Raw genomic sequence first — 54517 nt, forward strand, 5'->3', positions numbered from 1 at the left:
CGACCACAGTTCGTCCGACACGATCCACGGCCGCGACTGACGGTTTCCCATAACCAGACTTACGAGACAGCAGGCCGCGAGTCTCATGATCAGCAGCTTTTGTTAGAGCCAGTTAGCACCACATGTTGTAGCTGTATGTGCCCTGGCGGGCGAACGCTGCCTGCGTCAGCGGGCCCGCAAGGCCGTCGATCAGGCCACTGTAGCCCTGGGTGACCTTGAGCCAGCGCTGGAGAGCCTTGATGGTCAACGGCCCCGGGACGCCGTCTTCGACGAGGTTCTCGTTCCGAGCGTCGTTCAGAAACCTCTGCATCGCCTCCCAGCTGGCCGGGCCGAGATATCCGTCCTCGACGAGACCCGAGCTCCACGGAATTATGTTGAGGAAGCACTGGATACCCTTGGCCTGGGTCCTGGTGAGTCCCAGGTTGTTGTACGCGGCCACCGCTGCGGGCGAGGCTGCAACCGCAGACCGCGGGACGGGTGACATAGCCGCCGTGGCCGTGCCCGCGGTGGCCAGGCCGCCAGCAGCGATCCCGACCGCAGCGGTGACACTGACGAGTGCCTTTGTGAGAGCTCGCATGCTGTTCCCCTCCGTTGACGTGCGATGAACGAAACCGACCACACCAGCCAGCTCCGCAACGAGGCTGCGCCTCCGGCGCGATGTTCGGCCACAGTTGACCCAGAAGTGGCCTCATCCCGGGACGTCCCAGGCGCTGACCTGCTGAAATATTGCCCGCCGAGTCACTACGACGGGACGACCGCGCGCGGGCGACGGCCGATTCCGCAGGAGGGCGGGACCCCCGTTCGCCGTGACGGCTGATGCAGAATGAGGCCGGGACATAGGGGGGCCGGGCAGAACCCTGCAGCCTGCGCGAAATGATCGCGGGTTCAACAGGCGGCTCGGGCGAAGGAGGGGGCCAATACCTCCAGCCGGGGCACGTCGTGCTGCTGGATCGACCGACGGAGGCCGCGCAGCGAAGGGCCGGGCTCGACGCCCAATTCCACGCGCAGGACGTGACTGACCCGGTCGTACTGCTGCATGGCCTCAGCAGGTCGGCCCAACAACCACAGGGACCGCATCAGTAGGTCCCAGGCGGACTCGCGCAGTGGCTCTTCGGCGATCAGGTTCTGCGCGGTGTGCACGGCCTGGTCCGGTCGCCCGGACATCAGCAGCGTACGAACGTACAGCTCGCGTGCGGCGTGCCGGAGTTCCGTCAGGCGGGCGCTCTCCCGGGCGGCGAAGGGCAGGGCTGCGGCGTCAATCAGAGCGTCACCGCGCCAAGCCGTGAGGGCTGCGGCGAGCACCTCCGCGGCTCGCTCCGGTCGCCCGGCGTCCAGCAGATCGCGGCCGGTAGTCACAGTGCGCTCGAACCGTACGGTGTCCCGGTCCTCGTCGGCGGCGTGCAGGACATAGCCGTACGGCGTCGTGGCAAGGATGCCATCCGGGTCCGCTTTGGACGGCCCGGAGGAGTACAGGACACGACGCAGCCGACTGATGTGCGCGTGCACCGATGTCGCCGCCCGCACTGGGGGATGACCCTCCCACAGGTCATGGCAGAACCGGTCCAGACTGACGGGGCGGCCTTGGGCGATGAGCAGCCGGATCAGCAGCACACGCCGCTGACGCGGACCCAGATCAAGAGCAACACCCTCCCGGGTCGCCATCACAGGCCCCAGCAAGCTGAAGCGGACACCAGCGGCTTGAGTGGACATGGTTGCCCCTTTGGTTGTTGGTTCGTCAGGTCGGCCACGGACAGTCGTCAGTGCCGGCGGATGACGTGGATCTCGGGCAGCGGTGTCGTGGCGTACAACGGCATCGGCGTGGGTCGTGGGGCGCCCACGGAGATCCGCTGGGGGCGGTGACGGTGGGCGAGGCGGAGGACGACGGCGGCGTACAGGACGGTGACGGCCATGTCGATGAGGGCGAGCAGGACCGGGGCGCCGGCCGCGGTGTCGTCGGAGGCGAGGCCGTTGACGAGGGCGGCCGCGAGCCCGAAGCTCACCAGGTTGTTCAGCGCGTGCAGGGCGACGGTGGCTTCCAGCCCGCCGGTGCGCAAGGTGAGGTGGCCCGTGACGAGTCCGAAGACGCACAGGTCCACGAGGCCCCACACGGTGCCCCAGCCGTGCGCCGCGCCGAACAGCAGCGCCTGCGGCAGCACCGCGCACCACGGCGAGCGCAGGAAACCACCCACCGACAGCGCAACCGCCCTGTCACCGACGACACCGTGCCCGCCGGACGCCGCCCCGCCCAGCGCACCGCAAGCAGCACCGGTGGCAGCATCAATGCGATGTAGGACAGCTCCAGCACCAGATTCGGCAGCGCACCGAAGTCGAACGTCCCCTCCGAGCGTTCGGGAAACCCCGAGGCGACGCCCACGCCGTAGACACCGACACCGACACCGACACCGACACCGACGAGAGCGAACCAGCCACCGGCCAGCAGCGACAGCTCGAGCACCAGCCGCCACCGGCGGTGGTGCCCGGTGTAACGCGCCGTCCGATGGTAGGGGAGCGCGTTGAGCAGGGGTGAATCGGCCATGTGCACCAGCATGGCGAGGGCATCGTCCCGGTGCCTCCGCCGTCAGCAGGAACAGCGGCTCCATCGCTGGGTGCAGACGGCACCCGGTCCCGAGGCGGATAAGGGACGGTGGGAACTTGCTAAAGGTCGGGGGCGCATCACCGTACAGACCAAGTGCACGTGACGAAACAATCCCCGTCCGGCAGTCGTGTTACACCTGCCCCAAGGCGCCCCGCCCCCGAGCACCTCGAACACGACCGGTTGGCGCGCGCTCCGTGCAGCGCCTGCCTGGGCTCACACGTGGCGGGGTGCCTCTCAGACAACACCGCCCGATCCCCTGCGCGCGAGCCCTCCGAGGACCATCAACGACGCCGGCCGAAGCCACATAATCCGGGTTCCAGACCACAGGGCAAGGCCCGGCGTCGTGGTCCTGTGCGGGTGGGCTCGCGGACTGGCCGGCCTGTTCGGCCTGTTCGGCCGGGGCTCGACGGCTGTGCTGCTGTCGTGAGAGCGGGCGTTCGCGGGTTTGGTGGTGGCGGCTCGGGTCATCTGCGATCGGCTCTTGGTCATGGCCGGGTTACCTGCCGGTGCCGGGCGTGTGTGTCGTCCTGGCGGTAGAGGACGAGGTGCTCGTGGTGGAGGATGCCGTCGCGGACGTCGCCGGTGGCGGTGAAGCCGGTGTCGTCGACGTAGTCGAGGTGGTTGCCGGTGACGGTTTAGCGGCCGGTGTAGGTGCTTTGGCGGTTGCCCCGGGCCTCGTCGTAGCGGCCGTTCGGGAGCAGTTCCTGACGGATGCGGCCGTCCGCGGATACCCCCATACCGACGTACGCGTGTGGATCGTGGGCGGGGGTGTCGTTGCTGGTCATGGCTCTACCCTCCGTCCTGCGGCGGGACGCGACCAGATAGCCGTCCTCCCGGGCGAGAGCTTCCTGAGAGCCGTGTACCCACCGTTCACGGGGCCGTGATCACCCACCCGCCTTCTGGGCCCACCGTCCGGGGACATCTCCTCGCTCATCGTCGCACCGGGTGGCACGTCGTGGGTGCGGTGAACCTGGGGCCAGGGCGGCCTGGTTCCCATGCCGGAAAGCACCGAGGCTGATGGTGCGGAAGCCGCCCGGGGTCATCAACCACCCGTCCGGCCCGTAGCAGCGCACTCGGCGCAACGCTCACACCGACCGACCTGAGCTCACCTGAGGAGCAGGCGATGAACACCACTGACACAGACATCGCGGGCTGGAACTCCAAGGCCCTCGACGAGATCCTCTCGAATGAGGCGGGACGCCCCGTCCTGTTCACCAACGCCCGCATCCTGACCATGGACCCGCTGATCGGGACCATGACCGGAGCCGACATCCTGTTCGTCGGCTCGCTGATCGTGGCGGTCGGCCCGTCTCTGTTCACCGCGGCGCATGACGACAATGCCATCGTCGTCGACTCCACGGGACTGACCATCGTCCCCGCCGTCGTGGACGCCGTCGCGCTGGCCGGCGGCCGTGGTCAGCGCTCGGAGCATGTCGCGACATTGACTCCGGGCAACACCAGCGACCTGCTGGTGGTGCCCGACGAGCTCGCCGCCGATGTGCAGAGCGCCTTGGCCACCCTGACGTCCCGACCGGACCGAATCCACGCACTGATCGCGGCCGGCCGTCCCGTGCTGTGGGCCGGCAAGGACGCCCCCGGCCGGGCCACCGCGCCCGCCGTGGGCATCCCGGCCTCACCGGACCTGACCGGCAGCCCGCGGGTCGGCGTCTGGATCTGCCAGGACGACTTCCTTCACCAGGAGCTCACCGCCGACGGCCGCTACGACGAGACACGGGGTGGACGGCCGCACGCCTACCAGGGGCGGTACTGGATCGACGGCGACCGCATCGACTACCTGGATGACCTCGGCTTCTGGGCCGTGGGCTACTTCCGCGGAGACGAACTGCACCACGTCGGCTACATCATGCGCCAGGGCTGAAGGGTGCGGCCTGCGTAGTCGTTACTCGACGGATCTGTCCGGAAGGCGTGAGGGCCCACCGACTCCGTCGGCGGACCCTCACGAAAGATCGAGGCTAGTTCGCACGACCTAGGCGAGGTTCCTTCTGGTGGTCGACGTGTCAGGGGGTTCGGGCCGGAAGGATCGAGGCATGGAGCGAACCGATGCCGTCATCGTCCTGGTCTCCGGTTCCATCACGCTTGACTCCTTGACTCGTTGACAACGACCTCAGATCGGCAGAAAGCATGTCCCATCACCGTTCGTCCCGGGCCGTCATAAGCCTGGCCGCGTTCGCTGTACTCGCGGTAGCCACCAGCACCGCCTGCGATCCCGGGGCCGATGCCGCCGTGGACGGGGCCACCGGGGCCACCGGGGCCCCCGTAGTCCCCGCAGTCCCCGCTGCTCTCAGTGAGCAGAAGCTGGACTGGGCCGCATGTTCCGCTCCGTCCAAGGCCCAGGGCGGCGGCGATGAACCTGAGGCGTTGCCGGACGGCACACAATGGGAGTGTGCCGGCATGAAGGCGCCTCTGGACTACGCGAAACCTGACGGTAGAACGATTGACATCGCCCTCATCCGGGCGAAGGCCGCGAAGAAATCCGGCAAGGAGAGCCTCGGATCCCTGGTCTTCAACTTCGGTGGCCCCGGAGGTTCCGGGGTATCCACGCTTCCCGCCTTCGCAGCCGACGAGTACCTGGAGCTCCACAAGCGCTACGACCTGGTCAGCTTCGACCCGCGGGGAGTCGGGGGGAGTGCTGGTGTGAAGTGCCTGGACGACAAGGTTATGGACGCCTGGCTGGCCCAGGACTCGACGCCGGACGACGCGGTGGAGGAAAAGGCACTCACCGTCGGCGGCAGCGTCTACGCCCGGGCGTGCAAGAGCAACTCGGGCGGAGTGCTGGAGTACGTCGGCACGCAGGAGGCCGCACGCGATCTCGACCTCATGCGCCAGGTCCTCGGCGACGACAAGCTGAACTACTTCGGTGTCTCCTACGGAACACAGCTCGGCGGTGTCTACGCCCACTTGTTCCCGAAGAACGTCGGACGGACCGTCTTCGACGCTGTGGTCGACCCCACCGAGGACTATGCGGAGAGTCTCCTGAGCCAGACGGAGGGGTTCGACAGCGCGCTGCAGAATTTCCTCAAGGACTGCGTGAAGCAGGAAGAGTGCTTCTTCGAGGGGAAGAACCCCGCTCAGGGGGAGAAGGAGGTCACCGATCTGCTCAAGGGTCTGGACGCCGAACCGCTGCCCCTGACGGAGGGCGACCGCTCCCTGACGCAGAGTCAGGCAGTAATGGGCATCATCGCCTCTCTCTACAGCCAGGACATGTGGTCATGGCTCAGCACTGCCCTGGAGGAGGCCAAGGCGGGAGAAGGCGACGGGTTGCTGTGGCTCGCCGACTCGTACTTCGAGCGCACTCCCGACGGCGCGTACTCCAACGCCAATTTCGCCAATACCGCGGTGAGCTGCGCTGACAGCAAGGACCGCTTCACCGTCGAGGACGTGCGCCGGAAACTTCCCGAGTTCCGCAAGGCCTCCCCGGTGTTCGGCGACGCGACTGCCTGGATGTTGCTCGGATGCACCGACTGGCCCGTGGCGGGCCACGCCTCCACCGTTGACGTGAAGGCCGACGGCGCGGACCCCATTCTCGTCATCGGCAACACCGGTGACCCGGCCACCCCCTACGAGGGTGCCAAGAAGATGGCGGACGCTCTCGGTGAGGGAGTCGGTGTCCACGTCACCGTCGAAGGCGAGGGACACGGCACCTACGGGGTCAACAAGTGCCTGACCAAGGCGGTGGACGAGTACCTGCTCGGCGGGACGGTCCCGAAGAACGACACCGTCTGCTCGTGAAACCAGGAGGCCCCCGCCTCCCCCGCGAGAAGTTCGGAGCCGGCCTCGGCCAGGAGGCCGGCTCCGAACGCGTGTATCTGCGGGAAGCCATGGTGTTCCTCGGCGATGCCGCCACCCCGTCCGGGGCACGTCCGTCCTGATGCCGGGGGGGACCTCGCTCAGTTACATGCTCCTGCCGGAGGCGTGGGGACGTGGGCACGCTCTTGAGGCGTGCGCAGCTGCGCTCCAGGGTCTGTCAGTACGAGTTTGGCGTCCAGTGGGACGGCCCTTTGGGAGATGTTGCTGGACTCTTGCAGGCCAGGGCTGCCAGCGGTGTGTGAGGTCTCGTTGTCGGTGCAGCCGTCTGTCTTCGCCTCATGGCACAGATAGATCTTGCCGCGTTCCATCGTGAATGGACTCGCTTCGAATCGTGGCTTACGACGCACTCGCCCTCCGACCAAACAGCGTTGCAGAGGCCGGCGGGACGCGAGCGGCAGGCCGAGCTGGAATCACGGCTGGGCTTCGCCCTGCACCCAGAGCTGAAGGCACTCTTGGACCTGCACGATGGAGTCGCTGAATCTGTAGCCGTCCCGAGCCCTCGCGTGGGTCGGCCTGCTGGGGCGTTTCTACCTTTGCAACATCAGCTGTGCAGTGTGGACGACATCGCGATGATGCACGACGTGCTCGTCGAGGTCAGCGAGGACTTCATCGAAGCGGGATCGGCGGACGAAGAGGAGGCGGACGAAGAGGAGCTGGCTGCGAACCTACATCGATGTGTACCGTTCGCTCTTCCCAACGACGGCGGGGTCGCCCTTATCGACCACCGCCCCGGGCCTTCATATGGGCATGTGTATGAGATGGGCATCGGATCGGGAGACCTGGACGGAACATTCTGGGCCACAGGTCTGACAGAGCTCTTCCGAGCTCTGTGCGACGCCTTGGAGACAGGCACCCCCTTCCTGCATTACTGGCCCACGAACTCCAAGGATCAGTTGGGCCGTGGCTCCCTTGAGTGGGAGATCCGAGCCTGAGCGCGGCGAGGCCGCCACCAGATACTGAGAGTCGACCGACCCGTCAGACGGTCTACTTCGCAGGCTCCCGCCCACCACCAGCATGAGTATCCCCGTAGAACCGTCACACCAGTCCTTTGACCTGCGGCTTCAAGTCGGTGGAGGCTCACTGCGATTCCTGCTCGGCAGCTTCTCCCAGAAGCGCGTGTGCTGAGTCCGCAACAGCCGGGGCGCCGTGACCGCCGTCGAGCGGCCGGCAGCGGTCGAGGAGCTGACGGTCCGCTGCCGGGATGGCGGCCACGCGCGGGGTGCGGCCCTGGCCGTGCAACATCACGTGCGCAGTCGGCAACGGCGAGACGTCGAGGGCTTGCGGTGACGCCCTCAGCGATCAGCAGGCTGGTCCGGGGTGACGAGGCGGCGTACGGCATCGGTGATCGTTGCGCGCTGACGTGCGGGTGGGACCAGGGCGTTGACGTCCTCCGTGTGGTGCTGCCACATGTTCGCGAGTGCCAGGACGAGCGCCAGGATCTCCGCGGCCGGCTTGTCCCGCCGGACGCTGCCGCGTTGCTGGGCGGCCTCGATGGAGGCGATCTTGTCTTGCATCGAGCGGGCCACGATGTCGGGCGCCGACCGTTCGGTGCTTTCCAGTGCGTACCACGTGAGGAAGCGCATGGCCTGGGGGTTCTGCTGCCCGGCGTCGTGCAGGCGGCCGGCGTATTCGGCCAGGTCGTCGGCGTCGACGGGGACCGCGTTCACGGTCTGCTCGGCGATCGCTTCGTAGACGGCCTCGAACAGGCCCTCCTTGCCGGCGGCGAAGGAGTACACCAAGCCAGGGCTGATGCCGGCCCGCATCGTGCGTGAGCGTCACCAGGAGGGGTGGGGGCAGTCATGAGGGGGATGCGTCGCCTCCGCCGGCCGCGGTGGCGCTCTGGACGCAGTCGCGGAGCAGGGTGCGGCGCTGGTCATGCACGTCATCGGGTTCTTGTCTGCTGGCCGCATATACGTTGCTGACCGGTGACCAGGCCATGGACATGGCGATGACCATGGCCATGATGTCGAACGGGTCACCTGCGCGGACCCGCCCGGCGGCCTGGGCCTCGGCGATGGCCGTGAGCTTGCGGTCGTCGTAGTGCTGGTGGGTCTCGACGAGGTGCCCGGCAGGCCGGCGCTCCAGTCGTGTCCAGGTCGCCAGCCGGATGAGGTCGGGGCGGCGCAGGTATTCGTCGTAGAGGCGAACGGCCCACCCCGCGAGATCGTCGGCGTCGATGGGCACGACGTTGGTGATGCGCTCCAGCGAGCTGAGGAAGATCGCGTCGAAGAGTCGCTCTTTGTCGCCGAAGTAGGCGTAGAGCTGTGCCTTGTTGGTGCGCGCTGCCGTCACGATGCGTTCGATGCGCGCCCCGGCGATGCCGTGCTGGGCGAACTCTTCGGTGGCGGCGTCCAGGATGCGCTGGTAGGTCGCGGCGCCTCGCGAGGTCTGGGGCTGTTCCGGCATGCCCGCAGCCTACCAAACAGAACAGTTGGTTTGCCTTGGGGTGCGGCCGCACCTAGTCTTCGGCAGACCGAACAGTCTGTTTAAGGAGTGAGTATGCGAACGACCACCGGTTGGCGGGCGGCCGGCCCGACGGCGCTGCGGCGCACGTCGCTGGAGCGCCGTGACCTGCGCCCGGATGACATCGCGGTGCAGGTCGACTACTGCGGCGTGTGCCACAGCGACCTGCACGCCCTGCACACCTACGGCCAGCACACGAAAGCGCCCCTGGTGCCCGGTCACGAATTCACCGGCGTGGTGGCCGGGATCGGACGGGAGGTGACCACCTTCTCGGTCGGCGACCGCGTCGCGGTGGGCAACATCGTCGACTCCTGTGGCGTGTGCGCCATGTGCGAAGCCGGACAGGAGAATTTCTGCCACTCCTTCCCGACTCTGACCTACGGCGGCACCGACCGGCAGGACGGGTCGACCACCCTGGGCGGCTACTCCCGCGAGTACGTCGTGCGCGACACCTTCGCCTACCCGCTCCCCTCCGGCCTCGACCCGGCCGCAGCCGCCCCGCTGATGTGCGCCGGCGTCACCGTCTGGGAACCCCTGCGCTCCCTCGGCGTGGGCCCCGGCAGTCGCGTCGCCGTGGCCGGGCTCGGCGGCCTGGGCCACCTCGCGGTCAAGATGGCCGTGGCACTCGGCGCCACCACGACCGTCATCAGCCGCACCCAGGGCAAGCGCGACGACGCCCGCGAGCTCGGCGCTCACGACCTCATCGCCTCCACCGACAGCCGGCAGATGGCCACGGCACGCGACACCTTCGACGTCGTCATCGACACCATCTCCGCCCCTCACGACCTCGCCCCGTATCTGAAGCTGGTGGCGATGGACGGCACCCTCAGCCTCCTCGGACACCTGGGCACCGTCACCGTCGAGGCCACGGACCTGCTCATCGGCCGCAAGAAGCTCAGTTCCGCAGGTAGCGGAGGCCGCCTGGCGACAGCCGAGATGCTCCAGTTCTGCGCCGACAACAGCGTCGCCGCCGACATCGAAGTACTCCCGTCGTCACAGGTGGAAGCGGCACTCGACCGTCTCCGGCGAAACGACGTCCGCTACCGCCTCGTGCTCGACATGTCCGACCTGGACTGAAAGGACAGTCGGCCGGGCCATGGCGTGCGGGCCGGCCAACGGCACGCGCGTGGCCCGGCACTCCGCCCCCCTCACCCGGCCGGTTTGCGGCTGGCGTCTGAGCCAGGACTCCAGGGCCGAGCGGGAACGGACCACGGGCCGCCACCACCTCGGGGTCGCAGAGCCAGGCGGCGTGGGCGGGGCCGTCCTCAAGGGATCCGCCGCCGTCGGCGAAGGTGGTGATGTTCCGTCCTGGCTCACCGCGCGGACCCGGGCAGCGCCTGCTTCCAGGGACGTGATTCCGTGCGGTAGCTCCACAGGCCGACCCGGTCACTGGCCACTGGGGTTCCGGCCGGAGACAGGTCCGGTATGGGCCAGAATGCACGATCATGACCCTCGGAATGCGGGGCGGCCCCTGCAGTCCAATGAGCCTGTCGGTCCCTGTTGCGTTTTGCCCGTTTCGTGTGAGTCGCAGAGGCAGGGAGTCCGTCCTGTGCCGTCCTTGCCGCACTACGAGATCATCACGGATCCGACGTCGCTCCAGGCGTCGCTCCCCGGAGAGCCGCCCGTGGCGACGGTGCACATCCTCGTCTCCGACAATCACCACGCCACGGTGCGGTGCGCTGGGACTACATCGATGTGGAGCTGTCGCAGTTCGCCGGCACCGCTGACCTGACAAACAAGCCTACGAGCTCGTCACACGATCATGAGCGGGGCACTTCGGGATCCTCGTGGGCTGCGCGCCGCGACAGGCGTGGCATCGTCGTGCGGATGAACCATGTGAACAACGCTGCCAGTTCCTCCGAAAGTGCCTGGATCTTCGGCCTGGAGGAGATTCCCGCCGTTGACGTGAGCGAGGACGGCACGACGCATCCTCCCGTCTTCGGCAGGATTCTGATCAGGGCCCCCGAGGACACGCCACAGGCTTTGCGATGGGCAGCGGAGGAATTCGTTGACCAGTGTGGGCCTGACTGGGCAGTCTCGTCTGCCCTTCTGCAATGGCTCAAGATCGAGGCCGGCGACGAGCTACTACTGGGCGTGGAAAGCTGTGTTCTGGAGCGCGTCTCCGACGATCAGGTTCGCCTTCACGCAAACTACAACCAATGGGACGATCTGGTCGTCCCTATCTCAGCTGTTCGACGCATGCTGGCCGACATGGCGCACTTCATCGTCACGGAGGCCCGCCACCCGCTGCCTGCCTGGAGGATCAGGCGACTGGGAGAGCGGGACTGGAGCCGCAGGCGCGACGCCGAGCAGGCCGAAGGCCGGCATGCGCGACCTACTGGTCAAATTCTTCCTTTGCTCCCAAGCGCGGCACCACATACACCCTGACAGCCAAAGCGCCCGGCGGTGCTCACCAGCGGGGATATCTCCTCACCACGACCGTCCACGCGAGCATCCCCGAGTTCGAAGGCGGTACGCGCATATCGTGGATCGAGGGAACGGTGCGCAAGGGCCGCGCCGTCTTCACCCGGGACGGCGTGGAGATCCAAGACCAGAATCACCCTGCTTTGGGCAGGCTGCGGGCCGACAAGGCCGACGTGGACTCGGTGATCACCACTCTGGTTCAGGGGCGGACCGCCGATGCGGGCCGGATCTCCTTCCCGGACGGCGGCGTCGATGTGCAGTACGGCCAGAACAGCACGCCGGGCGTCGTCAAGGCCGCGCGGGCCGACGTGGACGGCGTCAACACCACCTGGGCGGGCAGCCGCGACGCCGGTAAAGGCTGGATGGAGTTCTCCCAGCCCGGGGCAACCGTCCACAAGGACGGTACCCAGGACCGGGGCACCCTCAGCGCCGGCAAGGTCGACGTCAACGGTCTCAACACCAAGTGGGCCGGCGACCGCGACGGCGGCCGCGGACGGATCGAGTTCCCCCAGTCCGGGATCACCGTCCGCAAGAACGGCGGCCGAGAATGGGGCACCGTCGCCGTCGGCAGGGCCGACCTCAACGGCGTCAACACCAAGTGGGTACAGGGACGCACCGCCGACGACGGAGGGATCGAGTTCCCCGCTGCCGGGCGGGCAAGGATGACCGTCCGTGCAGGTCCTGACCGTTCCTGAAGAAAACGTGGTCTGGGACGTCACGCGTCCGACGGCGCGGGGCGCATGCCTTCGAGCAGGGTGTCAAGGTAGCGGCGGGCGGTTTGGGTCCTGTCGGTGGGGGTGCCGCCGTGGACGTTCACGGCATGGGCGATGCCGCACATGAGCGGGACCAGGTCGCGGGCGGCGAGGTCCGGGCGGACGGCTCCGGCGTCACGGGCCCGGTCGAGGAGCTCGGTGCCGGCCGACGCGAGTGACTCTTTGAGTTCCGTGGTCCGCGGCAGGGCGTCCACGGCGGCGGAGGCGACCGGGGGCAGGGCGGCATCGGTGAGCTGTGCTTCGAGGACGCGGGACAGGAAGCCCTGCAGCGCCCGCCAGGGGTCGACGTCGGCCAGGGCCTGCTTGCCATGGCCGACGAGGTCTTCGAGGCAGGGGGCGGCGACGGTCTCCAGTAGTGCCTCGGGGGTGGGGAAGTGCCGGTAGACGGTGGCGACCCCGAGGCCGGCCCGGTGTGCGACATCGTTGAGCTGCAGGGGGGTGCCCTGGTCGACCAGGGCACGGGCGATCGCGACGATCCGTTCCCAGTTGCGGGCGGCGTCCTTGCGCAGCGGTGCGGTCGTCATGGCAAGTGTCCAGGTTGCTCGTCTTGGTTCGCGGGCCGGTCAGGTGATCATATGCGGGCGTTTCCGGGCGGGCGGGGGCCGCGCTCAGCAGGAGCGCGGTGACCCGCTGCCGGTGCCGCGCGGCACCCGCAGGACGACCGCGCCGCCCAGCGAGCATCCGCAGACGGCGAAAGTGCCGAGTCCTGCCGAGTCCTTCCGCGTCCGCCGCGGCGACGCGCTGGTCCGCCAGGTCGTCGAACTTCAGGGGCGCAGCAGGGGTTGGGGTGGCACCCGAGCCGGGGTGGTCGACGCCGGCGACGGTGTGCCGCGCGGCGAGACCGTCCATGATCGGCCCGAAGTCGGCCGCGATGCCGCCGCCTGCGCCATGGGCCAGGAGGAGGCCGGTGCCGGAGCCGTGCTCGGTGCGGGTGCAGGGGGTTGGGTCGTCGGGTCTGCGGTGGTCATGAGGGGTGCCCTCGTGCGAGAAGGAGTGAATGGGCGGCGGTGGGGGTGGGGCGGCGGTGGGGTGGGGTTGCACTGGTCGTACGGCCGGCGTCGGGCCCGGGGCTCATCCGAGGTGCTCTGTGTTCGCTGGGGTGGCCACGGGTGCGTGGGCCTGGCTGAGCCGACGCACGGCGTCGGCGATGCGGGGGCCGGTCGCGGCGCGGAACGGGGCGACGGGATCGGCCGAGGGGCCGATGACGAGGCCGGTCCGGCCGGCCAGCGCGGGGTCGGTGGCGGCGGTGATCGAGGGCCGTGCGGCCACGGATGCGGAGCCGGAGGTGGAGCGTTCGAACAGGCGGCGTACCAGCGGCCACAACAGCCGCAACGGCGGGGAGACGATCTTCGGGTCGGTCATGGTGCCGTTGGTCATGTCGGTCGCGGCGCCACCGGGATCGGCGGCGAAGACCGACACGCCCGTTCCCTCCAGCCGCTTCGCCAGGTCGAGCGTGTAGGCGAGGTTGGCCAGCTTGGCACGCCCGTACCAGTGGAAGCCGTAGTAGCCGCCCGGCGGCTCGATGTCGTCGAACGCGCGCCTGGCGGCGGCGACCGCGGCCGAGGTCACGTTCACGACCCGGCTGGGTGCCCCGGCCGTGAGCGTGGGCAGCAGCAGCTCGGTCAGCAGGTACGGCGACAGGTGATTGACCACGAACGACGCTTCGACGCCGTCGATGTGCTGCCGCCGGGCGAACATCGCCCCCACGTTGTTGACCAGCACCGTCAACGGTCCCCCCGACGCCGCGTGCTCGGCGGCGAGCGTGTCGGCCAGCGCGCGGACCTGGTCGAGCGAAGCCAGGTCGACGGAGAGGAACCGGCCGGGGTGCGCGGGTTGCTCCGCGTTGATCCGCTCGACTGCCCTGGCGCCCCGGCCGGCGTCGCGACCGATCACAGTGACGGCGAATCCCGCGGCGGCCAGCCCCAGTGCCGTCTCCAGACCGATGCCGCCTGTGCCGGCCGTGACCACGGCTGTCTTCGCCATGAACGCCTCCATCCAAATAATCGGATAGGCCATCCGCTTAAGTGGGACGCTAGCACAAACGGATGACCTATCCGATTGCTGGATGTCAGAGCGTGTGCAGGCTCAGGCTGTGCCGGCACGGAGCAGGTGGGCGACGGGCTGTGCAAGGCTGGACTTGCCCGCGCCCGGACGCCCGGTGACGGGTGCGGGCTCCCTCGCTGTTCGGTGCGTCTCACGGACCCGTGAGACGTGCCCGCGCCCCCTGTTCCGTACTGATCGGTCTCGCGTGGTGTCCAGTGACTCCTTCCACGTCTTGGTGCGCTGGAAGGTGACACCACGGCGGGCGAGCAGGTCCCGTAATGCCTCGCAGCCGATGAGAATGATCCGGCCGTGGACTTTGCGCAGGTAGGCGACGAGTTTGCGCAGGGACCAGCGGGTGAAGGGCTGGCCGAGCTTGGTCGGGCGGGTGGTGGCCGTCTGGATGACGAAGTCCTCGTCGTCAGGGCTGAGTCGGCGGGGACGGCCTCCCGCCCACTGAGGGTCCAGGCAGGCCAGGCCGATCTCGTTGAACCGGTGGATCACGTCGCGGACGGTGTCCTCATCGGCCTGCGCCAGTTGGGCGGTCACCGGCACGCGGTTCCCGCCGGCCGAGGCCAGCAGCATCATCGCCCGCCGGTAGCGAACTGAGCTGGTGCTGCCACGGCGCACGATCTGCTGCAGTTTCTGCCCCTCCTGGTCGGTCAGTCTGCGCACACGGACAGGCTCGGCCACCGCGCCTCCAGCGATCGGATCGGATGTCACCCCACATCCAACCGCCACGACCATGTGCCGAAGCACGATAGGTGTCACGAGCAGCAGTCGGTGACCTGCGACCTTGGCCGAGCGAAGCACGGTGATTGTCACCGGATTGGCGCGCTGCCTGTCAGCAGTAGCGCGCTAAGCATGACGGGAGTCATCGACTCCAGTGTTCAGCCGTCTCGCAGTTCGTCGGGATGACGCACCAACGCCAGGTTTTCCTGGCTTGATCGGACACCAGATGTCAGTCGCTTCAGGCGGAGCAGACGGGTTGGCCGCCGAGGCCGGCCGGGGTCGCCGTGCCCGAGAGGTAGCGGTCGAGCATCTCGCGGCGCTGAGTGATCTGCTGCTCTTGACGGGCGAGTTCGTCGCGGACCTGCCGGACGCGGGCCAGGAGTTGGGTGCACTCGCCTTCGGGAGGCGTCGGTGCGGTGCAAGGGAGAATGTCCCGGATGATCTGGGAGGGCAGTCCCGCGCGGTAGAGGTCCTGGATGAAGGCGACCTGGCGTACGGCCTCCTCGCCGTAGTCCCGGTATCCGTTGGAGCGGCGGTCGCTGGAGAGCAGCCCTTGGCCCTCGTAGTACCGGAGCGAACGGGTGCTGGCCCCGGTGACTCTGCTGAGTTCTCCGATGCGCATACTCTCTCCTCCGCCGGGCCAGGCTTGACATTGACGTTAATGTCAGAGTTTACCGTTCCGGGCATGAAGTCGAAGAAAGAGACGATGCAGGGTGTTGCTGTCGTGACCGGTGCCGCGACAGGCATCGGGGCCGCGATCACCGAGCGGCTGGCCGAACAGGGCATGCACCTGGTCCTGGTCGCACGGGACGGCGCCCGCCTGGAGGCGGCGGCCGAGCGGCTGCACGCCGAGTACGGGGCCCAGGTGTCGACGCTCGCGCTGGACCTGTCGCAGCAGAGTGCTCCAGCTCGGCTGGCCAAGTGGCTGACGGGTTCGGGAACCGAGGTCGACGTGCTGGTCAACAATGCCGGCGCCAGCCTGATGGGGCCGGTCGCCAACAGCGATCCCGCGCGGCTTCGGGGCCTGGTCAACCTCAATGTCGGCGCGATGGCGGAGCTGACAGCGCTCTTGCTGCCCGCGATGGTCGCGCGGGGGCGGGGGGCTGTCGTCAACATCGCGAGCACCGGTGCGTACGCACCCGCTCCGTATGTGGCCGCATATGCGGCCTCGAAAGCGTTCGTGCTCTCCTTCACCCAGGCGGTGTGGGCCGAGACGAAGGCGACGGGGGTGCGGGTCGTGGCGGTCAGCCCCGGCCCCACCGACACTGCGATGAACACGCGGCACATGCCGGGCAAGCGCGAGCCCGGTTCCGTCGCGGACACCGTGATGTCTGCCTTGCGCAGCCGGGGCCCGGCAGTTGTCGATGGCGGTCTCAACGGCTTCCAGACCTTCGTATTCGGTCGCCTGCTGCCCGCGTCACTGGCTGCCCGGATCGCCGAGCGATCCCTGCGCAGGACGGCGCTCGGGCACTGAGGCTCCGCGCTCCCGGACCTATGACGCCTCGTCAGGAAGCAGCACTGTGGTGGCAGACGCCCTACCGCCACCACGCCGGACCAGGCACCGACGCGAAGTGACAACCAACCTGCCTTGGTGACGCCTATCGTGCCTCGGCTCAGACCATCAACCCGGCGAACCTACGCGGTCAGAGCACTAGCTCGACGGGCCCTGCCACCACCTGCGGACGGCTCGTGCCGCCCAGGGGATCAGGTACCGCAACGTCTGCTCCGCTGTGACGGCAGCGATGGCGACGAGCAACGCGTCCTTCATCTGGTCCTCCCAGGAACCCGGCCGGCTGCGGAGCACGGAGCCCCGCGGATACACCGGTCGTCCCAGAGGACGGTGACGTGCACCGCCGAGCGTTACTGACCACGCTCGCCATGACCGGTCAGGACCGCGCCCCGGCACCGTCCACCGCGGGCCGCAGCGCCGATCCCACGACGCCACGTGGCGCGGCCGTGCTGCTGGACCGGATCGCCTCGGTCGCCTCCCGGAGCGACGGACAGAAGGTAACGGACGATCAGTTCGTGTACGTCAGGACACTGGAGACCGGGAGCGAGGGCGAACTCGGTGGCCCGCTGAAGCTGGGCAAGCCCAGCGAGCGTGAGGTCTGGACGTCACAGAAGGCGGGGCCGGTGATCGATGTCGGCCTGATCCACCAGGACGGCTCGTACGGCCCGATCACGGTCGGGGTCCCGGACGGCGAGACCCCCGTCGGCTACCCGGCGGGCCTGAACCGGCCGACGTACACGTGGCTGGCCTCGCTGCCCACCGACCCCGACGCCCTGCTCCGGCGGCTCACCACCGAGGTCACCCGGGACCAGGACTCGCGCGACACTCCGGCCGAGGACCGGGACCAGGCCCAGGACGTCTTCGACGCCATCGGTGAGCTGCTGCCGGAGCTGATGCCGCCGAAGACCGCGGCCGCCCTCTCCAAGGCGGCGGCGAAGATCCCCGGCGTGACCGTGGACTCCGACGCGGTGGACGCGGCCGGCCGGCACGGGATCGGCGTGGCCCGCGACGACACCCGGACCGGCCGGCGCACCACCTGGATCTCCGACTCGACCACCCTGGAGTACCTGGGCCGGCGCACCTACCTCACCCGGGACACCACCATGGGTGAGAAGGGCACCCTGCTCAGTAAGTCGGCGGTCCTGGAACGCGGGGTCGTCGACGCCCTCCGCGAGAGGCCGTCGATCGAGAAGCCGTCGGCCGGGAAGCCGTCGACGACCTGATCCCGGCAGGGGCGGCCGGGGCGTGGCTACGCGCCCCGGCACCGGGCCCCGGGCACCGGGCACCGGTCGCGCTCCGCACGGCCCCCGCCGGGCACGCCGGGCACGCCGGGCACGCCGGGCATGGATGTCGGCGGCGAGCCGACACACCCAAGTCGCTACCGGACGAGGTAGCTCTCGATGTGGTCGATCACCGCTGACACGGCCTGCCGGTAGGCGGTGCTCGACCGGCGGACCTGGGACAGCAGCATGCCGCCCTGGATGGCGGCCAGCAGAGCGGTGGCGAGCGCGGCGGTGTCAGCGCGCTCGCTCAGCTCGCCGCGCGCCTGCATGCGTGCGAGTCCCGACCTGATGGGGCCTTCCCACCGGTCGAAGGCGGAGACGAGTCCGGCCCGTGCCGACTGGTCACTGTCGGCGAGTTCACTGGCGAGCGAGCCGATCTCGCAGCCGCCTTCGCATCCCCTGGCGTCCTGGCGGTTCCCTGCCCTGTCGCACCACTCGCGCAGGGCCTCGATGCTGTCCAGGCTGTCCAGCAGCGGACGCTGCCGGGCGAGCTGGGCGTCCGTCTGGTGGTCGATGACCGCCAGGACCAAGCCCTGCTTGTCGCCGAAGTAGTGGTAGATCTGTGACGCGCTGACCCCGGCGGCCGCCTGGATGTCAGGGATGCTCGTGCCCCTCGCGCCGTGGTGGAACATCAGTTCCGCAGCGGTCTCGATGATGCGTTCGCGGGTCTTGCGGCCGCCCTTGGTGAGCCGCTGCTCCTTCGGCTCTCCGGCCTTCATTGGTGCGCTCATGTGCCCACGCTACCCAAGTTGGAATTGACATTCCAATTTTGCGCCACCGATGATCCTGGAAAGGTCATTCCATACCGGGTGGCCGTCTCTTCGGACAGGTGAGTGCTATGTCCCTCGACCCGCAGATCGAGACCCTGCTCAAGCAAGTGGCCGCAGAAGGCGGACCCGCGCCCGAGACTCTTACGGTGGCGGAGAACCGCGCGTTCGGGCGCGCCCTCGGCGACCTGGCCGGTGCTCCCGTACCGGTCGCCGACGTCCGGGACACCACGGCCGTCACCGACGGCCGCGGCATACCCGTCCGTATCTACCGGCCCGTCGCCGAGCCGAACGCCGGGCCACTGCCCGTGACGCTCTTCTTCCACGGCGGCGGATGGGTCTTCGGAGACCTGGACACCCAGGACAACATCGCCCGCACCGTGGCCAACCGCTCCAGCACGATCGTGGTCTCCGTCGACTACCGGCTGGCACCCGAGCACCGCTTCCCGGCCGCGGTCGACGACGCCTACGCCGCGCTGACCTGGGTCGCGGACAACGCCCCCGGCTTCGGGGGCGACGGAGAACGCATCGCCGTGTTCGGCGAGAGCGCAGGCGGCAACCTCGCCGCGGTTCTCGCACAGGAATCCCTGCGCCGCGGGGGACCTCGCATCACGCTCCAGGTGCTCGCCTACCCGGCGGTCGACCGGTTCGACGACAGCCCCTCGATGTACGAGAACCTGATGGGCCCGGTCCTCTCCCGTTCCTACCTCGAGTGGTTCTGGGGCACCTACCTCAGCACCCCGGACCAGGGCGCCGACCCGCGGGTCTCGCCGGCGCGCTCCGACGAACTGGCCGGCCTTGCTCCCGCCGTCATCGCCACCGCCGAGAACGACCCCCTGCGCGACCAGGGCGACCGCTACGCCCGCAAGCTGGCCGACGCCGGCGTGCCGGTCCAGCACCTCCCGGTCGAGGGAGCCGTTCACGGCTTCCTCTCGTTCACCGGCTCGGTGCAACTCTCGCGGGACATACTGAACCGGCTCTCGGAGGCGGTGGCCACGGCCTTCGACTGACCCGGCCTGTGCGGCACCGCCAGTCACCAGACCCCTGCCGCAGGCAAGCAGGACAGCGACCACCACTGTGCTGACCCTCGCTGTGAAGCAGCCGGTCCAGGGCTGTTCGGCCCGGCCACTTCGTCTGCGGCAGCTCGTGGCCATCCCGACCGATGAGCCGTTCGGCAGCCGGTCACGGTGACTGTTCACCGAACGGCAGGCCCCCACGCCCGGAGAGCCGAAACGGACCCTGACCAGCCCAGAAGGAGGCTCAGGAACAGGCACTCAAGCTCGCGCATCTTCGTGCCGGCACGGTGATCCGCCGGACCGGTCCTGGCAGTGGTGCTGGTCCAGGAGCGGCGTCATGCGTCTTCCCGGGCGTGGGCCAGGGCGATCCGGGCCAAGGCGTCCTCGGGTACTCGGCGGGGATCGGCGGAGGTCATAGGGTGGCCGACGGCGGCGGCGCTGCGAGCGGCTGCCCCCGGGCGGAGCCGAACAGGCTGGCGGGAGAGTCGGACCGAGGCAGCCTGGTTGTCACCTGGGAGGCGGGCTACTTGTCACAGACGCTCAATCAGCAGCCGTCACCAGGCCGAGGCATGACGCGCGACGGGCTCGCCGAGATGCTCGGTGAGCAGACGACGGCATGGGGGCCTGCACGCGACGCGTTGATCGCCGGCGGAACCTTCGTCATCTGGGACGGCCTGGTTCCTGCCGACCGCCTGGCACATGCCTACCGGACGCGGCTCCGTATCACCCAGAAGCGCGGCCAGCCAACGCTGGCGCTCGCCGCCACTGTCGACATCCTTTCCCATGCAGCAGAAGAGCCTCTCCGCATCGGGCGCATCGACGCGGCCGGCACGTCCTGGACGTTCATGCTGTTCCTCAACGCCACCGCCACGGCGGTACTGGCCTGCACCGGCGTCGCGACAGGCGAGGCCTCGGCAGAGCCAGCCCCTGACGCGAAGTGACAACATGCCTGCCTTGGCGACAGCATGCCTGCCTTGGTGACAACTATCGTGCTTCGGCTCAGCAGTCCGGGCGCGCGGCTGTTCGGGGCGGGAGTGGGGAGTGCTGCAGGTCGAACTCGAGGTGCTCGATGCCCGTGCAGCGGACCTCTTCCAGACTTCCGGCGCGGCGGCCGCCGTCCTGGAAGTAGGCCTCCTCGAGCGCTTCGGCCGCGATCTCGTGGAACCTGGCGTCGCCGGCGCCTGCCTCCTGGGCGCCGAAGAGGCGGGCGGCTTACTGCGGGGACTGGTGGTCACCGCGGACGCCGTGGATCACGCACGAGGGCGCGTTCGGTCCGCCGCTCGACGCCGCCCTCGCCCCCGCGAGCGCGCTCGATGCCGGCTCGTACGCCGGCTCGGAGGGCCGGGCCACACCGAGCGGCGCCGACCTCGTCGAGGCCATCACGCCGATCGTGGTGCTGCCCTTCTGGCGCGACCTGGCGAAGGGCTTCACGCTCAGCGGGCCGGCCCGCCCCAGCCCAGCCCGCCTGCCCCAGCCCAGCCCGCCTGCCCCAGCCCAGCCCGGCTCTGGACGGCGGCCGGGCATGGCCGGACCGTCGAACCCGCCCCTGTCACCCGCGCCGTCCGAATCAGCGGCCATGTACGGCGTCGAGTGCTTCGGTGAAGTAGACGGCGAGCGGCCGGTCCGCGCCGGCTCGGGTCCAGGCTTCTCCGGCGACGTCGAGACACGTGATCGCACTTGCCACGACGGCCGCGGCACGCAGGTCGGCCGTTTCCTCGGGCGGGCCGAGACGTCGGCGTACCTCGGGGACGAGGTCGGACTGCCAGCGCAGGTGCTTCTCGATGCTGCGGGCGCGCAGGGACGGGCTGCCGTACATCATCCGTGCGACCGCGAGCGTGCGTTCCTCGTCCGCCTCCGCGTCTCCGACGGCCAGGATCGCGGAGCGCAGCGCTGTCCAGAGGTCCTCGTCATCGGGATGCTTCGCGAGTTCGGCACTCACCCGCGTGCCTTCATCGGCGAGGCCACCGAGGACGATGTCCTCCTTCGTTCCGAAGTAGCGGAAGAACGAGCGCCGGGACACGCCCGCCACCGCGACGATCTCGTCGATCGTGGTCTGCTCGAACCCCTTTTGGAGGAACAGGTCCATGGCGACCTGGATGATCTCCGCCTGGACGGAACGACGGGTCCGGTCCCACAGCCGCTCCACCGAACCTGCGCTCTCCGTCATGCGACCAGCATAGCCACGCGTTACGACGGCCTTTCGGGGGTCATCGGCGCTGCGCCATGGCGCGGGTCATCATCCGTCCGATGGTTCGTGTCATCCGACGGCGGCCGAGCAGACGCGAGCCACCAGCGGCGGCCCGGTTCCCGCCCCCGACGATGACGCTCGGCTTCGGATCGCGGCGGTCGAGTGCGCCCAGCGCGGTCCGGACGACCGCCGACGCCGTCATCCGCCGGGCGTTGCCGCTCGCGCTCTCCCCGGCCACGTCGAAGAACTCCGTCTGCGTCGCCCCTGGCGAGACGGCGAAGACCTTCACCCCCGAGCCCAGTTCCTCGTACCAGAGCGCCTCGGTGAAACTGAGCACGAACGCCTTGGACGCGCCGTAGACGGCCATGGTGGGGCTCGCGTTGTACGCGGCCATGCTCGCGATGTTGATCAGGAAGCCCTCTCCCCGCTCGCGAAGGCGCGGGAGGAAGGCATGACTGATCTCCACGACCCCGAGGACATCGAGCGCGATCTCGGCCTTGAGCCGGTCGAGCTGCTCGTCGCGGAAGAACCCGTGGTTGGCGAAACCCGCGTTGTTGATCACTCCGGCGACATCGATGCCGAGCCGGTCGATCTCGGCACGCAGCGCTTGTCCCGCCCCCGGTTCCGTCAGATCCATCGGCAGGGCCGTGGCGCGAGCACCGTGGCCGGACAGCTCCGAGGCCAGCGCCTCAAGACGCTCGGCACGGCGGGCGACGAGCACGGTGTCATGGCCACGCGCCGCGAGCTGTCGTGCGAACTCCGCACCGATGCCCGCACTCGCCCCGGTCACGACTACCGCTCCAGAGGTGTCCATAGCTTTCCGCCTTCTCCTGTAAGTGGGTTGGACCTGAACCGGTCTGAACACTCTGAAACAGCCTGAAAGAGCCTGAAGCGGCCTGAACAGATCTGAACTGGCCTGAACCGGCCTGAACGCTCCTGCGACAGCTCCTGCGACTCGCCGAGCGGCCCGAGGTCCGTCCGCGACCTTCACCGATACCGTATGCCATCCTGGCACTTGGTGCCAGGATGGCATACGGTGCACCCCACGGTTGGAGCGTCGCTCCGTCGTCCCGAGGAGGAAGCGGCACATGACCAAAGCGACTTACCCGCCCGGCCCCCGGCGGAGAGGCAGAGTCCGTCGAGCCCTGTTACCGATCACGTCGGTAGGGATCGCGTGGACCCTGGCGATGTCCACGCCCACCTCCACGTTCGCCGCACCGGCCGGTACCCGGGCGGCTGACGCTTCGCCGACGGGCGGGACGGCGGTTCGTTCGTGCGAGAGCATGACCGACCTGCGTCTGCCCGGCAGGACGGTCGAGAGCGCCACTTCGGTCGGTGCCACAGACGAGCTTCCGGCCTACTGCGACGTCCAGCTCACGGTGACCGACCCCGAGTCGGACGAGTCGTTCCGGGTCGGGGTGTTCCTCCCCTCCGCGACATGGAACGGCCGGTTCGTCGGAACCGGCGGCGGCGGCTTCGTGGGCGGGGGGCCGGACGAGCCGTGCGGCCGGTACGACCCGTGCTCCCTGGCGGACGGCTACGCCACGGCGAACACCGACGCCGGAGTACCGACGACGAACAACCAGGGGGAGTTCGCGCTCAACCCCGACAACACCCTCAACAAGCCCGTCGTCGATATCTGGAATCACCTGGCCGTCCATCAGACGGCTGTCAGCGCCAAGAAGGTGATCGCCGCCTACTACGGCAAGGGCCCGGCCTATTCCTACTTCTACGGCGGCTCGGCCGGTGGCCGCCAGGCCATGACGGAGGCGCAGCGCTACCCGCACGACTATGACGGTCTCGCCGTGTTCTGGCCGGCACTGAACTTGTCGCGCCTGCTTCCCGCCTCACTCTGGCCACAGGTCGTGATGAACGTGGCCGGGCACTTCATCCCGCAATCGACCTTCGAGGCGGTGAACGACAAGGCGATCGCCCAATGCGACGGACGCGACGGCGTCCACGACCGCATCGTCTCCGACTGGCGCGCCTGTGGCTTCGATGCCCGCACCCTGATCGGCGACGTACTCACCGCGCAGGAAGCCGACATCATCGACAAGATATGGAAGGGCCCGCGCGGCACCGACGGCAGGTTCCTCTGGCACGGCCCGCCTCCCGGCACTCCGCTCGACCGCATGGCGGGCACCGTGACCGACGAGGACGGGACCACCTCTCCACAGCCGCGAGCAGACGCCCTGACATGGGTCACGCACTGGGTTCTCCAGGACCCGGACTTCGACTGGCGCACCCTCACCTACGAGAAGTTCGCTGACGTCTTCGAGAGGTCGGTCGCAAAATGGGAGCGGACGGTCGACGCGGTTGACCCCGATCTTTCCGCCTTCCGCGCAGCCGGGGGCAGAATGGTCATCACGCACGGCACCTTCGACAGTTCCATCCCCGTGCAGGGGACCGTCGATTACTACGACAAGGTCGCGGACAGGATGGGCGGCACCCGTGCCGTCCAGGACTTCGCACGGCTCTTCCTGGCTCCCGGCGGCGGACACGAAACCCTCATCAGGTCGCACCCTCATCCCGGTTTGATGCCCGCCGGGTACTACGGCGGACTTCCGAGCTCCGGCAGTGCGCTGGAGGCGGTCGTGAACTGGGTCGAGAAGAAGAGGAAGCCCACGACGCTGCTCGGCGTCGGCGAGGGATCGACCGGAGAGACCGGCATGAAAAGGCCGCTGTGCATGTACCCCCTCGCCGCGCGCTACAAGGGCCATGGCGACACGAACGACGCGGGCAGCTTCCGCTGCGCCGCGAGGTGAGACCCCACTCCGGCAGAGCTCGTTGAGCCCGGCCGGTGACACGTCCCGCTGTCCCTGCAGCTTCCAGGCCGCTTCGGCCAGGGAAGCACTCGGTGGGGACAGCCGGCGGTGGGGACAGCCGGCGGTGGGACGAAGCGCCGGTCGAGCCACAACGCCTGGGCGAGGGAGACCGCCGCACGGACGCCGGCGGGCGTCAGCTGCGAGGCATGCCGGCTCTTCGCAGTTGAGGGTGGGCAGGGCCGGGAACGCAGAGCTGCTGAACGGTTGGATGTGAGGCGTCAGGAGGTGCGGGCGTCGTGGTTCTCGCGGTTGGCGAGGACCTCGGCCATGTGCGTCTGCGCCCAGTTCCTGAGCCCGCGCGTCATGTGGTGGAGCGAGAGGCCGAGGTCGGTCAGCTCGTAGGAGACGGTGACCGGGACGGTCGGCGTCACGGTACGGGTGAGCAGACCGTCGTGCTCCAGCGACCGTAGCGTCTGGGTCAGCATCTTCTGGCTGACCCCGGCCAGAAGACGGGAGATCTCGGAGTAACGCATCGCCTTCGGAGCGTCTGCGCGTGCTGCACCGGGCTCGCCAGGGCTGGTGTCGCCACCCAGCGCACAGAGGATCAGGACGACCCACTTGTCCGAGATTCGGTCGAGCAGCTGCCGGCTGGGGCACCCTGCCAGGAACGCGTTGTACTCCACCTTGGCCTGAGCCCTCTTCTGGGCCGCGTTCATCGTCGTCACTGATCGCACCTCTCACCGATGGGTGGGTTACGCACTTCCAAGTGCCTACTTCCCTGCAGGAAGTTTCTCTCCAATGCTGAGTCAGGGAGGCAGCAGACGCCACCCCCCAGCCACCCCCCCCCAGCCAACCCCCAAGTGCACGACGAAAGGCAACAGAATGAGCACCCCCTCCCTTTCTCTTCCCGGCGGCACCTGGCCTCTGGGTGACCTGACCGTCACCCGGTTCGGCTACGGCGCCATGCAACTGGCCGGCCCGTGGGTCATGGGGCCGCCCGCCGATCGCGAGGGTGCCCTGGCCGTTCTGCGTGAAGCGGTCGACCTCGGTATCACCCACATCGACACCAGCGACGCCTACGGGCCACGCGTCACCAACGAGTTGATCCGCGAGGCGCTGCACCCCTATCCCGAGTCGCTGCACATCGTGACCAAGGTGGGCGCGACCCGCGACGAACAGGGTGGCTGGCCCGTGGCCCGGCGACCCGAGGATCTGCGCCGCCAGGTCCACGACAATCTCACGTCCCTCCGGCTCGACGTACTCGACCTGGTCAACCTCCGGCTCGGCAACGCCGAAGGTCCTCAGCCCGGCTCGCTCGCCGAGGCGTTCGAGACGCTCGTGGAACTTCAGCAGCAGGGCCTGATCCGCCACCTCGGGGTCAGCAACGCCACCGAGGAGCAGGTCACCGAGGCACAGAGCATCGCGCCGATCGTGTGCGTGCAGAACATGTACAACCTCGCCCACCGCCACGACGACAAGCTCATCGACCGGCTCGCCACCGAAGGCGTCGCGTACGTGCCCTTCTTCCCCCTCGGGGGCTTTACCCCGCTCCAGTCCTCGGCGCTCTCGGCGGTAGCCGCTCGCCTGGAGGCGACGCCGATGTCCGTCGCACTGGCCTGGCTGCTGCGGCGATCACCGAACATCCTGCTCATCGCCGGCACCTCATCGACAGCTCACCTGCGCGAGAACATCACCGGCGCGGGACTCTCCCTTTCTCATGAGGACTTGACCGAGCTGGACGACATCGGCCGCTGAATGCCCCGGAGCTGAACGGCCGGCCCACAAGCCACGACCGAAGCCACCGTTCACGTCTCGGCCCCGGTCGCCTTCGCGTGACCAGGGCCGAAGCAGGACGATTCGCCCCTCATCCGGCTGACTTCGGATCATCAGGAACCTGTGTCACACCGGCGGTGGCAGCTGACCCCGCGTCGGTGGCCGGGTAGGCGTCGGGGTCTCCCGAGGAAGGAGGTTCCTACACCGAGCCCGTCCGGAAGACCTCGACGTTGCACGACGCCGCCCCTGACGCCGGCTTCGCCCGCGCTTGCGTGGCTCCGGCCAGACCGAATCCACGGCTTCGGCGACGTCGGCGATCGCCCTCCGGGATACTGGGCGCCCATGGACGAGGTCGAAGTCGTTGTCGCCCATTCCGAGCGCGCGACCCTGCGAGTCGGCGACGTGTTCCTGAAGGTGGACGCCGATCAGACGCACATCGACGTCGAGGTCGAGGCGATGTCCCTCGCGCCGGTCCCGACCCCGGAGGTCCTGTGGCGCAAGCCTCCCGTGCTCGCGATCGCCGCACTCCCGGGGACGACGCTTGGGCGCCTCGGCGGGCCGTCGACCGGGTCGTCGGCGGCGTGGGCCGCGGCGGGCGCCGCCATCCGGAAGCTGCACGACGCGCCGCTGCCGCCCCGGCCCGGCCGGGCCGGCCGGAGCATCGTCGCGCTGGAGGCGGAACTCGGCGACGAGTGCGAGCTGCTCGTGACGAACGGCCTCCTGCCCGCCGACCTGGTCACCCGCAACCGCCAGGTCGCCGAGGCCGCGCTCCGGCCGTGGACTCCGGCGTTCACGCACGGCGACCTGCAGATCGCGCACGTCTTCGTCGACGGCGACGAGGTCACGGGCATCATCGACTGGTCCGAGGCGGGCCAGGGTGATGCCCTGTACGACCTCGCCACCTTCACGCTCGGGCACGAGGAGCACCTCGACGACGTCGTCGCCGGCTACGGCACCGACATCGACATCGACATCGACCTCGATGTGATCCACGCGTGGTGGTCGTTGCGAAGCCTGCTGGCGGTTCGCTGGCTGGTCGAGCACGGCTTCGACCCGTTCGCGCCGGGCTGTGAGGTCGACGTGCTGAGATCCCGTATGTGAGGCTGCGCGGGCCCGACTGCCGCGCGGGCCCGACTGCTGCGCACCTCGTGCAAAGCCGTTGTGCCGTCCGGCAGATGACCACCGGGCGACCGGCCGTCGCGGTGTGCTGGACGCCTCGCCCCGCACCGCGGGGCACCGTCCACCGGACGCAACATGGCAACTCGTCGCCGCACCCCCTGTGGCCACCGACCCGACGACCGGCACGACCCGACGACCGGCACGGCCCGGTCCGCCCGCGAGGTCGTGCCGTCCGCCCTGTGGGACAAGCAGGTCGGACTCCTCATGCGGGACCACCCCTACGACTCCGTCATGGCGGCCCGGGTCCCCGGCCAGGGCTACGCCTACCTGCTGACCGCGATGCGGCACCGGGGCGAAGGCCTCGGGCTCGCCCCGAGCACGCTCGTCGACGTCGGCGTGCACACCGTCATCCTCGACACGGTCCGCTACTTCGAGCTGCGCGAGCGCTTCAACGGCGGGCACTACCTCCACCACGTGCCCGAGGTCGACTTCAAGGACGACGGCTCGGTCCCGCGCACGGCGGACCTGCTCGCCGCGGACGGCTGGGAGGTCGGCCTGCCGCTGTGGGCGGACGCCGCCAAGTGCGGCCCCTGCCACCCGTGCCACCCGGCAGTGACTCCCACTGACCCGGCACGGTGACCTGGGGCCCCGGCCGCCCGGCCGGGGCCCCTCGGCACACCCCCGGGCGGGATTCCCCCGAACCGCCCCGCCGGCCGGCGGCGCCCCCCAGGATGAGCGGGGTGACCATCCCCACCGCAGACCTCTGGCACCACTACGGCCGCACCCGTCACGCCACCGACCGCATCGTGCCCGACCGCTTCTTCTGGAGCTGGGGCCAGGACAGCGGGCCCGGAGCCGAAACCCTCGGCGACATCACCGGACGCCGCGTCGGCGACCTCGGCGCCGGTGCCGCCCGGCACGCCGCCCACCTGGCCGTCCACCACCGGCCCGCCCGCATCGTCGCCGTCGACTCCTCACCCGCCCAGCACGCCATGGCCGAAGACCTTTACGGCCACGGCCACCTCGCTTCACGGCTGCGCCTGGTCCACTCCGACGTGACGCGGCACCTGCACGCGACGGCCGGCACCTACGACGTCCTCTACAGCGTCTTCGGCGCCGTCGACTTCACCGAGCCCCGCACGCTGCTCCCGGCGGCGGCCACCGCGCTGCGCCCCGGCGGCCGTCTCGTGTTCTCCACCCTTGCCCACCACCTCGGCGGCGAGCCCGCCCACGCCGGCGTGCAGCACACCGAGATCGGTGCGAAGACCCCGGAGGGCGGGGCGGCCACCATGCGCCGCTGGGTCCTCCAGGAACAGGTGTGGACCAAGCTCCTCGACGAGGCCGGGTTCACCCGGATCGGCCCCGAGACGCTTCCCGGCGGGGCCGGACCCCGCGCCGCCGGCACACTCCTGGTGACCGCGTTCCGCACGGGCCGGCAGGCCTGACCGCCGATCGCCGGATGCCAACGCCTCCCCCGACTCTACGAAGGCAAGGCCGGCCACCTCCCGGCCTACCCCGGCATCGCCCGCACCCTGATCCGCACCCTCGTCCGCTGCCGCACCCTCGTCCGCTGCCGCACCCTCGTCCGCTGCCGCGGACTCACCGGCACGGACGACGATCGAGATGACTTGTCAGCCAGGCTGCTTGATGCTCTCGATAATCCGGGCGAAGCCTTCCTCCCCATGGCCTGCGTCGATCTGACGCTGGATGAGCCGCTGGACCATGGTGACGACCTCGGTGCTGATGCCCTGGTCGGAACTGGCGGCCAGGATGTCAGTGAGGTCGGAGAACCGGAGGCTCTGTTGCCCTTCGACGGTGTAGTCCCCGCCGTCGATGACTGCGGCGAATCCTTCGAAGCCGCCGGTCATGGCGGTCAGCCAAGGTGTAGCGTGCGCAGCGAACTCGGCCGCCGTCACGCCGGCCGGGGCGACCATGGCGGCGCCGTGCATGAATCCGGCGAACATGACGTACATGCCCGCGAGCAGGGCGAGGTCGTACAGGGACGCCAGCCCGGCGTCCTCACCGAAGTAGCTGCTGGTTCCCCACAGGTCGAGCAGCGGCTTGTACTGATCGAACACCTCGGCTGATCCGCTGTAGAGGACCGATGCCCCAGGCCGGCCGATCATGTGCGGTACGGCCATGATGCCGCCGTCCAGGTACGCGATTCCGGCTTGGGCGGCCCAGTCGGCCATCTCCCGTGACTGAGCGGGTGACGTCGTCGTCACGTTGACCAGGGTTCGTCCGGCCAGTTCGCCGGAGAGCGGATCGAGCACCTCGTGGACCGACGCGTGGTCCAGCAGGCATGCGATCACCACCCGGCCGGCCCGGACCGCGTCGCCGGCCGTGTCGGCGGCCTTGGCGCCCTGCGCGACGAGGTGGTCCGCCTTCCCCGGTGAGCGGTTCCAGCATGTGGTCGCGTAGCCGGCCTTCACCAGGGCGTCCGCGAGAGCGCTGCCCATCGCCCCCAGCCCGAGAACACTCACCTGGACGCTGTTGTCAGTTGTCATTTCCGGCGCTCTCCCTCGTGTTCGTTCCTTCCGTTCGATCTTCTCCGCAGCCAGTAGAGTTGACCAGTACGGACTAATTAGTCAGGTACTCACCTGTGAGTAAGCACCCCTTGGAGCACCCCTTGGAGGGCGGATGGCGACTGCAGCGCGACGTGGCCCCTATTTCTGTGGCATCGACGCGGCGATGGACGTGGTCGCCGGGAAGTGGAAGTCGCTCATCCTCTGGGAGCTGCAGCACCACGGGACCCGCCGGTTCGCCGAGCTTCGCCGCGGTCTGCCCGGTGTCAGCGAGAAGATGCTGATTCAGCACCTGCGGGAGATGGAAGAAGACGGGCTCGTGCATCGCGAGGTGTACCGCGAGGTGCCGCCGAAGGTCGAGTACTCCTTGACGGAGCACGGCGTCTCGCTCAACGCGGCCCTGGCCTCCTTGGGAGAATGGGGCACCGAACGCATGCGACGGATCGGGGCGGAAAGGGTCTCCGGCGACGTTGGCGCGACAGCTCGGCGATAGAAGCGGGCCTTGAGCCGTCCTGCTCCCGGGGTGCTCCGTCACAGCGTCTCCGCCATCTTCGACATGTAGGCCGGGGCAGGACGGAGCCGTACCGCGCCGAACATGACTTTCCGGCACCCGGCGATTGCACGGCCGAAAGGGGCTGCCGGCCGGGCGAGGCACGCGCTACGGCGTGTCAGCGGCAGGCAGCTGAGCCAAGGCCCCAGCGAGCTGACGTACGGTCACCGAGCCGGTGTCGGGAAGGCCGGCCTCGAGCCAGGCGGCGGGCGGACTCCTCGTCGCCCTCGGCGGCGGCCAGCACGTTCTCCTTCGCGCTGTTCTCGTGGATCGGGTCGGTGTCCGGTCCGTAGTCGGCGAGGTGGACGACGGTACGGACCTGAAGCCTGGCGTTGGAGGCCATCTGCTCGTTGAGCCGGTACACCCGCAGCCGGTGCCCGGTCAGGGCCCGGGCGCGCTCGGTCATCGCCCGCCCGACCTCGCTGTCCCCACGATCGGTGCGCAGGCGCTCGAGTTCGCCGGACGTGTTGCGCAGAAGGAGGATGCCTCGGGTGCTGGTGGCCTCGAGGTGCACCGACAGCAGGGTCGCCGTGAACTGCTTCGCGGAGTCGAGGCGCTGGAGGTCTTACCCGACCGTGTCGGCGAGGGTGCAGAGGTGGACCGCCCGGGCGCGGACCTGCTCGGTCCGGGCGGCCTCCTCGCCAGGCGGACAAGGGGTGACCGCGCAAGCGGCGGCAAGAGTGAGTTCGAGGTCGCGGGGATTCACCCCACCATCGTCGCCGTCTCCGGCAGCGGCTTCGCATACGTGCTCCAGGGAGACTCCAGGAAGAGGCGGCGGTTGAGCAGCCAGCTCCGTGACGACGCCCCAACCGTCGGCATGAGCGCCTGAGTTCCCAGCAGCCACGGATCTGCCGAGCCCAAGCAATTATCACGGCGTGATAATCCGGCCCATGGTGCTGCTCCGGTGGTCCGACCGCGGCAGCACGGTCCCCGGCAAGGGCCGCGGGTCGGGTGTCGGCGCCTTCCGGAAGGTGCCTGGAACAGGCCGGGGCGATGTACAGCAGGCCGCTCACCCGACAGGGGGAGACGGATCGTTCTGGCGGTAGATGTCGTGCCGTTGAGGTCGGTGCGATGTTCGGTGCATGGACCGTACGACATGGACGACATGGACAACGAGGGCGCCTTGGCGCAGGTGGGGGCCGTGCTGGGTGGGCCGGGCCGCCATGGTGTGGGCGGTGGTCTATGCCTGCTTCGGCCTGGCATGCGCGTTGAGCGGGACGCCGCTGTTCTACCTGGGCGAAGCCCCGGGACCTTCCGCGCTGGGCTGGGGAGTCGTGGGGGTGGGATCGCTGGCGGCGGTGGCTTGTGGTGCGGTGGTCCGGTCAGGGCTGCGACCGGTGTTGCGTGTGCTGCTGTGGGGGGCCTGCGTGCTGGCCGGGATCGCCGCGTTCGGGCTGCTGATGGATGTCATCACCCTGGTATTCGGTCAGGGAGTGGACAGCGGGGTGGCCGCTGCGAACCACGCGCTGGCCGCCGCCGGGGTCCTGCTCCTCGCGGCCACTGCCCGGCCCGTCCGTTACCGGTCCGCGGGGGCTGACGGGGCCGACGGGGCCGACGGAGCCATCACGGCAGCCCCGTCGGCCGCCTCCAGGCCGGTTCAACTCGCCGCCTGCGCTGGGACGGTGGCCTTTCTCCCCTACGCGGCGATGAAGCTCGTCTGGGCGTCGGGCGGCACCTTCGCCGGGGTGGCCGGAGAGGAGATGCTGGCGATCTCCGAGCGCAACGGTGCGTCGGGAATCTGGCTCACCCTGGAGTCCTGGGGCCTGGACGCCACCGTGCTGCTGGCCGCGCTGGGCGTCTTCCTGCTGTGGGGCCTGGTCCGCCCGTGGGGCCAGGTCTTCCCCCGTTGGACACTGTGGCTGCGCGGCCGGCAGGTCCCCCGCTGGCTTCCCCTCACCCCGGCCTTGATCGGTGCTGCCACCCTGGCTCCGTACGGGGTGTTCGGGGTCGGCTACGCGACCCTGGCCACGGCAGGCGTGGTCACGATGCGGCGCGGCGACTTCCCCTCTTCGAGCGATGCGCTGCTGGTCGCCTGGATCGGCATGGTCGCGTTCGCCGTCTACGGGGTCGCGCTGATTGTCGTCACCCGCTCGTACTGGCTCCGGACCCGTTCCGTATCTGCGGCATGACCAGCAGCTTCACCAAGTGCCTCCCGATACAGCCCTGGCAGGACGTCTCCTGCGCCCTCGGCGGGCGGACGGCCTCCCACGATCCGGTGTATGGATCCCGAGCTGCTGGAGCGGATTACCGCGCGGCATAAGGAACTGGACGAACTCGAGGAACAGTTGGCCAATCAGCTGGCGGAGGTCCGGGCCAAGCGCGATGAAGTCGCCGTTACCGAGAAGGTTCTTGAGCGGATGAGCAGTTGTTCTTTGCCCGTGCCGCCATCCATACGACCCTTGACGGTGCGCAAGCGCGGGGCGTGCCTACGGCAGCGGGGTTTGCACGTGCCGTAGCGGCATGTGGTCCAGTAGGCGGCGAGCACGACATCGAAAGGTTCCCGCGCATGTTCCTTCCTGCGATTCCCCGCCGGGTCAAGATCGGCGATGCCGCCGCGTTCGCCGGGACCACACCCCGCGCCATCCGCCACTACCACGCCATCGGGCTCCTCCCCGAACCGGAACGCGGCAGCGATGACCGCCGCCGCTACGGATACGACGACATGATCCGCCTGCTGTGGATCCGCAGGATGGCCGATGCGGGTATCTCTCTGGACGACATCCGGGCCGCCTTCAAGGGCACCACCGGCATCGAGCAGTCCCTGGCCCGCCTGGAGGAGTCCCTCGCTTCCCAGGCGGCCGCCATCGAGGCCCAGCGGGCCGCCGTGCACCGTCTCCGTGAGGTGGGCAGCCCCTTGGGCCTGCTCTCACCGCTGGTCACTGGCCGCCTGCGCGATCTACCGCCCGGAGCCCTGCGCTCAGCCGACCTCGATACCCTCCTGGTCACGGAGCGCGTCTTCGGCCCTCTGGGCGCCGCTATCCAGGCCGACCGGTTCATCGTCCTGGCCACCCACCCCGAGCTGCGGGCCGAGGAGGACCGACTGGCCGAGGCCGAGGCGGCCCTGGACGACACCATGTCCCCCGACGACCCCCGCATCGAAGACCTGGCCGCCCAGCGGTGTGATCACGAGACCGCCCTGGCAGCCGCCATCGAAAGATCCGGTCTGGAAGAGGACCTCAACATCCTCCTGGACCAGGAGGACGAACACACCGGCGAGGAAGAAGACGGGGCGAGGATGAGCGCGTTGGAGGCCATCGGCAAGATGCCGTACGACTTCTCCCCGGCCCGCGTCCGGTACGAGGAACGTGTCGTGGAACTGTTTCACTCGGCCGATCAGGACGGCGACAGGGACCCACGGACCTGCTGACTGGAATCGGCGCCCGGAGCGACCCGACGAGAGCAGCCCTGAATGGTGCGGAGCGAGCCTAACCCCGGTGCTCCCGGCGGCTGAAGGACGCCAACCGCGTCCTTCAGCCGCCGGACGCGCGCCGGTCGGGCACGGCTTCGCCCACATCAAGAACTGGCGTGCCCTCCACAAGCTCCGCACCGACCCCGCCCATGCAACCCGCCTCCTGCGAGCCCTGCTCGTCCTGACGCTCCTCGAAGTCAACCGCTGACAGACGGTCTGCTCCGCAGTCTGCCGCCCAGGGTCGGTAGCTCCTCAGCCCTGGCGGGCTTGCGGTGCCCCGACGGGGTGGTAACTCGCCGCAGGCGGCCGACCGAGGTGTCGGGGCCTTCAAGACGGAAGCGTGGCTGGGACCGGAACCAGGTTGCTGAGACACACGCGCGCCTGGCCCCTCGACTGCAGGCATCGCTGTGGCTTGCTTTCGGTGGTGCGGGTCGAAGGGGCAGGCGGAGTGCTGCAAGTCGCGGACAGGGCAGGGGAGTTGGTCGGAGGGCTTTCCTTGGTGCCACAGGCCCTCAGCAACGTGAGGCTGTCGAACAGGCGACGCTCGACATGAGCCACAGAAGGGCGCGCCATGCACGGAGCCGCACTTATAGATATTAGAGACGTTTGCATCGTCCCAGGTCAGAGGGCATGACGGGCTCTCGGAAGATGACTCCCAAGTCATTTTGGGCTTGCGGAAGTTGTGCTGGGTGTCAAGGTTCTCCGTATTCATTGCGACCTAGATGCGCAATCTCGCGGAAGGTGTCAGAGTCGCCGTGAACATGACTCAGGAGTCATGTTCGACACGCGTAACGCGCAGATAGGTCGCGTCGTTGCTATCTATCTGCGCAATCACTACTGTGCCGTGCGTCTAGGTTTCGATCTTGAGGAGCACGCAGCGCCATGGCAGCACAGCCTCACGAGGGCCCTCGCAGGGTCCCTGGCACGTCTCCACCTCGCGCACCGAGTCCCAACAGCCCCTACGCCCGCAATCTCGGTCCGAGGAAGAACCTCGTCGAGTTGCCCGTCGGCCACACGGCGCAAGTCAAGCCCCCGGTCACCGCCGGCGACTTCATCGGCAAGTACTTCGCCCAGGACAGCCTGGAGTTCCTGCGCTGGGCAGCCAGGTACTTCAGGGGCGACAACGTGACTCTGTGCGTACTGCTCTACATGATGGGAAGTCAGGAAGTCGGAGGAGCTGTCGAGCTGAAGCAGACCGAGATCGCGGCCGAGCTGGACATGGATCCCGCGCAGGTGTCACGGGCCCAGACCAAACTGAAGAGGCTGGGGCTGGCGTACTCGCCGAAGAAGGGGTCGATCCAGCTTCAGCCCGCGGTGACTCTTCGGGGAGGCTACCGACTGATCGAGAAGCCGGTCCGGGGGGCGTCGGCGAAGAGCGCCAAAGTCCAGGTGGAACAGCTGAGCCTGCTCAACGAGCTGGTGCTCGACCCAGCCGTTCCAGAGGAGTTCAGAGGCATGGCTCTTCCTGGTGCGAGCTTGCCCAAACCATCGTCAAGGACGCGCAAGGGTGCGCGTACGAAGAAGAAGCCGGAGGCGTGAGGATGAGGACTGCGGTGTCTGCCAACCCGGAGCCGCCGGAGCTGACGTACGGCACTTTCAACGGTTTCGCCTACATGCCGGCGATGCCAGGGATTGCCTACCGAGTGCTCTTCAGGCTCATCGGGACCCAGGAGCCCGGAGGGCGCTGCCTGGTCACTGAAGAGGAGTTGGCCGAGGCCCTGGACGTGCACCGCTCCATGGTGGGGAGGGGCCTGCAAGCCCTGATCCTCTCCAAGCTCGTGTTCCGCCAGGCCAAGGGCATCTACCTTCTCAACCCGATGATCAGCGGTGCACGCAGCGTTCCCGAGCACCTGGAGGCGATCGGGACGCTCGACCCCGCCGACCGTCTCGACGTTGACGACTACCAAGAGCGTTACGACGCTGCCGTCGCCCAGGCCGAGAAGGAGAAGAAGGAGAAGCGTCTGAGCCGCAGGAGCTCGCCCGGTCACTCCAAAACGGTGTCGGCCAAGCCCGCGGACAACGAGTCCGCAGAGGTACTGAGCCTTTCGACGGCCCGCAGCCGGTCACGGCGAAGGCCGTCCCGCTCCTGAGCTGCCAACCGGCACAACATTGAGGCCCCCGCCGGAGCGGGGGCCTCAATGTGTCTAGGTTTCCGGAGAAAGCTTACCGTCTCACTGGCGTCCGCACCACAGAAGACCGATCTCTTGACCTTCGCGCACACCGCGTACGACCTGGCGCGCACCCTGCACGCTCGCCTGGCACTGGCCGCTGGAGGAACGAGGCAGCGCCAGCAGGTATCACGGCGTGATAATCCGGCCGGGGTGCTCCGCCGGCGGACTCCTCCCGGCGGACTCCCCCGGGTGCTCCCCCTGGTGGGCTTCCTGTCCACCCCATGTTCATTCCCGTCCGTAGGAACGGCAGCAGATGCTCAGCACTTCGCAGCACACCGCTGTGCGGTGGTGAGACGCCGCGGACCAGGACGCAGCGGCAGCGGCAGCGGTCGTCGCGTTGCACGGGGGCGCGGCGCGACGCGGCGGACGACAATTATCACGGCGTGATAATCCGCGTCGGACGCTCATCTGCTCGGACGCCCGTCTGTCCTGCCGCAGTGAAGGCCCACCACGTCGATGCCGTGACCAGCGACGGGTCTCGTTGGTGAGAAGCGGGTGGCGGATCGTCAGGTCGGCTGCCTCAGCGCAGCCACTCCCTGGCCGTCCAGGTCGTTGAGTGCCACCCGCCGTCCCATGATTGCGAGAAGCAGTGAAAGCGCAGGCCCGGTCACTTCCGGACCATCGCCCATCGATACATCGGCGTCGGTTGCCGTGAGGCGGAGAGGGGCCACGAGCTCCTTGGCGCCGCCGAAGGACACCGGGGTGTGAGACTGCAGGCGAAGCGCCCTGACGACGGCATCCCGGGGATAGAGGCGGGTGAGTCCCAACGGGCGGCGGATGTCCTCACCGTGGACGACCACCTCGACGATCCGGCTGTCAAGGGGCGCCGGAGGGGTCGACGTCCGCGAGGCCACCTGACGAAGCCGCGCCAACGTCTCCAGCGGTGAGGCACCACGCTGGCGCGCCATACCGTCAGCGTTCTGGCGGTGGAAGTCGAACCGTGCCCGGGCGAGGCCGGCCACGAAGCCGAGACGCGTCGTGCGAGCCGAGTCGACCAGGTGGGCAACGACGTCGTGCACCGTCCACTCCTCGCACAGTGACGGCTGCTCCCACTCCTTGTCATCGAGTCCCTCAAGGTCGCGGATCAGTGCCGCACGCTCCGCGTGCACGATCGGCCATACATCTCTGACACGCTCGGGATTTCCCATGGCCATCGTCTCTCCTTGATGATCGGCTTGTTGCCCTCGTAGAGACACAGACTGTCGATCGCCGCAAAGCTCATCGCGAAGAGCACTCCTTCATCTGCGCCACCACGTCTCCCGCCGCCTTCCGCGTGATCTCCACACGACCACACGACCACACGATCGGGCGGCCACGGCACCGGCACCGGCAGTGCCGCGACCGGCAGGCAGACGAACGGAACACGGCCGTCGTGCCTTTGCCGAAGGCGTCCTGACCAGGGGTGACTGAGACGAGCGACCAGACGGTGCAAGGGGACCAGGGGCCGGTTCGCCGTGGGCGAGGTGTCTCGGACGCTCCGGTTGCTCTGGACACCCAACGGGTGAAACCCCGTCAGAAACCGCACAGCGGGTGCCAACACCCCTACACAAGTCAGTATGCTGACGTCATGGCTTTCCCATACCCCGACGGAGACCGGGAAAAGGTAGCGTCCAAGCTGCCCTCGGCGCTCCAGCAAGCACTCAAGGTTCGCGCCGCCGAGCTCAGCCTGGACATCCAGGACGCCGTCGAGGCGGCCATCAACGACTGGCGCGGCAGTACGAGCGGCGGCGCCGAAGTGGACACCGCTGGTGCGAAGTCGTTCTCCACATGGCTTCCGCCAGGGTTGTACGAGCAGTTCAAGGAGACCTGCACCGCCCGCGGCGTCTCCTACACCCAGGGCCTTGCCCAGTCGGTCCGTGACTGGCTCGACGCGAACCCCTCCCCCCGGCACGGCGCTCGCGGAACCGAGCCCGAACGGAAGATCGTCGGCAACCAGAAGGGCGGGGTCGGCAAGACGGCCATCTCCGCCGGTATCGGTGAGGCCTACGCCGAGGCGGGCAAGCGCGTCCTCGTCGTCGACTTCGACCCGCAGGGCCACCTCAGCGAACAGCTCGGAGTCCCGCAGATCGAACCCGACCACGACAGCCTGGTCTCCCACATGTGCGGCGACGGCGGAGGAGATCTGCGCGACCTCGTCGTGGAGATAGAGGATCCGCGGTTCGGAAAGCGTCTGCATGTGCTGCCCGCCTGCTTCGACGGCTTCCTCCTCGACGCGAAGATCGCCGTCGTGGCCACGCAGAAGCGCGGGTTCCAGAAGGAGGCCGCGCTCGAGCTGGCCCTGCGCCCCCTGGAAGCCGACTACGACGTCATCATCGTCGACTGCCCGCCCAGCCTCGGTATCGCCATGGACGCCGCCCTCTACTACGGGCGCCGGCGCCGAGGCGAAGCCGCCGGCGGCTCCGGGGTCGTCATCCCCGTACTCGCCGAGGACTCCTCCGCCACCGCCTACGGCATGCTCGCCCAGCAGATCGAAGACCTCTGCGAAGACCTCTCCCTCGAGATCGACTACCTCGGCCTGGTCGTCAACCTGTACGACTCCCGCCGCGGTTACGTCGCCACCTCGTCCCTGGACAACTGGAAGTCGCTCGGCGACCCGAAGGTCCTCGCCGTCATCGGTGACCTGAAGGAACAGCGCGAAGCGGTCCGCAAGCGGATGCCGCTGCTGTCCTACGCGCCCCACAGCGACCAGGCGGAAGCCATGCGGCAAGTAGCGAGGGGAGCCACCCGGTGAGCAAGGCCGACACCCTGGGATCGGCACCCGCGTTCGGCGCGGCCCGCGGCGCCCGGTCCTCCCGACGGAACCTCATCGACCAGACCATCGCAGGTGAGGAGTCGACCACGGCGGCCATCACCGAGCTGCCGGTCACCCTCATCAGCGACAACCCCGACAACCCGCGCAATCACCTGCGCAACCTCGACGACACGGTGCAGAGCGTCCGCGAGGTCGGCATCATCATCCCCATCGCCGTTGCCACGGTCGATGCCTACCTGCGCAACCGGTCGGATCGCTCCCATGACCTCGACGACGGAGCGAAGTACATCGTCGTCGACGGCCACCGGCGCCTCGAGGCCGCTCGCCGCGTCGGAATGGCCACCATCCCGGTCCGTGTCGACAACGGACGGGTCGCCACCGACGAAGCCCTCCTCGAGGCCGCGTTCGTCGCGAACTACCACCGCGACGACATGACGGACCTGGAGGAGGCCCACGCCCTCAAGGCCCTGGTCGACTACTACGGTTCCCAGACCAAGGCGGCCAAGCGGCTGGGCATCCCGCAGAACACGATCTCCAGCAAGCTGTCCCTGCTGAAGCTCACTCCCGAGCTCCAGAAGGACCTGGTGACCGGAACGCGGAAGGTGGAGCACGTCCGCAACCTCGGCAGGCTGTCCGCCGAGGAGCAGAAGGCCAAGGCCGACCAACGGGCGGAAGCGGCCCGCATCAAGGCGGAGGCCCAGGCGGCGCGCGAGGTCGTCGAGCGTTCAGCGGGACCCGCCGATTATCACGGCGTGATAATCCCGGAGGCGTCCACCGGCCCGGCTGCTCCCCCAGCCGCAGCCGCTCCCCCAGCCGCAGCTGCTCCCCCAGCCCCGGCCGCTCCCCCAGCCGCTCCCCCGGCCACTTCGCCTGCCGCTTCGCTTCGGCCCGGCCTCCCCACGTCCCCCACCGGGCGTGAGCAGGCTCCCGAGTCCATCCCGGAACCCCGCACCAGCTCGGTCGGACCCGGGACGGCGCACGCCGAAGCGGCGCAGCCGGCGCAGCCGAAGCGGCTCCCTTACGACGACGCCTTCTACTGCGTTCGCCATCTCCACCAGAAGATGAAGCACGAGACGTTCGTTCAAGGGGCCCGGATGTGGCTGGACATCCTGCGGGAGCAGTACCCGGACGAGTACGAGGCCCTGCTGGCCGAGTTGGGAGCCCGATAGCAGAGCTGCCCCATGGTCCCGATCGCCTTCCCCTGTGACAGGGGAGCGGGAGCGAGCGGGGCCTGGGGCGACTGCCGTGAAGCGGGCGGCCGGAACCCGTGGGTGGGCCGCCGCCTCCGCAGGACGGGCATGACCAGCCGGGAACTCGCCGACCTCCTCGGTGCCCACGAGAACGACATCCGGCTCGACGCACTGCCCATTACGAGCTCGTACGAGCTCGTAGGACACGGCCTGATACCGCACCGGTCTTCGGCGTGACTGGTTGCCGGGCTGCCCGCCAGCCTGGGCATGGATGGGGATTCTGGTGATGTCAGGGCATCACGGGGAGGCTAGCGAGGTGCCGCGAGTACGTCCCGGAGTACGTTCTCGAGCGTGACGCGGGCCAGCTCGTGTCTCAGGGTCTCCTCGATGCCCTCGTAGATGCTCCGCATTACCGGCTGGATGCCGTGACCCACCACGCATCCCTGGTCCGGCGTGGTGCGGTGCATCGCGAACAGCGGGCCGGGTTCCACTGCCTCGTACACGTCGAGCAGGGTCATCGAATCCCGCTCGCGTGCCAGCGACCAGCCCGCGCCCACGCCCCGCCGGGACTCCACGAGCCCGGCCCTGCGCAGCTCGCCGAGCAGCCGTCTGATCACCACCGGGTTGGTGTTCGCGCTGGTCGCGATCTGCTCGGAGGTGGCGACCTCATGGCCCTGGCGCTGGTAGAGGCCGATCCAGGCCAGCGCGTGGGCGGCGATGGTCAGCCTGCTGTTGGCGCTCATGGGCTCCTCCTCCCGGCCGCAACGCTTCATGTTACGACAGTTCAGTCGTAACAGTTAAGGTTGCAACAGGCTGTCGTAACAATTAATGTTGCGACAGCCGGGAAGGTCAATCAACGAGGTGAGAAGAATGAGCAAGCCACTCATGGGCAAGGTCGCCCTGGTCACCGGGGGATCGCGCGGACTGGGAGCCGCGACCGTACGGCTGCTGGCCGAGCAGGGCGCCGACGTCGCCTTCACCTACGTCAGCTCCGAGAAGCAGGCGCAGGCCGTCGTCGACGAGGTGCACGGCAAGGGAGCGAAGGCCGTCGCCTTCCGGTCCGACCAGGCGGACACGAGCCGGGCGGCGGCGCTGATCGACGACGTGGTCGCGCACTTCGGCGGCCTGGACATCCTCGTCAACAACGCGGCGATCTCCGTGGCCGGCACGGTGGACGACCCGGACGCCGACACCGCCGCACTGGACCGGATGCACGCCACCAACTACCTCGGCGTGATCGCCGTCATCCGGGCCGCCTCCCGAGTGCTGCGCACGGGCGGCCGCATCATCACGGTGAGTTCCGGACTGGGCTCACGGGTCGGCGCCCCCGGCCTTGCCGATTACGCGGCGACCAAGTCCGGGATCGAGAGGTACACCATGGGCGTCGCACGCGACCTCGGGCCCCGGGACATCACGGCCAACGTCGTGGAGGCCGGACTGATGGAGGGCGGCATGCAACCGCCGGACGCCGAGACCCTCGATGCCCTGGTCAGCTCGCTGTCCCTGCAACGCATGGGGCACCCCGACGAAATCGCCGCGGCGATCGCCTTCCTGGCGAGCCCCGCCGCGTCGTACGTCACGGGCGCGGTGCTGGACGCCCACGGCGGCTACAACGCCTGACCCGAACCCCTGCCGCGCGCCCCGAAGGACCTCATGCCTTCGGGGCGCGCACCGCCGACGACCCGCCGACGACCCGCCGACGACCCGCCGACGACCCGCCGACGACCCGCGACGAGGCGTACGACTCGAAGGCTGTGCGCGGTGATCTGCGACGCCGCTGCATCCGGGCGCCGAGCGGATCAACACGCTGCACGCCTTCAGGCCGCACAGGAGGCTCCCCGCCTGCGCCGGCGGCCACCGGGAGCCTCCCCTCCCTCCGCCGCCGGACCCGGGAACCGACATGCCCGGCTACAGCGGCGGGCCGCGTTCGGCGGTCAGTAGTACGTGATGTCCCAGTGGTTCGCCCGGCGCTCGTCGGCGTAGTCGACAACCGCCTTGCCGCCGGACGTCACGCGCCACACCCAGGCGCCGTCGCCGCGCTTGTGGTGCTTCTTGGCGTGGCTCTGGATGTAGTTGGTGACGCAGGGGGTGTGGCTGATGTCGATCTTGTAGCCGTTCCAGTGGCTGTACTTACCACCGGCGTGGCCGGTTTCCGTACCGCCGGTGACGACGACCTTGCAGCCGCTCTTCTTCTTCAGGGAGATGACGCCGTTGACGGTACCGACACGGATGCCCTGCAGGCTGGTGCAGTTCCTGCGGTTGCGGTCGGTGCAGTTCCCGCTGGAGACGCGGCTGATACCGGCCGCCTTCAGCTTGGCCGACGCCTGGGCGTCGCTGAGCTTTCCGCCGCCTCCGGGCGTGCCGCTCCCGCCACCGCTGCCACCTCCGCGGACGAGCGCGGCCCAAGTGGCCGGGCCGGCGATGCCGTCGGCCTTCAGGCGGTGTGCCTTCTGGAAGGCCTTGACCTTCGCTGCCGTCCCGGCACCGAAGACGCCGTCGGTGTTGACGGTGTGGCCGTTGGCGGTGAGCTGGTGCTGGAGGGCCTTGACCGCCGCTCCCTTCGAGCCGGTCTTGACGGTGACGACGAGCCGGGTCCATGTCGCCCGGCCGACGACTCCGTCGGCCTTCAGGCGCTGTGCCTTCTGGAAGGCCTTGACCTTGGCCGCAGTGCCCGCCCCGAAGACGCCGTCCGCCTTGGTCGCGTGGCCCCGGGCCGTCAGCAGCAGCTGCACGGTGGTCACGTCGACACCGCGCTGCCCCGACTTCACCGTGGGCCAGGACGCCTGAGCGGCGGCTGCGGGTGCCACGGCCGCGGGTGCCAAGGCCGTGGGTGCTACAGCCGTGGCTGCGGAGGCTGGTGCGTGGGGCGAGGCTGTCGCCGCGGCACCGGTCGAGAGGGCGGTGGTGAGCAGGGCCGCGGAGGCGATGAGACGGATCCTGTGTGTCGCGGTACGCATGGTGTGCTTGTGCTTCCTTACGTTATGGACGAAGTTTTTCCGGTAGTGCGTGGCTGAGGGCTTCATCGGGCCACCAGGGCAGCCCAGGTGGCCGGGCCGACGATGCCGTCGGCAGGCAGGCGGTGTGCCTTCTGGAAGGCCCTGACCGCGGTGGTGGTTGCCGCGCCGAAGCTGCCGTCGGTGTTGACGGTGTGGCCGTTGGCGGTGAGCTGGTGCTGGAGGGCCTTGACCGCCGCGCCCTTCGAGCCGGTCTTGACGGTGACGACGAGCCGGGTCCATGTCGCCCGGCCGACGACACCGTCGGCCTTCAGGCGCTGTGCCTTCTGGAAGGCCTTGACCTTCGCCGCAGTCCCCGCCCCGAAGACGCCGTCCGCCTTGGTCGCGTGGCCCCGGGCCGTCAACAGCAGCTGCACGGTGGTCACGTCGACACCGCGCTGCCCCGACTTCACCGTGGGCCAGGACGTCTCCGGCTGAGGGGGAGTCGGCGTGCTGCCGAGGTTGGCCATGGCGCGCAGCTGGGCGAGGGTGCCGCGGTAGACGTTGCGGTCGGCGGTGCCCACGGTGTTCCTGGCGCCGGGCATGCCGGGGACGCGCTCGCTCTCGGTGTACTGCCAGAACGTCCAGGAGCCGGCTCCCGGCACGGGCTGCGGTTCGCGGGCGCCACTGCCGTAGCGGGCGAGCCACAGCGGATAGTCCTTGAAGACCTGCCCCTTGCCCCCCATGCAGTCGTTCACGAACGAGGCGCGGGTGTAGACGATGGGCGTCACCTTGAACGCCGTCTTCACCCGCTTCAGGAAGACGTCGAGCTGGCCGGCGCGCAGGGCCTTGGGGCACACCTCCTTCCCGTTCACCCACACGCTCTCGACGTCGAGCACCGGGGGCAGTTCTCCCGCCTTCGTCCCGCTGTATCCGGCGGCGCGTGCGGTGCGGATGAAGTGGTCGGCCTGGGCGGCGCCGTCCCGGGGGCTCTTCGGGTCGAAGAAGTGGTACGGGGCCCGCAGCAGCGGCGTCGCGGAAACGGCCTTGAAGTCACGTGCGAACCAGGGGTCCTTGTAGCGGGAGCCCTGCGTCGCCTTCAGGAAGGCGAATGCGTTCTTCTGGGCGACACGTTTCCAGTCGATGCCCTTCCCCGTCGCGTCGTGGTTGTGGTGGCTGGTGTCGACGCCCTTGACGGTGTACGAGCTCGGCGGCGCGGCGGCGCTCTGGGGCGCGGTGGTCAGCAGCGCGCCGCTCGTGAGGGAGGCGGTGGCGATACCGATCGCTGCCAGCCGCAGGGCGCGTGAAGGGCGCATGGACACAGGCGGATCTCCTTCGAGAGGCCATGAAGGCGCGGAAAGAAGTGGTCGAACGACCGAGTGGGGGATGGCTCAACCCTGCCCCGACTTCCGGGGCGGCTCCTGCACTTCCGGCCGGTCAGCTGATTCATTCATGGATGACGCCTTATGCACGTCGCTGACCTGCGGCTATGCGCGGGCAAGCAAGGGACGGTGCATTAATGGGCGTGGAGTGTGACCAACACGCGAACGCGGCACGACACGAACCCGGGGCGCTGCTGCGCCATGTCGGAGCGGCGTTGCGACGGCTGGCTTCCGTACCGGAATGCGCGGACGACGCGGAGCGGCTCAACCGCGTGGCCGGCCACGCGGCAGCCGCCGCGGAACTCCTCGTGACCGCCCGGCAGGACAGTGGCGGGGCCGCCTCATGACCGTCACGCTCGGAGAGCTCTACGAGGCCCTCCACCACCGCCTCGAACGGGCCGCGTCCGTGAGTTTCCCCGGAGACGACCCCTTCGCACACGCCCTCGCGCTCAGACAGGCCGGCAGGCACACCGGTCGGGCACGTGCAGCTCTCTTGCTCAGCCGGAAGGTCAGGACGCTGGCGTTGTCCTGGTCACGTCGCCTGTCCTGGTCATGTCGCCTGTCCCGGTCACGTCGCCCGGGAACGTGTCCGCCCTGGCTGCGTGTGCCGCGGTGAACCGCTCGGCGGCCTCCCAGAGCTCGCCTTCGCGCTGCGGGTCGTAGGACTCCCGCGACGAGCGGGCCGCACGGCTGCGGTCGACGTAGGAGCCGGTCGGTGCGTGGATCGTGCCGAGGACGACGTCGGCGAGGCAGCGGCCCGCGGCGCTGCGGCTGGTGGCGAACGGGGTGAGGGTCATCACCGGCATGATGCGGCGCATCGCGAACCGGGAGACGGGTCCTGCGTTGCGGGCGAGGCCGGTGCCGGGCACGAACCCCGGGTTGTAGGCGACGGCGTCGATCCCGGCCGGCAGCCGGCGCGCGTACTCGTGAACCAGGTAGATCGTGGCCAGCTTGCTCGTCGAGTACGCGGTACGCCCGCCGGCCGCGGTGTCCGGCTTGGGGAAGGCGCCCGTGCGGGCGAGGACGTCCGGGGTCGTCCAGGCCGGGCCGGGCACCATGCCCATGTTGTGCTTGAAGTCGCCGAAGTGGGTGTCGCTGGCGGTGATCACGATCCGGGCGGGAGCGGTGAAACGGTCCTGGAGCAGTCGGACGAACAGGTGGTTGGCGAGCACGTTGACGGCGAAGGTGGCCTCGAACCCGTCGGGTCCCTCGGTCAGCGCGTTCGTGTACTGCATGCCGGCGTTGCCCACGAAGCCGCGCAGCGGCGGCAGGTCGGCGCGGTCGAGCCGGTCGCGGATCTCGTCGGCGGCCGAGCGGACGGCGGCCAGCGAGCCGAGGTCCGCCGGGACGTGCGAGACCGGGTGCCCGCCCGCGCCGAGCTCCGCGGCGAGCCGCGCGCCGGAGGAGCCGCGGGCCACGACCAGGAGGTGCGCGTCCGGCGACCGGCGCAGGATGTGCTCCGCGGCGACGCGGCCGATCCCGCGGCTCGCGCCCGTCATCACGATGGTGTGCTGCATGGAAGGCTCCTCAACTGGTCAGACGATGGGCCCGGCTCGGGCACATCGCCACGTTCGCCGGTGGCGCCACCGCCGGCCAGTGCCGTCCCCGTCACTAGGACTGGCAGTACCCAGGCTCATCCGGCGCCGCGCGGCGAGAATGACCCCATGGCCTCCCCCCGCTCCGATTTCGCCGCCCTCCTGCGCGCCTGGCGCGACCGGCTGTCCCCGGCCGACGTCGGCTTCACGACGACGGACGGCCGTCGTGCCCCGGGACTGCGCCGTGAGGAGCTCGCACAGCTGGCCGGGCTCTCCGTCGACTACGTCCTGCGCCTGGAACAGGGACGCGCGAAGCATCCCTCGGCCCAGGTCGTCGGCGCCCTCGGCCGGGCCCTTCAGCTCTCCCGCGCCGAGCGCGACCAGCTGTACCGGAGCGCCGGGCTCCTGCCGCCCCAGGACGGGACGGTCAGCACCCATGTGCCCCCGGGCATCCAACGGCTCGCCGCGCGCCTGGGCGACGTACCGATCGGGGTGTTCACCGCCGACTGGACCCTGGTGTGGTGGAACACCACGTGGAGCGCCCTGCACGGCGACCCCGCCGCCCTCCCGGCCGCCGAACGGAACCTCGCCCGTGCACTCTTCGGCGACGGCGCCGCACACGCCTCGATGCTTCCCGTCCGATCCGAGCGCGGACAGGACGCCTTCGCGGAGTCGATCGTCGCCGACCTCAAGGACGCCGTGTCCCGCTATCCCCGGGACACCCAGCTCGATCGTCTCGTGCGGGAACTGCGAGAAGTATCCGATGCGTTCGCCCAGTACTGGGCCACGCAGACGGCCGCCGCCCAGCACACGACGGACCGCAAGACGATCCGGCATCCGGAGATCGGCGACATCCTGCTCGACTGCGACGTCCTCATCGTCCCCGGCGCAGACCTGCGCATGGTCACCTACACGGCAGCGAGCGGAAGCATCGACGCGGGGAAACTAGACCTTCTTCGCGTCACAGGCGGCCGTACCGCCACCGCGCACCCCTGACCGGCGGCTGCTGGGCGGACTCGCCACGCCGGACGGGCGACCTCACCGCTGACGCCGACTGCTCCGGCGTTCCACCGAGTGGGGAGTTTCAGCGAACAGCTCGCCGATCGTAGGCCGGGCTCGAGCAAAGCTCAAGACCTGTGGATCATCTCGGGGAGGACGTACCTTCCCGTGTGATTGATCGATAGGTCACCGAGCAAGACCGGTGTTCGCAGCACCGGCCGGGAAGGCACGTCCGTGCTCAGCGTAGTGAACGACGACGGCACCACCACCAACGGCTCCTTCCTGATCGACGAGATCGTCCGGGAGGGTGCGAGAAGGATGCTGGCCACCGCATTGGAGGCCGAAGTCAACACCTACATAGCCGAGTTGGCTGATGAGCGCGACCACAAGGGGCACCGCCTGGTGGTCCGAAACGGCTATCACCAGCCCAGACAGGTCACCACCGCGGCCAGCGCGGTCGAGGTGAAGGCGCCGCGGGTCAACGATAAGCGCGTCGATGAGGCCACGGGCGAGCGCAAGCGGTTCTCCTCCGCGATCCTGCCGCCGCCCTGGTGCCGCAAGAGCCCGAAGATCAGCGAGGTTCTTCCGCTGCTCTACTTGCACGGCCTGTCCTCGGGCGATTTCGTACCCGCGCTGGAACAATTCCTTGAAAGCTCGGCCGGACAGTCCCCTGCCACGGTCGCCCGGCTGACCCAGCAATGGCAGGCCGACCACGCCGCCTTCATGGACCGCGACCTGACGGAGCTACCGTGAATCGGGTGAGTCATGGGCGGACCTGTTGTGCGACTGCGCCCGCCGGGGAATGCGTGCCCCGGTCCTGGCGGTCGGCGATGGGGCTCTCGGCTTCTGGAAGGCTTTGTCCGAGGTCTTCCCCGCCTCCCGGCATCAGAGGTGCTGGGTTCACAAAACGGCCAACGTGCTCAACGCTCTGCCGAAGTCGGCCCAGCCCGGCGCCCGCAAGGCACTTCAGGACATCTACAACGCCGAGGACCTCGACCTCGCAGCCAAGGCGATCAAGAATTTCGCCCAGCTCTATGGCACGAAGTTCCCCAAGGCCGTCAAGAAGATCACCGACGACGAGGCCGAGCTGCTGGCCTTCTACGACTTCTCTGCCGAGCACTGGATCCATCTGCGGATGACCAACCCGATCGAGTCCACCTTCGCCACCGTCCGCCTGCGCACCAAGGTCACTCGCGGGGCCGGCTCCCGCACCGCCGCCCTGGCCATGGTCTTCAAGCTCGTCGAGTCCGCTCAGCAGCGGTGGCGAGCCGTGAACGCACCCCACCTCGTCGCCCTCGTCCGTGCCGGGGCCCGCTTCGAACGCGGACAACTGGTCGAGCCCCCGCCACCGTCGCGGCATAGGGTCTGGTGCACCATGACCGACCGCCACACCTACGGCACCAGCACCCACACCGCCGACGAGCTGACCCGGCTCGTCAGCGACCGCCTCGGGCTGGTCTTCACCGAGCGCGACAGCGACTACCGGGGCGTCTACCATCTCGCCAGCAGCCCTAACGGACGGATCGAGATCCAGCCCAACCCCATCCCCGGCGACGACGGCGAAGACGACCTCTACGCTCCGGAACACTCGTCGGCCCAGGTGCTGTTGCTCACCACCACCCCGACCCCGGACCCCGCCCTGCACGCCCGCCTGGGCTCCCTCGAAGGGCTCATCCACCTGAACCACGAGACTGCGTGAACAGCTACTGATCCACAGCTTTTGACAATTGCTCGACTACTACCAGTCGCGGGAGGGCTTGTCGGCCGCGTCCCGGAAGACGTTGATGAGGTGGTCCGGCATCCGATAGCCGACCACCCTTCCGAAGCCGGGGCCCTGCGCTTGGATAGGCGGCTCCATACTTGTCGGCCACCAGCCTTCTCGTGCTCCGCGATCGAGGATGCGCTTCAAGGGCGCGGCATGGCCGCGGAGGCTGCTGTTCTCTTCGTCGCGGAGGTCGTCAGCGCCGACAAACCCGTTGGGTCGGTTTGCGGCCTCCTTCAGGATCCGTCGGGCCCGACTTGGGAGTGCCAGGTAGTAGCGCTCGGCTCGTTCGGGCGTCCACGTGTTGTCGACCTCGACTTGGCTGGCGTGCTCGGCAAGGAGGGCGAGGAGCCGGCCCTGGAAGTCTTCGGTGGGTTGGTCGATCGTCACGGTAATGCGCATGCGGCCTCCCGTAGCAACAGAAGTGAATAGACATCAGGCTTACGCATAGAGAATCCCGCGCGCGCTCGTTCGTCAAGCATCTATTCACGTCTATTTACCCCAGGGAGTACCCGACTCGGGGATGGTGCCGCTTGGTCAGCCCGGCCGGACTGTACGTGCTGCTCTAACCGCCTGGTCGTTGAGTCAGCATGGACAGAGAGCAGCGCCGCCATCTCCTTGGTGACGAGGCCATCGCCCACATCCACCGGCGCGTCGCCGAGGCTCCGCAGCCGAGCGAAGAGCTCGTTGCCAAGCTGCGCCGCATCCTGACGCGGCCGGCCGGCCGGACCGATCCCGTCACCCCTCGCCCGAACTGACCGCACTCCAGCTTCCAGACACGGGGGACCGCATACGCATGACGAGCAGGATGACGAGCTGCCATCATCGGCCGATGGAGTACTTCACCCTGGCGGCGAAGCCAACGAGTAACAACCCTGCAGCCGTTGAAGCGGCCCTGCGCCGCGCCTGGAACGCGTGCGCCGAGACGGCCTGCCCCAAGTGCCGTGTTCCAGCCTGGCAGTACTGCCGGGACCGCACCGCGGGCGTCCACTACGTGACCCGCTTCCACCGGCCCCGCCAGGACGCGGCCGGCGTCCCCCAGATTCTGCCGCTGGTAGGGGTCCACGGGCTGAGCTGGGCCAAGGGCAAGGGTGGTTTCCGGTGGGACGACCGGCACGTGCCCACGGTGTGACTGGCCGCGGGCCTATCAAGCCTGGTGCATATCTGCGCCAGGCTGATCAGCGATAAGCTGGGTCCGCGACGGCGCATTCTTCCGCGCCCTCACCTCCGCCGACACCTTCCAGAACCGTGCCACGGCCGCCGTGCGCGGGGACCACGTCACAGGCGACCCATCAACGACTGGGTCCGCAGCCGCGCCCACAAGGCCGGCCTGCCGAACTGGACTGCGGTGACCGCCCATGGGCTGCGCCGCGGCGGCGCCCAGGCCATCGCCGACGCTGGCGGGGACCCGACGAAACAGGGACGGTGGGCGGCGGGCTCCTCCGTAGGGAAAAGGAGTACCTGGACCGGGCCCAGTCGCGGGCGGAGAACCCGTGGCTGAAGGTCCAGGCGAAGCGTCGCAGCGACGACTGAACCTCCAGCCACGTGCCCCCGTGTGTCAGTACCGGGTCTGCACCCAGACGACGAGCAGGCTCACGGCGCCGCTGCCGACGCCGTAGGCCAGGCCGCGGGCGAGGTGCTGCCGGATCTGCCATTCCCGCATCCGCCGGCGGACCCGCTGCTTGCGGGTCTCCGGCTCGTCGGGCGTGTTGCCGGTGTCCTTCGTCTTGCTACCGTCACTCATGACGGATCTCCTCAGCACTCGTGGGGATCAATCCGCGTGATGGGGCTTCCACCCGATGCCTGGCCAGGCTCGTCCGGGTGCGGGGCCCTCTTCACGGTCGGGCCGACTGCCCGACGCCCTCACTCTGTACGCCGACGACCAACGCAAGCAAGAGCCCTTGTTCCAGGCTGAGTTAACGAGAGCCGCAGGTCAGCGCTGCTGCGCGACGTGAACCTTGTGGGGGTGGAGCAATGTTGGTTCTCAACTTTCTGATTCCGCTCAGAGCCTGCTGATCTAGAAGATACGACCCTGCTGTAGTCGGGGGTCAGGCGTTTGGCGTGTCCCAGAATCCGGTGTGGGCGATGGTGTCCGCGGTGACGGGCGGGGTGCGCTGGGCGAGAAGCGGGTTGGTGGCGCAGGTCTGCTGGATGAGCAGGCTGGGGTAGCGGGAGGTGATGGGCCGGCCGCCTTGCCCGAGGATCAACGCGTGGATGCCGTCGGCGGGGCGTGGGCGTTTGGGTAGGTAGTGGTGGAGGGCGGCGACGGTGAGGGGTTCGAGGACGAACTTCTTGCCGACGTTCTCGAAGTCGTCGAGGGCGCGGACGTCCCAGGTGCCTTCGGCGGTGTTCTCGTGAAGGTGTCACATGTCGAGGCGGACGATTTCTCCGGGGCGCAGGCCTTCGAGAAGGAGGTAGCCGATGAGGCGGTCGCGGAGGTAGTGGCGGGCTTGGTCGGGGCCCCAGCCGCCGAGGCAGGTGAAGAAGGTGACGCGTTCCATGGGGGTGAGGCGGCGGGGTGGTTCGGCGTCGCGGTCGACTCCGGAGCGGATGAGGTTGAGTTCCCCTGCAAGGGCGCGAAGTCGGAGGGGCAACCCCGCGGGTGCGGGGAGCAGGGTGGCAACGGAGTCGAGTTCGACCCCGCCCAGGGCCATCCCCGCGGGTGCGGGGAGCAGCACGCTCCGACCACCCCGACATCCGGGGGCCATCCCCGCGGGTGCGGGTGCGGGGAGCAGTGCTTGAGGACCGGGGAGTCGAGCCACTCACCGGGACCATCCCCGCGGGTGCGGGGAGCAGGTCATGGAGGCGCAGCCCATGACGTTGTACGCGGGACCATCCCCGCGGGTGCGGGGAGCAGATCGGCATGAGGGGCCGCCACGCGGTGCCGTTGGGACCATCCCCGCGGGTGCGGGGAGCAGGCCGCGTCCACGCACACCGGTCTGGTGGACTCGGGACCATCCCCGCGGGTGCGGGGAGCAGGCCGCGCGAGCCCGCCGGGCGATCGAACGCAGGGGACCATCCCCGCGGGTGCGGGGAGCAGTCAGAAGCGGCTCGGGATTAGGCCCCCGGGCCGGGACCATCCCCGCGGGTGCGGGGAGCAGTCCTCGAAGTCGTCCGCGTCCACGCGGCCCTCGGGACCATCCCCGCGGGTGCGGGGAGCAGAGAGCCGCGTGCAATTCGCCGACCTGCCCGCGGGGACCATCCCCGCGGGTGCGGGGAGCAGGAGGCGGCGGCGGAGGCCGTCGTGCACGACCTGGGACCATCCCCGCGGGTGCGGGGAGCAGCGACCCAGCTCTCCCAAGGTCACCGGCTCATCGGGACCATCCCCGCGGGTGCGGGGAGCAGGCCCAGGCCATCGGCGCCGTCGAAGTCACCAGGGGACCATCCCCGCGGGTGCGGGGAGCAGCTTGCCGGGCCCTGGTCGAAGCCGCGACTCCTGGGACCATCCCCGCGGGTGCGGGGAGCAGCCCGGTCTTGTGTACGACAACGCGGCCGGCCTGGGACCATCCCCGCGGGTGCGGGGAGCAGTTCTGGACATCAGCCGCGGTGCGGCGCCTGCCGGGACCATCCCCGCGGGTGCGGGGAGCAGTCGATCAGCGCGCGCCCGTTCTCCCGCTTCTTGGGACCATCCCCGCGGGTGCGGGGAGCAGGTCGGGGCGGCCCCAGGGGCATTCGGGGGTGCGGGACCATCCCCGCGGGTGCGGGGAGCAGCCGGCAGCGGTCCGAGCAGTACACCTTGGGGCGGGACCATCCCCGCGGGTGCGGGGAGCAGGCGCTGCCAGTGCGGAGGTGCCGCGTGAACGAGGGACCATCCCCGCGGGTGCGGGGAGCAGCGCCGCGTGAGCACCGTAGTCGCGCTCGCCGTGGGACCATCCCCGCGGGTGCGGGGAGCAGACTGTTTAACCTGCTGTTTTATTGGGGCTGTAGGCAGTTTCCGAGCACTTTCTTCGGTTCCGGCGAATAGGGCATATAGGGCTCGATGTCCATCAGCCTCTTCCGAAGCGTCGACGTTTGGCAGCCCTGCTCCAGCCAGATGGTGGCCCGTTCTGAGGAGCTGGGCCGGGAGCGGATGCGTTCGGGTCGGGTCGGTGGATCAGGGTGATGCCTTCGTGGTCGGTCGGGTGCCATGCGTGGTCGTGGGTGCGGAAGGTGAAGCCCTGCTCGTTGTTCGTGGTGTGGGCCAGTAGAGCGCGGCCCTGACCCGCGTATTGCTGGACCTCTTCCCAGAGTGCGTCGCGGACCCGGGCCGAGGGGGTGCCCACGAATACGCCTGCGGAGATCTCCAGTAGCCAGCGCGTGAGAAAGCCGCGTAGTCCGGCAGGGCAGTTGGTGAGGACGATGACGGTCACCAGAACTCGTCTCCGTAGCCCTCGGGGCCGTCGTAGTTGATGCCGGAGGCGACCTGGTGGCCGCGGTCGGTGTGGAGCGTGACCACGTCCCGGTCGCCGTCGCCGCCATGGTCGGTGGAGCCGGCCGTTTCCGGGAGTAGGAGTTGTTTGATGTCGTCGACGCATCGGTTCAGCAGGGATGTTTCGTTGATGCGGTCCCGTAGTGCGCGGCGGGTGCGAGAGCCGACGTCGTCCTCGTCCTGTGCGGCCACGTCGAAGGCGAGCGGGATGCCGATCTCCGTCTTGTAGAGGTCGGCGACGTCCAGGACGAAGGACAGTTCGTGGCCGGAGTGGATGAAACCGAGGGCCGGGCTGCAACCCAGGGAGGTGACGACGGCGTGGGCGATGCCGTACATGCATTGGGCGGCGGCGGTGATGGCCTGGTTGACGGCGTCTCCGCTGGTGAAGTCGCCGGGGGTGTAGCGGCGGCCCCGCCAGGGGACGCCGGTGCGGTCGGCCTCGGCCCGATAGCAGTCCTTGACCCGTCTTCCCTCGCGGCCGAGGAGTTCGTGACGGGTGAGGCCTGCAGGGTCCTCGTCCGGGAAGCGCAGCCGGTACATCGCCCGCGCCACGGCGAGGCGGCTGCGTGGGTTGGCCCACTGGCGGGCTTGGGCCTCCATGAGGGCGGAGGAGCGGCTGAGGGCGCGGCCGGAGGCGTAGTAGCGCACGCCGTGTTCGCCGACCCAGCAGACTGCCGCGCCGGTCTCGCCGAGCACGCTCATGGCCTGGTGGGTGACGCGTGTTCCGGGGCCGAGGAGAAGGGTGCCGATGGTGGCCGAGGGGATGTGGATGGTGCCTTCCGCGTCCTGGGCCGTGATGGCGTTGGCGTCGCGGTGGACCGTGCAGCGTTCCAGGTATACGAAGGAGAGACGTTCGCCGGTACGGGTGAGCTGCCTGGGAGTGAGTGCCGGGCGCCGGGAGACCGTGCTCATGGGCGCGTTGGCTGGGCTACGGGGGCGAGGGTGATGAGTCCGCAGCCGTAGGCCCGGGCCCGGCCGATGCCCTGGGTGAGGGTGCGGCGCAGTGCGGCGGGGTCGGTGACCTCCAGCCGTCCTTCGAAGGTGACGGTGACGACGGTGACCGGTTTGGTCCGACGGCCGGCGGAGCCGCGGGACTTGTCGAAGGCGAGTGACCGCGTGTCCTGTATGGCCAGTTCGTACCGGTCGCCGGGGTGGGGCCGCTTGTGGTGGGCGGTGCCCTCGGGCAGGAGGCGTCGGTCTGCCGGTTTCTCGCAGATGCGGAAGCCGAGGCGTTTCTGGCGTTCCTCGTCGAGCAGCCAGCCCATCTGGTGGACGGGTGTGAGGTGGGCGGTGAGCTTGCGGGGTTCGCCCTCTTTGCGGCGGATGGTGTGCACCGGGTTCGCGGTCAGACGGAACGCCCAGCGGTCACCGGCGGCCAGCCGGTCGAGCAGCGGGGTGTAGGGCCGGGTCTGCCAGCCGGGGTTCTCGGGGCCGGCGACGGCGGGCCATCCGGCCTGCTCGACCAGGTGTGTCAGGTCGGGGCGGTCGGGGCTGACGACGTACAGCAGCACCTCGGCGCGGGCCCGCTGGTCCAGACGCCACAGCACGCGCGGTGCATCGGGCTGTGGGCTGTCGGACGGCAGGAGGTGAGGGAAGGACGACATGACAGCCGCGTGCATGGCTT

Annotated in this window: 57 protein-coding genes, 4 pseudogenes and 1 CRISPR repeat array (1 of these 62 cut by a window edge); of the genes and pseudogenes, 32 read left to right on the top strand and 29 right to left on the bottom strand. The window is 69.1% G+C overall.

The features are described 5' to 3' along the window. Positions 1-112: 112 nt before the first annotated feature. The 4 genes and pseudogenes from ACP4J0_RS23580 to ACP4J0_RS23595 all read right to left on the bottom strand — a co-directional run bounded on the left by ACP4J0_RS23580 (position 113) and on the right by ACP4J0_RS23595 (position 3381). The gene (locus ACP4J0_RS23580) at positions 113-577 is read right to left on the bottom strand and encodes a peptidoglycan-binding domain-containing protein (protein ID WP_426600656.1); all 465 of its coding nucleotides are present in this window, start codon (positions 575-577) and stop codon (positions 113-115) included. A 308-nt stretch (positions 578-885) separates the two neighbouring features. Beyond that, on the bottom strand, positions 886-1710 hold the full coding sequence (locus ACP4J0_RS23585) for an AfsR/SARP family transcriptional regulator (protein WP_426600657.1): 825 nt from the start codon (positions 1708-1710) through the stop codon (positions 886-888). A 47-nt stretch (positions 1711-1757) separates the two neighbouring features. Continuing rightward, the gene (locus ACP4J0_RS23590; protein ID WP_426600658.1) at positions 1758-2189 is read right to left on the bottom strand and encodes a CPBP family intramembrane glutamic endopeptidase; all 432 of its coding nucleotides are present in this window, start codon (positions 2187-2189) and stop codon (positions 1758-1760) included. Positions 2190-3081: 892 nt separating this feature from the next. Then, a pseudogene (locus tag ACP4J0_RS23595) lies at positions 3082-3381 on the bottom strand (Atu4866 domain-containing protein). 338 nt (positions 3382-3719) lie between these two features. Between ACP4J0_RS23595 and ACP4J0_RS23600 the strand changes: the two are divergent. From ACP4J0_RS23600 to ACP4J0_RS23615, 4 genes are all read left to right on the top strand, one after another. Continuing rightward, positions 3720-4475 carry an Atu4866 domain-containing protein gene (locus ACP4J0_RS23600; RefSeq protein WP_426600659.1) on the top strand — a complete coding sequence of 252 codons (756 nt, stop codon included), beginning with the start codon at positions 3720-3722 and terminating at the stop codon, positions 4473-4475. 263 nt (positions 4476-4738) lie between these two features. After that, a complete protein-coding gene (locus ACP4J0_RS23605; protein WP_426600660.1) occupies positions 4739-6346 on the top strand; it encodes an alpha/beta hydrolase in 1608 nt (535 codons plus the stop codon). After that, entirely contained in the window at positions 6343-6486 is a 144-nt protein-coding gene (locus ACP4J0_RS23610) for a hypothetical protein (RefSeq protein WP_426600661.1), read from the top strand. Before ACP4J0_RS23605 ends, ACP4J0_RS23610 begins: the two co-directional genes overlap by 4 nt. A 216-nt stretch (positions 6487-6702) precedes the next feature. Further along, positions 6703-7356, top strand: coding sequence for an SMI1/KNR4 family protein (locus ACP4J0_RS23615; RefSeq protein WP_426600662.1), 654 nt, complete (start codon positions 6703-6705; stop codon positions 7354-7356). Positions 7357-7716: 360 nt separating this feature from the next. Here the strand turns inward: ACP4J0_RS23615 and ACP4J0_RS23620 are convergent, their stop codons facing one another. Further along, a complete protein-coding gene (locus ACP4J0_RS23620) occupies positions 7717-8187 on the bottom strand; it encodes a hypothetical protein (RefSeq protein ID WP_426600663.1) in 471 nt (156 codons plus the stop codon). Positions 8188-8221: 34 nt separating this feature from the next. Continuing rightward, a complete protein-coding gene (locus ACP4J0_RS23625; protein ID WP_426600664.1) occupies positions 8222-8830 on the bottom strand; it encodes a TetR family transcriptional regulator in 609 nt (202 codons plus the stop codon). A 93-nt stretch (positions 8831-8923) separates the two neighbouring features. On the opposite strand from ACP4J0_RS23625, the gene ACP4J0_RS23630 reads away from it, so the two are divergent. From ACP4J0_RS23630 to ACP4J0_RS23640, 3 genes are all read left to right on the top strand, one after another. Next, the gene (locus ACP4J0_RS23630; protein WP_426600665.1) at positions 8924-9964 is read left to right on the top strand and encodes an NAD(P)-dependent alcohol dehydrogenase; all 1041 of its coding nucleotides are present in this window, start codon (positions 8924-8926) and stop codon (positions 9962-9964) included. 597 nt (positions 9965-10561) lie between these two features. Further along, entirely contained in the window at positions 10562-11275 is a 714-nt protein-coding gene (locus tag ACP4J0_RS23635; protein ID WP_426600666.1) for a hypothetical protein, read from the top strand. A gap of 113 nt (positions 11276-11388) precedes the next feature. Next, positions 11389-12006 carry a hypothetical protein gene (locus ACP4J0_RS23640; RefSeq protein WP_426600667.1) on the top strand — a complete coding sequence of 206 codons (618 nt, stop codon included), beginning with the start codon at positions 11389-11391 and terminating at the stop codon, positions 12004-12006. Between the two features lie 20 nt (positions 12007-12026). Here the strand turns inward: ACP4J0_RS23640 and ACP4J0_RS23645 are convergent, their stop codons facing one another. The 4 genes and pseudogenes from ACP4J0_RS23645 to ACP4J0_RS23660 form a co-directional block, all read right to left on the bottom strand. Beyond that, a complete protein-coding gene (locus ACP4J0_RS23645; protein WP_426600668.1) occupies positions 12027-12608 on the bottom strand; it encodes a TetR/AcrR family transcriptional regulator in 582 nt (193 codons plus the stop codon). Between the two features lie 547 nt (positions 12609-13155). Beyond that, positions 13156-14067 (bottom strand): SDR family NAD(P)-dependent oxidoreductase, encoded by a 912-nt coding sequence (locus ACP4J0_RS23650; protein ID WP_426600669.1) that lies wholly within the window; start codon positions 14065-14067, stop codon positions 13156-13158. Between the two features lie 257 nt (positions 14068-14324). Further along, a pseudogene (locus ACP4J0_RS23655) lies at positions 14325-14817 on the bottom strand (helix-turn-helix domain-containing protein); the annotation flags it as partial. 277 nt (positions 14818-15094) lie between these two features. After that, complete coding sequence (locus ACP4J0_RS23660; protein ID WP_426600670.1) at positions 15095-15478, bottom strand: MerR family transcriptional regulator; 384 nt, start codon at positions 15476-15478, stop codon at positions 15095-15097. Positions 15479-15541: 63 nt separating this feature from the next. Here ACP4J0_RS23660 and ACP4J0_RS23665 point away from each other — a divergent pair, with 63 nt between their 5' ends. Next, positions 15542-16330, top strand: coding sequence for an SDR family NAD(P)-dependent oxidoreductase (locus ACP4J0_RS23665; protein ID WP_426600671.1), 789 nt, complete (start codon positions 15542-15544; stop codon positions 16328-16330). A gap of 371 nt (positions 16331-16701) precedes the next feature. Continuing rightward, entirely contained in the window at positions 16702-17589 is an 888-nt protein-coding gene (locus ACP4J0_RS23670; RefSeq protein WP_426600672.1) for a CU044_5270 family protein, read from the top strand. A 155-nt stretch (positions 17590-17744) separates the two neighbouring features. On the opposite strand, the gene ACP4J0_RS23675 is transcribed toward ACP4J0_RS23670, so the two are convergent. After that, a complete protein-coding gene (locus tag ACP4J0_RS23675; protein ID WP_426600673.1) occupies positions 17745-18380 on the bottom strand; it encodes a TetR/AcrR family transcriptional regulator in 636 nt (211 codons plus the stop codon). A gap of 107 nt (positions 18381-18487) precedes the next feature. Here ACP4J0_RS23675 and ACP4J0_RS23680 point away from each other — a divergent pair, with 107 nt between their 5' ends. Both ACP4J0_RS23680 and ACP4J0_RS23685 read left to right on the top strand, forming a co-directional pair. Beyond that, positions 18488-19426: an alpha/beta hydrolase gene (locus tag ACP4J0_RS23680; protein ID WP_426600674.1), complete on the top strand. Its 939-nt coding sequence runs from the start codon at positions 18488-18490 to the stop codon at positions 19424-19426. Positions 19427-20001: 575 nt separating this feature from the next. Continuing rightward, entirely contained in the window at positions 20002-20373 is a 372-nt protein-coding gene (locus ACP4J0_RS23685) for a hypothetical protein (RefSeq protein ID WP_426600675.1), read from the top strand. Between the two features lie 58 nt (positions 20374-20431). Here ACP4J0_RS23685 and ACP4J0_RS23690 read toward each other — a convergent pair. The 3 genes and pseudogenes from ACP4J0_RS23690 to ACP4J0_RS23700 all read right to left on the bottom strand — a co-directional run. Further along, positions 20432-20653 (bottom strand): annotated as a pseudogene (locus ACP4J0_RS23690) (hypothetical protein); the annotation flags it as partial. Between the two features lie 346 nt (positions 20654-20999). Continuing rightward, complete coding sequence (locus ACP4J0_RS23695; RefSeq protein WP_426600677.1) at positions 21000-21599, bottom strand: TetR/AcrR family transcriptional regulator; 600 nt, start codon at positions 21597-21599, stop codon at positions 21000-21002. 40 nt (positions 21600-21639) lie between these two features. After that, positions 21640-22410 (bottom strand): SDR family NAD(P)-dependent oxidoreductase, encoded by a 771-nt coding sequence (locus tag ACP4J0_RS23700; RefSeq protein WP_426600678.1) that lies wholly within the window; start codon positions 22408-22410, stop codon positions 21640-21642. A gap of 493 nt (positions 22411-22903) precedes the next feature. Between ACP4J0_RS23700 and ACP4J0_RS23705 the strand changes: the two genes are divergently transcribed. After that, the gene (locus ACP4J0_RS23705; RefSeq protein ID WP_426600679.1) at positions 22904-24385 is read left to right on the top strand and encodes a tannase/feruloyl esterase family alpha/beta hydrolase; all 1482 of its coding nucleotides are present in this window, start codon (positions 22904-22906) and stop codon (positions 24383-24385) included. A gap of 278 nt (positions 24386-24663) precedes the next feature. Here the strand turns inward: ACP4J0_RS23705 and ACP4J0_RS23710 are convergent, their stop codons facing one another. Continuing rightward, the gene (locus ACP4J0_RS23710) at positions 24664-25101 is read right to left on the bottom strand and encodes a winged helix-turn-helix transcriptional regulator (RefSeq protein WP_426600763.1); all 438 of its coding nucleotides are present in this window, start codon (positions 25099-25101) and stop codon (positions 24664-24666) included. Between the two features lie 166 nt (positions 25102-25267). Between ACP4J0_RS23710 and ACP4J0_RS23715 the strand changes: the two genes are divergently transcribed. The 4 genes from ACP4J0_RS23715 to ACP4J0_RS23730 all read left to right on the top strand — a co-directional run bounded on the left by ACP4J0_RS23715 (position 25268) and on the right by ACP4J0_RS23730 (position 28722). Beyond that, on the top strand, positions 25268-26140 hold the full coding sequence (locus ACP4J0_RS23715) for an aldo/keto reductase family oxidoreductase (protein WP_426600680.1): 873 nt from the start codon (positions 25268-25270) through the stop codon (positions 26138-26140). A 360-nt stretch (positions 26141-26500) separates the two neighbouring features. Then, positions 26501-27259: a phosphotransferase family protein gene (locus tag ACP4J0_RS23720; RefSeq protein WP_426600681.1), complete on the top strand. Its 759-nt coding sequence runs from the start codon at positions 26501-26503 to the stop codon at positions 27257-27259. A 153-nt stretch (positions 27260-27412) separates the two neighbouring features. After that, on the top strand, positions 27413-27916 hold the full coding sequence (locus ACP4J0_RS23725; RefSeq protein WP_426600682.1) for a hypothetical protein: 504 nt from the start codon (positions 27413-27415) through the stop codon (positions 27914-27916). Positions 27917-28008: 92 nt separating this feature from the next. Then, on the top strand, positions 28009-28722 hold the full coding sequence (locus ACP4J0_RS23730; protein ID WP_426600683.1) for an SAM-dependent methyltransferase: 714 nt from the start codon (positions 28009-28011) through the stop codon (positions 28720-28722). Positions 28723-28908: 186 nt separating this feature from the next. Here the strand turns inward: ACP4J0_RS23730 and ACP4J0_RS23735 are convergent, their stop codons facing one another. After that, positions 28909-29784 (bottom strand): NAD(P)-dependent oxidoreductase, encoded by an 876-nt coding sequence (locus ACP4J0_RS23735; protein WP_426600684.1) that lies wholly within the window; start codon positions 29782-29784, stop codon positions 28909-28911. A gap of 133 nt (positions 29785-29917) precedes the next feature. Between ACP4J0_RS23735 and ACP4J0_RS23740 the strand changes: the two genes are divergently transcribed. After that, positions 29918-30295, top strand: coding sequence for a winged helix-turn-helix transcriptional regulator (locus ACP4J0_RS23740; RefSeq protein WP_426600685.1), 378 nt, complete (start codon positions 29918-29920; stop codon positions 30293-30295). A gap of 175 nt (positions 30296-30470) precedes the next feature. On the opposite strand, the gene ACP4J0_RS23745 is transcribed toward ACP4J0_RS23740, so the two are convergent. Beyond that, positions 30471-30866: a hypothetical protein gene (locus tag ACP4J0_RS23745; protein WP_426600686.1), complete on the bottom strand. Its 396-nt coding sequence runs from the start codon at positions 30864-30866 to the stop codon at positions 30471-30473. On the opposite strand from ACP4J0_RS23745, the gene ACP4J0_RS23750 reads away from it, so the two are divergent. From ACP4J0_RS23750 to ACP4J0_RS23775, 6 genes are all read left to right on the top strand, one after another. Continuing rightward, the gene (locus ACP4J0_RS23750; protein WP_426600687.1) at positions 30861-31181 is read left to right on the top strand and encodes a hypothetical protein; all 321 of its coding nucleotides are present in this window, start codon (positions 30861-30863) and stop codon (positions 31179-31181) included. The two genes, ACP4J0_RS23745 and ACP4J0_RS23750, sit on opposite strands and share 6 nt — an antisense overlap. Before the next feature lie 253 nt (positions 31182-31434). Further along, the gene (locus tag ACP4J0_RS23755; RefSeq protein ID WP_426600688.1) at positions 31435-32481 is read left to right on the top strand and encodes a hypothetical protein; all 1047 of its coding nucleotides are present in this window, start codon (positions 31435-31437) and stop codon (positions 32479-32481) included. 90 nt (positions 32482-32571) lie between these two features. Continuing rightward, the gene (locus ACP4J0_RS23760; protein ID WP_426600689.1) at positions 32572-32808 is read left to right on the top strand and encodes a hypothetical protein; all 237 of its coding nucleotides are present in this window, start codon (positions 32572-32574) and stop codon (positions 32806-32808) included. Between the two features lie 50 nt (positions 32809-32858). After that, positions 32859-33719: a MerR family transcriptional regulator gene (locus ACP4J0_RS23765; RefSeq protein ID WP_426600690.1), complete on the top strand. Its 861-nt coding sequence runs from the start codon at positions 32859-32861 to the stop codon at positions 33717-33719. A gap of 924 nt (positions 33720-34643) precedes the next feature. Continuing rightward, entirely contained in the window at positions 34644-35300 is a 657-nt protein-coding gene (locus ACP4J0_RS23770) for a hypothetical protein (protein ID WP_426600691.1), read from the top strand. Positions 35301-35314: 14 nt separating this feature from the next. Continuing rightward, positions 35315-35851 (top strand): hypothetical protein, encoded by a 537-nt coding sequence (locus ACP4J0_RS23775; protein ID WP_426600692.1) that lies wholly within the window; start codon positions 35315-35317, stop codon positions 35849-35851. Positions 35852-36438: 587 nt separating this feature from the next. On the opposite strand, the gene ACP4J0_RS23780 is transcribed toward ACP4J0_RS23775, so the two are convergent. Further along, complete coding sequence (locus tag ACP4J0_RS23780; protein WP_426600693.1) at positions 36439-37086, bottom strand: maleylpyruvate isomerase family mycothiol-dependent enzyme; 648 nt, start codon at positions 37084-37086, stop codon at positions 36439-36441. A 413-nt stretch (positions 37087-37499) separates the two neighbouring features. Here ACP4J0_RS23780 and ACP4J0_RS23785 point away from each other — a divergent pair, with 413 nt between their 5' ends. The 3 genes from ACP4J0_RS23785 (at position 37500) to ACP4J0_RS23795 (ending at position 40111) form a co-directional block, all read left to right on the top strand. Further along, positions 37500-38663 carry a ParA family protein gene (locus ACP4J0_RS23785; protein ID WP_426600694.1) on the top strand — a complete coding sequence of 388 codons (1164 nt, stop codon included), beginning with the start codon at positions 37500-37502 and terminating at the stop codon, positions 38661-38663. Further along, positions 38660-39853, top strand: coding sequence for a ParB/RepB/Spo0J family partition protein (locus ACP4J0_RS23790; RefSeq protein ID WP_426600695.1), 1194 nt, complete (start codon positions 38660-38662; stop codon positions 39851-39853). Before ACP4J0_RS23785 ends, ACP4J0_RS23790 begins: the two co-directional genes overlap by 4 nt. A gap of 129 nt (positions 39854-39982) precedes the next feature. Beyond that, positions 39983-40111 carry a hypothetical protein gene (locus ACP4J0_RS23795; RefSeq protein WP_426600696.1) on the top strand — a complete coding sequence of 43 codons (129 nt, stop codon included), beginning with the start codon at positions 39983-39985 and terminating at the stop codon, positions 40109-40111. Positions 40112-40182: 71 nt separating this feature from the next. Here ACP4J0_RS23795 and ACP4J0_RS23800 read toward each other — a convergent pair whose 3' ends face one another. Next, positions 40183-40617 (bottom strand): Rrf2 family transcriptional regulator, encoded by a 435-nt coding sequence (locus tag ACP4J0_RS23800; protein WP_426600697.1) that lies wholly within the window; start codon positions 40615-40617, stop codon positions 40183-40185. Positions 40618-40744: 127 nt separating this feature from the next. Between ACP4J0_RS23800 and ACP4J0_RS23805 the strand changes: the two genes are divergently transcribed. Beyond that, positions 40745-41494, top strand: a complete 750-nt coding sequence (locus ACP4J0_RS23805) for an SDR family NAD(P)-dependent oxidoreductase (protein ID WP_426600698.1) — start codon at positions 40745-40747, stop codon at positions 41492-41494. A gap of 314 nt (positions 41495-41808) precedes the next feature. Here ACP4J0_RS23805 and ACP4J0_RS23810 read toward each other — a convergent pair whose 3' ends face one another. Both ACP4J0_RS23810 and ACP4J0_RS23815 read right to left on the bottom strand, forming a co-directional pair. Further along, positions 41809-42831, bottom strand: a complete 1023-nt coding sequence (locus tag ACP4J0_RS23810) for a peptidoglycan-binding domain-containing protein (RefSeq protein WP_426600699.1) — start codon at positions 42829-42831, stop codon at positions 41809-41811. Between the two features lie 62 nt (positions 42832-42893). Continuing rightward, positions 42894-44123 carry a GH25 family lysozyme gene (locus tag ACP4J0_RS23815; protein WP_426600700.1) on the bottom strand — a complete coding sequence of 410 codons (1230 nt, stop codon included), beginning with the start codon at positions 44121-44123 and terminating at the stop codon, positions 42894-42896. Positions 44124-44332: 209 nt separating this feature from the next. Here ACP4J0_RS23815 and ACP4J0_RS23820 point away from each other — a divergent pair, with 209 nt between their 5' ends. Continuing rightward, positions 44333-44536: a hypothetical protein gene (locus tag ACP4J0_RS23820; RefSeq protein WP_426600701.1), complete on the top strand. Its 204-nt coding sequence runs from the start codon at positions 44333-44335 to the stop codon at positions 44534-44536. A gap of 162 nt (positions 44537-44698) precedes the next feature. Here the strand turns inward: ACP4J0_RS23820 and ACP4J0_RS23825 are convergent, their stop codons facing one another. Next, positions 44699-45706 carry an SDR family NAD(P)-dependent oxidoreductase gene (locus tag ACP4J0_RS23825; protein WP_426600702.1) on the bottom strand — a complete coding sequence of 336 codons (1008 nt, stop codon included), beginning with the start codon at positions 45704-45706 and terminating at the stop codon, positions 44699-44701. A gap of 147 nt (positions 45707-45853) precedes the next feature. On the opposite strand from ACP4J0_RS23825, the gene ACP4J0_RS23830 reads away from it, so the two are divergent. Together ACP4J0_RS23830 and ACP4J0_RS23835 are read left to right on the top strand one after the other, a co-directional pair. Beyond that, on the top strand, positions 45854-46720 hold the full coding sequence (locus tag ACP4J0_RS23830) for a helix-turn-helix transcriptional regulator (RefSeq protein ID WP_426600703.1): 867 nt from the start codon (positions 45854-45856) through the stop codon (positions 46718-46720). Positions 46721-46957: 237 nt separating this feature from the next. After that, a pseudogene (locus tag ACP4J0_RS23835) lies at positions 46958-48068 on the top strand (IS256 family transposase); the annotation flags it as partial. Positions 48069-48461: 393 nt separating this feature from the next. Here ACP4J0_RS23835 and ACP4J0_RS23840 read toward each other — a convergent pair. Beyond that, a complete protein-coding gene (locus ACP4J0_RS23840; protein ID WP_426600704.1) occupies positions 48462-48887 on the bottom strand; it encodes a hypothetical protein in 426 nt (141 codons plus the stop codon). A gap of 188 nt (positions 48888-49075) precedes the next feature. Here ACP4J0_RS23840 and ACP4J0_RS23845 point away from each other — a divergent pair, with 188 nt between their 5' ends. After that, entirely contained in the window at positions 49076-49243 is a 168-nt protein-coding gene (locus tag ACP4J0_RS23845; protein ID WP_426600705.1) for a hypothetical protein, read from the top strand. Positions 49244-49317: 74 nt separating this feature from the next. Beyond that, positions 49318-49617, top strand: coding sequence for a hypothetical protein (locus ACP4J0_RS23850; RefSeq protein ID WP_426600706.1), 300 nt, complete (start codon positions 49318-49320; stop codon positions 49615-49617). A gap of 426 nt (positions 49618-50043) precedes the next feature. Here ACP4J0_RS23850 and ACP4J0_RS23855 read toward each other — a convergent pair whose 3' ends face one another. From ACP4J0_RS23855 to cas6e, 6 genes are all read right to left on the bottom strand, one after another. Then, the gene (locus tag ACP4J0_RS23855) at positions 50044-50229 is read right to left on the bottom strand and encodes a hypothetical protein (RefSeq protein ID WP_426600707.1); all 186 of its coding nucleotides are present in this window, start codon (positions 50227-50229) and stop codon (positions 50044-50046) included. Between the two features lie 304 nt (positions 50230-50533). Next, positions 50534-50692 (bottom strand): hypothetical protein, encoded by a 159-nt coding sequence (locus ACP4J0_RS23860; protein WP_426600708.1) that lies wholly within the window; start codon positions 50690-50692, stop codon positions 50534-50536. 156 nt (positions 50693-50848) lie between these two features. Next, the gene (locus tag ACP4J0_RS23865; RefSeq protein WP_426600709.1) at positions 50849-51163 is read right to left on the bottom strand and encodes a hypothetical protein; all 315 of its coding nucleotides are present in this window, start codon (positions 51161-51163) and stop codon (positions 50849-50851) included. 89 nt (positions 51164-51252) lie between these two features. Further along, positions 51253-52379: direct repeats of the CRISPR family, unit length 29 nt; unit sequence GGGACCATCCCCGCGGGTGCGGGGAGCAG. A 92-nt stretch (positions 52380-52471) separates the two neighbouring features. After that, positions 52472-52834, bottom strand: coding sequence for a type I-E CRISPR-associated endoribonuclease Cas2e (cas2e, locus tag ACP4J0_RS23870; RefSeq protein ID WP_426600710.1), 363 nt, complete (start codon positions 52832-52834; stop codon positions 52472-52474). Beyond that, positions 52831-53805 carry a type I-E CRISPR-associated endonuclease Cas1e gene (cas1e, locus tag ACP4J0_RS23875; protein WP_426600711.1) on the bottom strand — a complete coding sequence of 325 codons (975 nt, stop codon included), beginning with the start codon at positions 53803-53805 and terminating at the stop codon, positions 52831-52833. Before cas1e ends, cas2e begins: the two co-directional genes overlap by 4 nt. After that, a protein-coding gene (gene cas6e / locus ACP4J0_RS23880) for a type I-E CRISPR-associated protein Cas6/Cse3/CasE (RefSeq protein WP_426600712.1) crosses the window boundary here: on the bottom strand, positions 53802-54517 show its 3' portion. Its footprint extends 67 nt past the window's final position; 716 of the gene's 783 nt are visible here — the last part of the coding sequence; its start codon lies beyond the right edge, outside the window; its stop codon occupies positions 53802-53804. The genes cas1e and cas6e overlap by 4 nt, the downstream gene beginning before the upstream one ends.

The sequence above is a fragment of the Streptomyces sp. WG7 genome (assembly GCF_049975785.1).
GTDB lineage: Bacteria > Actinomycetota > Actinomycetes > Streptomycetales > Streptomycetaceae > Streptomyces.

Coding starts and splice junctions, on each gene's coding strand:
- ACP4J0_RS23580 (WP_426600656.1), bottom strand. CDS start 577: ATGCGAGCTCTCACAAAGGCACTCGTCAGTGTCACCGCTGCGGTCGGG.
- ACP4J0_RS23585 (WP_426600657.1), bottom strand. CDS start 1,710: ATGTCCACTCAAGCCGCTGGTGTCCGCTTCAGCTTGCTGGGGCCTGTG.
- ACP4J0_RS23600 (WP_426600659.1), top strand. CDS start 3,720: ATGAACACCACTGACACAGACATCGCGGGCTGGAACTCCAAGGCCCTC.
- ACP4J0_RS23605 (WP_426600660.1), top strand. CDS start 4,739: ATGTCCCATCACCGTTCGTCCCGGGCCGTCATAAGCCTGGCCGCGTTC.
- ACP4J0_RS23615 (WP_426600662.1), top strand. CDS start 6,703: ATGGCACAGATAGATCTTGCCGCGTTCCATCGTGAATGGACTCGCTTC.
- ACP4J0_RS23620 (WP_426600663.1), bottom strand. CDS start 8,187: ATGCGGGCCGGCATCAGCCCTGGCTTGGTGTACTCCTTCGCCGCCGGC.
- ACP4J0_RS23625 (WP_426600664.1), bottom strand. CDS start 8,830: ATGCCGGAACAGCCCCAGACCTCGCGAGGCGCCGCGACCTACCAGCGC.
- ACP4J0_RS23630 (WP_426600665.1), top strand. CDS start 8,924: ATGCGAACGACCACCGGTTGGCGGGCGGCCGGCCCGACGGCGCTGCGG.
- ACP4J0_RS23645 (WP_426600668.1), bottom strand. CDS start 12,608: ATGACGACCGCACCGCTGCGCAAGGACGCCGCCCGCAACTGGGAACGG.
- ACP4J0_RS23650 (WP_426600669.1), bottom strand. CDS start 14,067: ATGGCGAAGACAGCCGTGGTCACGGCCGGCACAGGCGGCATCGGTCTG.
- ACP4J0_RS23660 (WP_426600670.1), bottom strand. CDS start 15,478: ATGCGCATCGGAGAACTCAGCAGAGTCACCGGGGCCAGCACCCGTTCG.
- ACP4J0_RS23665 (WP_426600671.1), top strand. CDS start 15,542: ATGAAGTCGAAGAAAGAGACGATGCAGGGTGTTGCTGTCGTGACCGGT.
- ACP4J0_RS23675 (WP_426600673.1), bottom strand. CDS start 18,380: ATGAGCGCACCAATGAAGGCCGGAGAGCCGAAGGAGCAGCGGCTCACC.
- ACP4J0_RS23680 (WP_426600674.1), top strand. CDS start 18,488: ATGTCCCTCGACCCGCAGATCGAGACCCTGCTCAAGCAAGTGGCCGCA.
- ACP4J0_RS23685 (WP_426600675.1), top strand. CDS start 20,002: ATGACGCGCGACGGGCTCGCCGAGATGCTCGGTGAGCAGACGACGGCA.
- ACP4J0_RS23695 (WP_426600677.1), bottom strand. CDS start 21,599: ATGACGGAGAGCGCAGGTTCGGTGGAGCGGCTGTGGGACCGGACCCGT.
- ACP4J0_RS23705 (WP_426600679.1), top strand. CDS start 22,904: ATGACCGACCTGCGTCTGCCCGGCAGGACGGTCGAGAGCGCCACTTCG.
- ACP4J0_RS23710 (WP_426600763.1), bottom strand. CDS start 25,101: ATGAACGCGGCCCAGAAGAGGGCTCAGGCCAAGGTGGAGTACAACGCG.
- ACP4J0_RS23715 (WP_426600680.1), top strand. CDS start 25,268: ATGAGCACCCCCTCCCTTTCTCTTCCCGGCGGCACCTGGCCTCTGGGT.
- ACP4J0_RS23720 (WP_426600681.1), top strand. CDS start 26,501: ATGGACGAGGTCGAAGTCGTTGTCGCCCATTCCGAGCGCGCGACCCTG.
- ACP4J0_RS23725 (WP_426600682.1), top strand. CDS start 27,413: ATGGCAACTCGTCGCCGCACCCCCTGTGGCCACCGACCCGACGACCGG.
- ACP4J0_RS23730 (WP_426600683.1), top strand. CDS start 28,009: ATGAGCGGGGTGACCATCCCCACCGCAGACCTCTGGCACCACTACGGC.
- ACP4J0_RS23735 (WP_426600684.1), bottom strand. CDS start 29,784: ATGACAACTGACAACAGCGTCCAGGTGAGTGTTCTCGGGCTGGGGGCG.
- ACP4J0_RS23740 (WP_426600685.1), top strand. CDS start 29,918: ATGGCGACTGCAGCGCGACGTGGCCCCTATTTCTGTGGCATCGACGCG.
- ACP4J0_RS23755 (WP_426600688.1), top strand. CDS start 31,435: ATGGACCGTACGACATGGACGACATGGACAACGAGGGCGCCTTGGCGC.
- ACP4J0_RS23760 (WP_426600689.1), top strand. CDS start 32,572: ATGGATCCCGAGCTGCTGGAGCGGATTACCGCGCGGCATAAGGAACTG.
- ACP4J0_RS23765 (WP_426600690.1), top strand. CDS start 32,859: ATGTTCCTTCCTGCGATTCCCCGCCGGGTCAAGATCGGCGATGCCGCC.
- ACP4J0_RS23770 (WP_426600691.1), top strand. CDS start 34,644: ATGGCAGCACAGCCTCACGAGGGCCCTCGCAGGGTCCCTGGCACGTCT.
- ACP4J0_RS23780 (WP_426600693.1), bottom strand. CDS start 37,086: ATGGCCATGGGAAATCCCGAGCGTGTCAGAGATGTATGGCCGATCGTG.
- ACP4J0_RS23785 (WP_426600694.1), top strand. CDS start 37,500: ATGGCTTTCCCATACCCCGACGGAGACCGGGAAAAGGTAGCGTCCAAG.
- ACP4J0_RS23795 (WP_426600696.1), top strand. CDS start 39,983: ATGACCAGCCGGGAACTCGCCGACCTCCTCGGTGCCCACGAGAACGAC.
- ACP4J0_RS23800 (WP_426600697.1), bottom strand. CDS start 40,617: ATGAGCGCCAACAGCAGGCTGACCATCGCCGCCCACGCGCTGGCCTGG.
- ACP4J0_RS23805 (WP_426600698.1), top strand. CDS start 40,745: ATGAGCAAGCCACTCATGGGCAAGGTCGCCCTGGTCACCGGGGGATCG.
- ACP4J0_RS23810 (WP_426600699.1), bottom strand. CDS start 42,831: ATGCGTACCGCGACACACAGGATCCGTCTCATCGCCTCCGCGGCCCTG.
- ACP4J0_RS23815 (WP_426600700.1), bottom strand. CDS start 44,123: ATGCGCCCTTCACGCGCCCTGCGGCTGGCAGCGATCGGTATCGCCACC.
- ACP4J0_RS23825 (WP_426600702.1), bottom strand. CDS start 45,706: ATGCAGCACACCATCGTGATGACGGGCGCGAGCCGCGGGATCGGCCGC.
- ACP4J0_RS23830 (WP_426600703.1), top strand. CDS start 45,854: ATGGCCTCCCCCCGCTCCGATTTCGCCGCCCTCCTGCGCGCCTGGCGC.
- ACP4J0_RS23840 (WP_426600704.1), bottom strand. CDS start 48,887: ATGCGCATTACCGTGACGATCGACCAACCCACCGAAGACTTCCAGGGC.
- ACP4J0_RS23845 (WP_426600705.1), top strand. CDS start 49,076: ATGGACAGAGAGCAGCGCCGCCATCTCCTTGGTGACGAGGCCATCGCC.
- ACP4J0_RS23850 (WP_426600706.1), top strand. CDS start 49,318: ATGGAGTACTTCACCCTGGCGGCGAAGCCAACGAGTAACAACCCTGCA.
- ACP4J0_RS23855 (WP_426600707.1), bottom strand. CDS start 50,229: ATGAGTGACGGTAGCAAGACGAAGGACACCGGCAACACGCCCGACGAG.
- cas1e (WP_426600711.1), bottom strand. CDS start 53,805: ATGAGCACGGTCTCCCGGCGCCCGGCACTCACTCCCAGGCAGCTCACC.